Below are 57,671 nucleotides of genomic sequence, written 5' to 3'. Positions count from 1 at the left end.
CGAAACTGGACAGATCATAGTCTGAGGTGAAATATCGCTCCGTTCTTTCGTGCTCACCATACCCGGCAAAATAGCGGCTGCCTTGCTGCACATAAAACCGAAAATGAGGAGTCACGATCAAAACAGGCGTGATTTTAATACTTGTCTCATTTTGGGTGGTCAGGGCGCGAATCCCAAAACTATCCGAATAAAGATTCACAGTGTTCTTCAGAATGATTGCTCCACCCACAAACGAGTTGAGTCTGAAGGCTATTCCTCCTTTCCATCGCTCATATGGCAATTGCTCCACCTTCAGGAATCCATCCGTAAAATAAATCCTGTGAAAAGGGGTGGCCAGCAGTCCCTTCTGAAGCGTAAGATCTGTAAACAATCCGAGCATATTTCTGCGGTTAAGTACCTGTGTGTAGCCCCCTTTCAGGATATACGAATTTCGATTGTGGGTCTCATACCATTTTCTATTGCGGTTGCGCAGCTCAAAAGGGTAAATAAGCTTGGTCGGTCGGTAATAACCGGAGTGAAACAAACCCCACCTCAGGTCATCATTATACATTTGAAACTGTAGACTGTACTTTTTCATTTGGTCTGCACTTTCTTTTGCAACACCAATTTCAGTCTTCAGTGAACTATAATCACTCTCCAAAGACAACCCAAGTCCGCCATCAAGCGTCAGCCCTGACCCTCTCAGGTGATGGCCATACGTACCATAGAGGTAACCCCTTCCGTCTAATCGTGAAGCAGAGGAGACAATAAAATCAATATTATCAGCCGAAGCAGAAGAAATGATATCTACCCCGGTCTGCATCTGTACATAATGATTGGCACGATCCTTCCTGACACGAAGCGATGGCCCGTACACCGTGAGATTCTCGGTACCTATTCCTCCAGTCACCGCAGAGTTGCTGCCATCCTGGATATAGTGGTTATATACTATTTCTACCTGGAGAGGATCAACTGCCTGGCTGGCACCACTATCAGTGAGGCTGAGTATTTGCGCTTCCTGGGCAGGATAGTTATTCACCAGAACTTCATCCGCATATTGGCTGTCGTCAACCTCACTCCTTTGATGCTGAGCTTTGATCATGAGGTGAGCGCTAATGAGGGCTCCGGCTAATATCTCTCTGATTCGAACCATCCTTTATCGATCAATTACACCCACATCCACCACTTGATTTGGGGGCACCTGCCGGTGTAGCTCCCTCGCGAATCGAATGGACATAGTTGGAAAAACGCACTCCATTATCAAAATCCATCTGCATCTCTGGATCATCCACATACTGCCGCTCATAGGGCTTAAGTGAAGCACACGAGGACAGCACACCTGCTAAAATCAAAAGTCTAACTAATTGCTTCATATTGAATATCCTTTGAAAAGAAGACCTCTTGCTTATCATCCAACATGATACAATGTGTCTGGGGCAATTCATTGATGAGTGCCATCCCCTCATCCACCCCTTTCACATAGGCTGCCGTAGCCAGTGCATCGGAGAGTTCCGCGCTGGGCGAAATCACGGTGACGCTGGACACACCTGATAAAGGTAATCCGGTGAAGGGACTAATGGTGTGTGAATAGCGTTTGCCTTCATGGATAAAATACTGCTCAGCATCTCCGGAGGTGGCCACAGATGCATTGTGAATGGGAATCTGAAAAAGTATTTTATCATGGTTTTCGGGATCAGAAACCCCCACCTTCCAGGCATTCCCCCATTGATTGAGTCCAAAGGCATTGAGATCCCCGCTGGCATTGACAAAACCTGAGGTCACACCCATGGATTGCCACAGGGCTTTCACCTGATCGGATGCATAACCTTTACCTATCGCGGCAAAACTAATGCGCATGCCATCGTGCTTCTGTATGGAATGAGATTCATGGTCCAGGATGAGGCCAATATACCCCACGGTAGTGAGTGCTGCTTCCACCGCCTCTTGGGAAGGAAACTCAAAATGATTTTTACGAAACTGATACAGCCCCTTGAGCGGGCTCACTGTAATGTCAAATGCTCCGTGTGTCAGACGGCTTATTTTCACCGACCGATCAATCAGGTGAAAACACTCCGGGTCCAGGGCAATGGGCAGATCAGAGGGATGATTATTGATTTTACTAACCTCAGAATCCGGCAAAAACTCTGAAAGCAACCCCTCAATGCGTACAATTTCATCTATTCCGGCCTGCAGGATTTGGCCTGCCCGATCCCTGTTCTCCTCTACCACTCCGAGGCTGAAAGTGCATCCCATCAAACGTTTGGTGACATTCCATTCTTTCACTTCAGTTGTTTTAACCCCAAATCGATCCTCCTGGCAAAATCACTGCTGGTTTCATTCATATAGCCGAGCTCCAGATAGGCCTGATCTGTTGGTTCCACCAACACAATGGTAGGGTAAACACCCCGAAAATCATATCTCCTGGCTATGGAATCATTTTGGTTTTTTTGGGCAGCTGTCAGTTTATTCCTTTGAGGAAAGTCCACCCGGATCAGTGATATATTATTGGCTTCCAAAAACACCTGAAAATCTACATCAGATAAAACAGACCGCTCCAACCTGCGACAGTTGACACACCAGTCCGATCCTTCAAAAATGATCAGTTGGTATTTATTGCCTTCAGGCGGGGAATTATAAGATGTCATTAGCCCGAAGGCCAATGACATCCAAAGGATTCTTACTAACATAAGATATCCAAATCTTAATCGTCATCGCTCGCGTCAAGCATCTTAAATATCCAGGGATCTTTGAGGCCACTTGTTCGTCCGCTGGAATTAGTGGACGGCTTACGCTGGACAGTAAAGTCATCCGGGAAATTATCATCGGTCACAGTGGCCTCAAATTCAACACCGGTTGAAGCGGTAAATTTTATGACCTTGGAGGTAGCATCATAAGTATAAGTACCCTCACCCTCAGGCCAAACCGTATTAAAACCATCCGGTACATTTTCTATACTATAAGCGAACAACAGGTCAGACTCAGATTGCAGATCAAGTCTAAACTCCGTCCAGTCTCCTTTCTCTGCAATGTCTGCTGAAGGCTCAACCGAAGAATTTTCTGTTTTCCAATATCCTGTCACATCGAAATCTGAGGAATCATCCCCAGCTTCTGGACAACCTGTACATACTATTAATGAAGCAATGGTGATAACCAGAAGTGCTACTTTTAGATTCTTCATTATGATCAATTTTTTGAGTGCTTAATAAATTAATTCTGAAGGATCACCCGATGAGTCGTTTGGGTGGATCCGCTAAATACCCTGACTAAATAAATTCCCGGACGCTCGCCCGATAAGTCAATTTTAGTTTCCTGCATGGGCACATAGATGTCCTTATACAGTACCCTGCGGCCCATCATATCATAAACCTCCAAGTGATCCACGTTACCCCTGCCTTCCATCCTAATGGAAACAAGACCGGAAGTGATTGAAGGATAGATAATAGCTGTTTCCTTTGAGTCTTCTGTCTCCAGAATTAAGACACAACTTTCATTATCAGACTGCCATCCCAAGATCGGATAGCCATTGTTGATATTGTCAAGGTCCATGTCCCAAATCTCCTCAGAGCCTATACACTTAAAGTCCCAACCTGCATCTACAAAACTGTAAGGGTCTTTCATCTGGGCAGTGGTGAGCCCGGTGCCACCGGCACTGCCAGTCTGATTGCTGGTTTCCACATCCCAGTAGCAATTGGTAACGGTAGCAGCTGCCGCACGACCTATAAAGCCGCCCTGAAACAAAGGCACACCCGGCCCGGTATTGGTGGCACCTTTCACGAATCCTGAGGAATATGAATTCACGATACTTCCGCCTCTGGTTTCTCCTATTAAGCCTCCGGTATTTCTCGCATCTATCGTTTCTACAGAGGCGGTTGAATAGCAATTACTCACTGTACCCCCATACATCAGCCCTACGAGCCCTCCTAATGACCGAGAGACATCCCCTTTCAGAGCTCCAGTCGTATAACAATTTTCTATTCTCCCGTTCTCATAAAGGATGTTTACGAGTCCGGCACCATTGTCAGGATCAACACCACTACCTAAACTCACATTCGTAAGCCCTAAATTCCTGACCTCTCCGTTGAGATAATAAAAGAGGCCGCTCACATATGGAAATATATAGACCATCCCGTCAATGGTGTGATAGCCACCATCATAACTGCCAGTGAATTGCCCAGTATTAAGCGCTACCCCATACTCATCATTGTAAAACTCACCATCCTCGGCAAAATCCGAAGCAGTAAAAGAAATATTCTCCGTTTGCAGAAAATGCTTATCATAATCATCCGTCAACTTCATCAGTGAATCCAGATCCTTCTTATTGCTGATCAGAAAAGGGTCACTCACTGTTCCCGCTCCACCACTATAGCAATACCTCACATTCACTACCACCTCTTTCAGCTCACTCTTACAGTCACCATTGACGGCCTCTACCCAGAAGCTTGCGGTGTTAGGCAGTGAGGTGGTTAAACTTGCCACTTCAGAAAGCACATTGTCTTTAGTCTCAGAATCATACCAGGTCACCTCCCCGGCAGTCGCTGTAGCAGTCAACGTAAATTCGAATCCTCCACAGACCGGAGTATCTGCACCAGCAATCGTGACAACCGGAATTTCATTGACGGTCACCTCCACTTCATCCTCAGCCGTACAGCCATCTTCGTTGGTTACTGTCAGCGAATAAGTCCCGCTTTCAGTTACTGTAATAGACTGAGTGGTCTCTCCATTGCTCCAGCTATAGGAAGCAAACCCATCAGGGCCTTCTATGGTATACTCACCACACGATGGAGTTGGAGTGGCTAGCGCAAATTCAGGTTGTGCATTAATGGTGACCTCAATTTCATCTGAGCCGTCACAGGCGTTTTCTTTGCTGACCACAACTGAATATGTTCCTGTAGTGGTGACTTCAATGGTTTGGGTAATAGCTCCAGTACTCCAAAGGTAGCTGGCACCAGAATTGCCTGCATCAAGGAGGACCGTTCCTCCGCATTGTGATATATCCTCACCCAAACTGACAGTGACCTTTTCCGGGTTAGCCTGCCATTGAAAAATAGGGTAGCCATCATTGACACAGCCATTGTCCATTTGCCAGGTATCTGTGAAGTCCCAGTTGGTAAACTCAGTTTGATCTTGCATTTGGGCAGTGGTGAGGCCGGTGACTCCCGCAGGGTCATCATCAAAACCTACTCCTATCGTATTTTGATCTATGTTCCAGAAATTATCATTGACACTACCAAAAATTTCCAAACCAAGAAATCCACCAACATCATTTTGTCCACTTACTAAACCTGTCGCATAACAAAAACTGATATGCGCCCCACTATTGTACCCTACTAAGCCTCCTACTCTTTCTGCACCCGTAACCGAAACTGCAGCGTAAGAATTGGTCATGGTAGCGTCACCTTCGTTATATCCTACCAAACCACCAACTTGCATTGCCCCGCTTACCGACCCTGTAGCATAAATATTTTGGATTTCACCTCTATTATAGCCTACCAAAGATCCCACATAATCATTACCTAAAACATTTATATTAATTAAACCAATATTCTGCAGTACACCAATAGAATATCCAAAGAGTCCTATTTCATCACTACCTGATATTTGCAGATCAGAAATAGTATGATTCATTCCATTATAGCTTCCTGAAAATGGGTTAGCAGAATATATGCCTATTGGAGTATAAGTATCTGAATCTTCAAAAGTGATGTCTGCAGTTTGGATAAAGTGTTTGTTCCAAAATATACTATTCTCCGAAAGGATCTTCAGATCAGTTTTGGTGGCGATCTCAAAAGGACTTTCCTCAGTTCCCTGGCCGTTAAATGGAGTGGACAGGGGAATCATTTCCTGGGTCTCGCCTACGTAAGCATTCCCAGCAATATCCTGTATAGAAGCCTCTACCAGCTCAATGGTGACGTCACCGTTTCCATCCGGGGTAACATCAACTGTATAAACCAAAGGATCATCAGATACCTGAAGGTTTGCCACACTAGCATTCATCACGGTGATATCTGCCAATTCAAAGCCTGCATCCTCCGCTCCAAGCAACTCGTTGAACTCAAAAGTTACAGAAAAGGCACTCAGATCATCGTATGGTATGGAAGAAAGGGCTCCGGTAATGGTTACCGTAGGAGGATCGATATCGTATACCACAGTTATTTGCGCTGCAGTGTTGCTATTTCCAGCAGCATCTATAGCGACATCCGCTGCAATATCTATGATCACATCTCCATTGCCATCAGGCGAAATATTCACCAAATAACCATCATCAAATGAAACCATGTCACCGGATAGGGTGGCGTTGGTCAAGCCGATTTCAGAAACCTCAAATCCAGTTACAGCCTCAGCTGACTCAGCCCCAGGCTCAACAAACGCTATGAGCACCACAAAATCTCCATTGACCACTGTGGGAACATTTCCTGATTCATCAATGATCTCAATCCCTGGTGAGATCAGATCAATGGTGAGTTCAGTATCCGTATCATCCGCCCCTATGTTTCCAGCCGCGTCAGTAGCCAAAACGCTCACCTCATAGGTGCCATCAGCCAAATCAGGAGAGATGGTACCAGCGGCCAGCGTCCAGGTAGTGCCATTGTTGGTCGCCATGTAAGCAGTACCATCCACAGTCACTTCTATGATTGCACTGGCCTCATCTATTGTTCCCGTTAGTTCAGGACTCACCACATTGGTAATCAGTTCATCTACCGTCACCACGGGTGCGGTGGTATCTATGGTCAATTCATCGGCTGTGGCGTCTGTGCCTACATTCATAGCCGCATCAGTGGCAGTCACGCTCACCTCATAAGTATCGTCCGTCAAATCTGGTGTAATAGTTCCGGCGGCCAGTGTCCAGGTAGTGCCATTGTTAGTTGCCGCGTAAGCATTACCATTCACAGTCACTTCTATGGTGGCAGTGGCATCATCTATTGTTCCGGTCAGCTCAGGACTCACCACATTGGTGATCAGTTCATCTACTGTCACCACAGGTGTGGTGGTATCTACAACCAATTCATCAGTTGTAGCATCTGTACCTGCGTTCATGGCAGCATCAGTGGCGGTAACGCTCACCTCATACGTACCGTCCGCCAAATCTGGTGAAATGGTACCAGCGTCCAGCGTCCAGGTAGTGCCGTTGTTGGTAGCCGCATAGGTGCTACTATTGACAGTGACTTCCACCATGGCAGTGGCATCATCTATCGTTCCGGTTAGCTCAGGACTCACCACATTGGTGATCAGTTCATCTATTGTCACCACTGGAGTAGTAGTGTCTATGATCAATTCGTCAGATGTGGCGTCCATGCCTTCGTTGAGGGCTGCATCGGTGGCGGTAACGCTCACCTCGTACGTACCATCCGCCAAATCAGGCGAAATGGTACCTGCAGTCAACGTCCAGGTGGTACCATTGTTGGTAGCCGTGTAAGTACTACCATTCACTGTCACTTCGATCGTGGCTGTGGGATCATCTATCGTTCCGGTCAGTTCAGGACTAACCACATTAGTGATCAATGCATCCACTGTCACCACAGGGGGAGTCACATCATCTGGTGCGACTTCCAAATCATATTCACGAATGGGTGAACCGGAATCATTAGTTCCGAAGAGGTACATTTTGCTCTCTCCACCAAATGCAAGTCCCAAAGGGCGAATGTCACTAAAGCTCAGCACCAGAGACTCCCCTGGCCCTGCATAAGTAGCTGTGGAAATATCATATGCGGAAGAAAGTGAATAGGTAAAAATGGAAGATTGATTGGCACCCATATCGAGGTGTACTGCATACATCATCAGACCATCCTGGCTAAACCTGAACGATTCGGGAGACCCTGTTTCCACATTCACACTGAATGTGTTACCGAGCGATGCAGTAGTAATATCATAGGCAACAGACAAATTGTACTCTACCACCTGATCGTTGGTCTTTCCAATAATGAAAATCTTAGAACCATCATTATTTAACTCTACGCCCGAAGTGAAGTCCTCCTCAGCACTTATATCAAACCTGGCGCGATTCGCCAAAACTGCGGTGGATACATCAAAAGGAGTACTCAAACTAAAGGAATACAGACTATCTCCCTGATCAAAAGTGTTGAGATCAAAGTATGAACCCACCACAAAAAGCATGGAACCATCGGGCTTGAACACAAGATCGTGAGGGGTAATTGTAAAGTCAGAATTGCCCATCGTAAAAGTCTTGGCGACACTCCGAACTGCCGTGGAGAGGTCGTAAGCGACACTCAGGTCATAAGTATACACCACGTCCTCGGTGGAGAAACTTGTACCGGATAAAAATATCGCGGTACCGTCACTATTCACCCATATCCCTCCAGGAGAAGAAATATCGGAAAAGACATCCTTTGACTGAACAAAGGTGGCGCTTGCTATATCCTGGCCCATGGATGATTGGATGGACAGGAATAATAAAAAGGTGGCCCTCACCATTTGCGTGAGCCACGGAGTTTTGCGGCGGATAGTTGTCATAATAAAATCAATAAGTCTATATAAAAACTAACTATAATCCAATTTTATAACATTGACATTATTTAAACAATAAAGTGGTGTGAATAACCCGATTTTGTATGAGTTTGACATGCAAAAACAGGTTATCTACTCATAAAAAGGTCAATGACTTCTTGTTTATGGGTACGGGACAATGGGAGTTTAGCCTCTCCCACTAATACATATTGGCCATTTACTGCTTCGATCTTGAGTATATTGGCTGCATAAGACCGATGAATTCTAATGAAATTGGAATCATTGAGTTCTTCTAAAAAGCCGTCCAGTGAATTTCTAACAATGTATTTCTTTCTTAGGGTAAAAACTTCCAGGTAATTGTTATCAGACATGATATAGTGAATGTCACGGGTTTTCAATTTCACATTCAAATCTCCGTCCTTGATGAGGATAGTCCCTTCGCTTTTCAGGTTTCTTGCGATAATTATTTCTATCGTTGTATAAAGATCACTTTTGATAAAAGGCTTTAACAAATAGGCTGCCGGAGAGGTCTGGGCGGCCTTCTTAATGGTCTTAGGGTCGGAGTAAGAGGTAAGGTAGATAAATGGGATCTCATATTGATCTTGAATCACCTCGGCGATATCAATGCCCGTTTTCTTCCGTCCCAAGTTGATGTCAAGAATTACCAGGTCAATATCTTCTGATTTTGTCAGATAATCAATCGCTGAGTCGTGATCCTTGGCGATTCCTACCACTGAATACTTTAAATCCAGCAGCATCTCCCTGGTCATCTCTGCTATCATCAGTTCGTCCTCTACGATCAGTATGTTGAATTTCCTTTTCATTTCGGGATTACTATGGTGAAAGTAGTCATTCCATTATTTACATATTGCATTTGCGCATCGATCTGGTTGAGTAGGATATTGATGAGCTTAAAACCAAAGCCTGTTGACGTTTTAAAATCAAAGCTTTCGCCAAAACCCAAACCACTGTCGGCATAGGTCAATTCGAAATGCTCCGACATCTGACTTAGCCGAACGAGGATTCTCCCCTCCTCCCCATTTGGAAAGGCATATTTGAATGAGTTGGTAATCATTTCGTTCAGAATTAAACCCAGAAACACGGACAACTTTACATCCACTTTGAAGTCACTCACTGCCAACTCAATGTTAATATTGGACCTGTCCTGATCAAACATACTCTCCAACTCAAAAAAAAGCTCTCTCAAAAAAAGATCAAAATCAACCTCTGACGCATCCTGTACGTCGTATAGATTTTGGTGAACCAGTGCCATCGACTGAATCCGGGCCTGACACTCGTCCAGAATCAACCTCACCTCCGCATCCTTCGAGGCTCTGGCCCGGAGATAGAGCAAACTCTTCAAGAAGGTAAGGTTATTCTTAACCCGGTGATGTACCTCCTGCATCAGGATTTCTTTTTGTTGGAGTTGCCGGACAACATTGAGCTTTTCTACCTGAAGTTCTGCCGTGCGCTCATCCACCAATTTCTGCAATCTGATTTTAGCTATTCGGGCACGGCTTTCTCTGTAGAAAATATATCCAACAATCAATGTCACGGCCAAGAGGAAATACATCAGCTTGGCTCCATCTGTTTGATACCAAAATGGAAGAATCGTAAACTTAAATTGTAACTCTTCACTTTTTCTGCCCTCCCCTTCGGCGTATACAAGCAGCTCATAATTTCCATACTGGAGCTCTTTAAATGAAATCACATTTGAGCTCACATGATTCCAGTTGCCACTTCGCGACCTGTGCTGGAGCTTGTATACAAGATCAGACTGCTGTCCCCAGAAGATCTTGTTAAACACAAAATTGACAACCTTTTCCTGCTCTACCTCCAAATGGTCCCGATCCACTTCTACTCCATCTGCCAATACTCTATTGAGGGTAAGCCTGGGTCGGGATTTGTCACTCTTGAGATAATACGGATCAAATGTTTTCAAACTTGTGCCTCCACCAATGAGAATCCGCCCCTGACGATCTCTGGTGATCATGCGGTTGCCAATGAGCTTGAGCCCGTTTTCCTTACCATAAAATTTGTGGGTCAGACCTTCCTGATCTTTCTCCATGAGCAAAAGGCCGGATGCGGTAGTTGCCATGAAAGAACCCTTTTCGGTCTCCAGAATCTGGAGAATTGGATTACTCTCGGTCTCTTTGATCTGATATACCGTGCTTTGTCCCTGCGCATCCACCACCTGCACCCTGCCACTGGCGCAAAACCATGTATTGCCACTCTCATCCTGAAAAACAAAAGAGATTTGATCGGAGAGCAAGCCATTACCCATGTTGAGGTGCGCATACTTATTGTTGCTGATGGCAATCACACCATTGTTGAGGGCCACAGCATAGATGGTCTTATCTGCCGTCTGCAATACATTGATGAACTTAAAATCTTTTAAATCCGGTGCTGAACTGAAGTTGTAAAATTGACCATTGCGGAAGCTATAGAGCCGATTGGCATAATTCCACCCCCAAATTCTCGCGTTCGCATCCATTTTAATATCGTATATGGTGGAGTCCAGCTCCTCATCCTTTTTCATCCTATACGTGGTGAAGACCCCATCCTTCAATAAGGTAAGCCCCAGGGTTTCTGACGAAATCCAAACACTGTCCCCGGACACCGCTCCACTGGTGCTGTATCTGTCACTATTGAGGTACTCTACATAGCCCACCTCCGATTCGGAAATCAATCCCCCTCCATTCATGAAATACCAGGAATTGCCATAGGCGTCCGGTTCGATCTGAAAGATTCCATGGTTGCTCACGAATTTTCGAGTGGGCCGAAAAGCCAATTCATCAATTCTGGAGATGCCATTGCCCGCATCTGCGACCCAGATATTTTCGAAAGAATCAGCCATCAGTGTGAAGGAAACCCGGCCATTGAGCCCATGCTCTTCACCTATAAAATCATATTCCCCATTTTTCTTGATTAAATAAACCCCTTCTGCATAGTCCGGAAACCACAGCCCTTGTTCGTTTGGAGCAAAAGAATAGATATGATGACGTCTCCGGTCATTCAGCAAGACATTGAACAGTGAGTCATTTCTATGCTTCATTAACTTACCCCTAAACTGGCCTAACCACAGCTCTCCACCCACCTCAAGCAAACTTCTTGGTGAATTCTCAATACCCTCCCTTTTATACATAAAAAGACTGTCTTTCTGGATATACCCAAACCCAGAATTACCAAAGGCGAACCAAAGCCGGCCATCATCGGTACGGATGGCACAGCTCACATGGGGAGTTGGCAGCCCCGCGTTGTACTGATACATCTGCCCTTCTTTCAGAATAAAAAGACCATGGTAAACGGTAAAAATGAAGAACTCTCCGGTTGCGGAACTCTCGCTAAACCCCTGCAAATGGGTAGGACCAAAGTCCATTTCCGGCACAAATATTTTCTGGTTCTGAATGTAGCAAATATTGATATCTGTAGCCACCCACAGTTTCCCCTCCGCATCAAACCACAAACTCCGGATGCCCGTGAGCGAAAAAGCCGCATTGCCCTGATAAACACTTAACTCCTTCCCATTGAAAACCAACAATCCTTTAGACGACCCCAGGTAAATCAGACCGTCCTTGTCTTCAGCAATGACGCTTATGTCATTGGTTAGTAAACCGTGGGCCTGATCCAAATACTTGATATTGGAGTTGGAGATATCCTTGAAGACCATGCCATTTGGGATATCAATCCGCTGATCCAGGGTGAGCTCATACGCTTCGAAATGTAACCGACTAAGGAGATCAGGCTGTATGCTGGTGACGAACTCTGGTTGCTCATCCAGATAGACCTCCCTGATCACCGGAGGCGCAGGGTCCGGTGGGTGCTTTTTCACCTGAGCGTGAAACTGATCTGAATAGGACTTTATCGCCTTTACATCGGGTAAGGGCTTCCAGTCATATTTGACTTGTGAAAATCCGCTAAAGGGAAAAAAGATCCAGGCCCATATTATTCCATAAACCATATAATAATGGCCTTTCCCAAAGCAACAAGCTCTGGCAGGGTATGAAATGGACTCTGGCTGGCGCATCTGCCTCTAAAATAAAGCAATACTCCAATGCCCAAAAGATTTCCTGAATATTTACAGACTACTGCTCACCAGTCTCCGATGAATACCCCATTATCATCGATGAATCTATGAGTTTAAAGGACCTGGACACCCATCATTCAAACTTCTGCCCTATCTCATCTTGGATGTGGAGTGAAACTTCTATGGATCCCGAGATCACGCCCTACACCTCCACTTCAGCCATTTTATTGTACTTGTTGCGATATTCTATGGGGGTGAGACCGGTGATCTTTTTGAACATGCTGCGAAAAGCCTTCGTGTCCGTATAGCCCACGTCAAACATCACTTCGTTGATGTTTTTGCGGCTGTTCTCAAACTGACGCTTGGCGGCTTCTATTTTCACCCGGTGGATGTACTCCTGCACCGTATTGTTGGTGGCCAGCTTGAACCTACGCTCAAAGGTTCGCCTCCCCACGGCCATCATATTCGCCAGATCATCCACCAGTATCCTGTCGGCAATGTTCTTTTCTATAAAATCCTGTGCCGTTTTGATGGCCTCATCGGTATGGTTCTTTTGTCCCTTAAACATAGAAAAAGCCGCCTGACTGTCACGATCAATATCCACAGCAAAATACTTGGACGCCAGTATGGCTGTTTCGCGATCGGTGTATTTCTCCAGTAAATGCAGCAGCAAACACCAGTAGGAGTTGGCACCACCACTGGAGTAGATGCGATGCTCCTCGGTGATCACACTGCCATCCATCACCTCTACTTCTGGAAACAGCTCCCTAAACTCATTTTGAAAACCCCAGTGAGTGGAGCACTTCTTCCCATCGAGCAGGCCGGTAGAGGCCAGCAGGAAAGCCCCAACACAGAGAGATGCCACCTCCGCTCCTTTTCCGTATTGCTGATGAATCCAGGGCAGCAGCATTTTATTTTGGGCAATGGCCGCCTGCATGTCGCCAAAAAGTGCCGGGATCAGTACCAGATCCGTCCTGTCTATGTCCTGCACCAGCCGATCGGTATGGATAGAGTACCGGCCCTCATTGAGTTTAATCTCCTTTTTGGCCCCTACCAATTCTACTTCAAACAAAGGTTCCTTCCCTGCGGCAGCTAAAAATTGATTGGCGGCCGAAAACAAATACTGGGGATCTGCAATGGCCTGCATCACAGAGGATTCAGGTACGAGAATGCTTACTGTTATCATGGTTTCGGAAAATTAACACACATAAGAAACGAATCAACTAAAGTTAGAATGATTTGTCGCAAAACACCCCAATGCTGTCTTTTTCATACAGCAGTAGTCTCTAAAATGTAGGGCATCTTTGTCAAAACAAAACATCAAAAACATGACAACCAAAACAACAATTACGATCCACACCAGTATCAAAGCCCCTATAGAAAAGGTATGGCAACTGTGGAGCAATCCAGCTGACATCACCAAATGGTGTACCGCTTCGCCGGACTGGCACACCACAAGAGCCGAAAATGACTTGCGCACTGGTGGTAAATTTCTATCCAGGATGGAAGCCAAAGACGGCAGTTTCGGTTTCGACTTTAGCGGGGTGTATGACCTTGTAAAAACCCATGAGCAAATGGACTACACCCTGGACGATGGCCGGAAGGTAAACATCACCTTTGCAATGCAGGGAAACGAAACCACCATCACCCAAACCTTTGAACCTGAAAGCGAAAACCCCATAGACATGCAGAGAGATGGCTGGCAATCTATTCTGGACAGTTTTAAAAGATACGCAGAGGCTCAAAAGGGTTGAAACCCGACTTTCTTACACCTTCAAACTTTACCATCATGTCTACAAAAGTAATTTTCAACATAAGCATGTCGCTGGATGGCTACATCACCAGCCCGGATGACGACTCCAGCCAACTGCACAGCTGGTACTTTGGTGGGGATACACCACTGCCCGGAACACCCTTCAAGGTCTCTAAGGCCAGTGCCGAACTGATAGGCAAAGCCATGGCATCTGTAGGGACGATGGTTACTGGCCGGAGGACATTCGATGTTTCCCAAGCATGGGGTGGGCATCCACCACTTGGCGTTCATCACTTCGTGGTAACGCACCAGCCCGTAGCTGAATGGACAAAAGCGGACTCCCCTTTTACGTTCATCACCACAGGCGTAGAAGATGCCATCAGCCAGGCAAGAGCCAGTGCCGGCTCAAAGGCCGTCTGCATTAGCTCCGCCAGTATCCTGCAGCAGGCCCTGAAGGCAGGGCTGGTGGATGAGATACACATTGACCTGGTGCATGTCCTGCTTGGTAACGGGAAGCCCTTGTTTGCCAACACCTCGCAACCAAAACTGGAGTGCTTTAGGTCGGTGAATGGTACGGGGGTTACTCACCTGGCCTTTAATGTGATCCGGTAAGCCTTCTACCTCCGGTGATGCCTAATACTCAAGCATGATGGTTGCGATCGCTACTTACCTGACCTTCAACGGCAACTGCCGTGAGGCCATGACTTTTTATCAAAAGTGCCTGGGGGGACAATTGAGGTTTCAAACAGTGGGTGAATCCCCCTTATCAGAAAAGATGCCCGAGTCTATGAAGGCATGTATCGTGCATGCTTCACTTTCCAATGGCGTCATGAAGCTGATGGGTTCAGACATGGTGCCAGAGTCGGGGCTCCTAAAAGGCAATTCAGTCTCACTGTCCCTCACCTGCAGCAGTACAGCAGAGCTGACGCGGCTCTACCGAAAGCTGTCATCAGGGGGTCTGGCCAGTCATCCGCCAGAGCAGACCCGCTGGGGTGCCCTGTTTGGCGAACTCACGGATAAGTTTGGTAACCGCTGGCTCCTGAGCTGTGCCCGACACACCAGCACTGGAGTCATCAGCCCTTCATGAACGATCCCTGATCAAAAATTTGGTTAGATGACCGGACACCTAAGAAGAATTTTCAGCCATATGGCTATGCTTTTAAACGATTAATAAAACAAACCATGAAAAACACAAGACCCATTTCAAAAAGTCGCCGCTGGACAGCACGAACCATGAGCGGAATCGCCATTTTGTTTATGCTGATGGACAGCATCATGAAATTTATTCAGCCACCTACGGTAGTCGAAACCACGGTCGCCCTAGGCTTTTCCGAGGATCAGATCTATGTGCTGGGTATTCTTGGACTCCTCTCTACCCTCCTGTACGCACTTCCCAGAACCTCCGTACTGGGAGCCGTATTGCTCACCGCCTACTGGGGTGGTGCCATGGCCACCCACCTGCGTTTGGATAACCCCTTGTTTACGCACCTCCTTTTTCCTGTCTATCTGGCCATCCTGGCCTGGGGTGGAATCTGGCTGATCAATGAGCCATTGCGGGAACTGTTTCCATTTCATTTCCAGAAAGTCAAAAAAGACTAATCGCTTTATTGGAGACCGTTTGGTAAAAAGGTTTATTTATTATTATTTTAGCAACTAAACTATTTAGTATGTAAAATATAAAATGCCAAACGAAACCATTATTCAGATCAGAAAGTTGAGCCAACTATATGCATACTCCTCTACCCAGATGCACGAAGCAATAGGCCGAAAAGCCGGTCTCACGGGGACGGACCATAAGTACCTGGGTTTTCTGATCCAAAAGGGGCGAATGACAGCCGGTGAACTCACCACCCTGACTGGCATGACGGCCGGAGCGGTCACGGGGCTGATAGACCGGTTTGAAAAGAAAAAACTGGTAAAAAGACGACTGGACAAGAACGATCGGCGGAAGGTTTTCATCGAACCCAACACCGCAAATATTGTGGCGCTTTTAGAGCCTCTTTACAAGGATTTCCAGGACAGTACGGATGAGCTCTTTGCCTCATTTTCTGACACCGAAATCAAAACCCTTGAGGCCTATTTCCTGAAAGCTATCGAGATCATGAACGAAAAAACAAGTTCGCTGAGGTCAGGGATTACTCCCGATTAAAATCATGAATCATGAGTTCCGGGATCAATAGGATATACAGGTTTTTTAGATCAACAATTCAAAAACGAAGAAGTCAAGTATGAGCAAGGTTAAAGTAACAGCATTCTCGGTTTCATTGGACGGTTTTGGAGCCGGTTCTGATCAAAGTATGGAGAACCCCCTGGGTGTGGGTGGCGAGGAACTTCATGAATGGATGTTTTCTACCAAAAGGTTTCAGCAAATGGGCGGAAGAGACGGAGGTATGGAGGGAATAGACAATGAGTTTGTTGAAAAGTCATTTGAAAACATCGGTGCATGGATTATGGGACGCAATATGTTTGGCCCCATACGCGGCCCTTGGCCAAATGATGAATGGAAAGGCTGGTGGGGTGAGAATCCGCCATATCACGTTCCTGTGTTTGTTTTGACCCATCATGCAAGACCACCTGTCACCATGCGGGGAGGTACTACTTTTCATTTTGTGACCGGTGGTATAGAAGTCGCACTAGAAAAAGCCCGCGAGGTGGCTCATGGAAAAGACATCCGTATTGGCGGTGGGGTATCTACCATTCGTCAATTTCTGCAAGCCGGACTGATGGATGAAATGCACCTGGCCTTATCCCCCATCTTGCTTGGATCCGGCGAACCGCTTTTCGCAGGACTGGATCTACCCCAACTGGGATTTACGGATACTCAGGTCACCTATGGAGAAAAAGCGGCACATGCCTTTCTCAAGAAAAAATGATGATTCAAAGGTAGCTCCTGGCTAGATAAATGATTGGATCATATAATTACCAAACAATCAGTAAATGGAATTCAACCCCAACAACCACATTGTCAAACGCTGCCTACAGGGTATGGCCATGGAAGAGAACGACCAGCCCACAGCGGCCAACCGGCTGTTTCTTCAAGCCTGGAACGAAGCCACTAACGACTTTGAAAAGTTTATGGCTGCTCATTATGTCGCCAGACATCAACACAAGGTCTCCGATCGGCTGAAATGGCTGGAAACGACATTGACTTATGCACTGAAGGTAAACGACGACACGGTGGCGAGTGCTTTCCCCGCATTATATACCAATATAGGTCTCTGCTACGAAGAGCTGGGCGACGCAGACAAAGCCCAGGAACATCATGCATTAGGGGCTTCATTTCAAGCCAAGCCCTCTGACAAAGGACCCTTTTACCACGGAACAAAAGCAGACCTGCAGGTAGGCGACTTGCTGGTAGCCGGAAACCTATCTAACTACAAGACCGACCTCAAAATGAATCACATCTATTTCACCGCCTTAGCGAATAATGCTGGACTGGCCGCTGCCCTGGCCAACGGTGAGGGACGTGAACGTGTGTACATCGTGGAGCCCTCCGGGGTTTTCGAAAATGACCCCAATGTGACCGACAAAAAATTTCCGGGGAACCCCACTCGCTCCTATCGCACGGAGGCACCGCTGAAGATCGTGGGTGAGGTAGCCGACTGGGGCAGACAAACACCAGAGGAGATCCAAAAATGGCGCGAAAAGCTGGCCAACAACAAGGGAGAAATTATTAATTGACTAAGCAGTAACCAGGTGACCCAACCTGACATTGCGCAACCAACAACAGGAATGAGAAACATACTATTAGATCTGGCAGTAACGCTTGATGGATTCATCGAAGGGCCCGAAGGTGAAATCGACTGGTGTATCATGGACGATGACATGGACTTTGAAGGGTTTCTGGCAGGTGTCGACACCATATTTTATGGCAGGGTCAGCTACGATGCCTGGGGCAATTTTCAACCCGATACCCAGGCCAGTCCGGCAGAGCAACGGCTCTGGAGAGCGGTTCATTCAATGCAAAAGGTGGTATTTACGAGCCAGCTCAGGCAAGATGATCGAGCCACCTTCATCAGCTCCGATCTGGTCGGAAAGGTAGCAGAAATCAAAAAGCAAGATGGGAAAGATATCTGGCTCTATGGGGGCGCCGGCTTGATTACCTCGTTTATTCGGCACGGTCTCATAGACCGCTATAGACTCTCTGTACACCCCGTAGTGTTGGGAAGAGGAAAACCACTATTCAAACACCTGAAAGAACGCTTGGGCCTAAAATTGATCGAGACCAGGACCTTCCAATCAGGAGTGGTGCAGCTGATCTACGAACCTGCTTAGTAGCCCAGGCTCAAACGCCATTTTTAGTGCTGGACATCACTAAGCCATCATACAGGTATTTCCCAACTAGCAATGCACAGCCTCCTAAATCCGTCTTCTGAGGGTTTGGAGTCCTGGAGTTTTGACTTATCTTGTTGCCTCCGGGTATTGTGACCACAACGGAGCCATTACTAAAACCTAACCTCAACCAATGAACCATAAGCACAACGCTACCGAACCGCTCGTTCTCCATGCCGGTGAAGGCAGAACCTATAACTGCGGGCGTATGACCGCCGTGTTCAAAGCCGACGAGAACGAAACCGATGAAAAATACAGCATTTCGGAGTGGTGGCTGGAGCCAAACACTGACGGGCCGGGTGCCCACCTGCATGAAGAAAATGATGAGGTGTTTTATGTTCTGGAGGGAACGGTCTCCGTATTGATCGGGCAGGAATGGGTGCAAGCCAAGAAAGGCGCATTTTTAAGAATCCCCGCAAAGACCCTTCACGATTTCAAAAACCAGACGGAAAAGCGAGCCGGACTGCTCAATTTTTTCATTCCCGGGGGCTTTGAGCGAAACATGCCCGCTATCGTCAGCTGGTTCGAAGAAAACAAATAAACACTGGAAGGTGGTCATCCACGCTTTGTGATCGCCTTAAAAAAACCACACTGGTCGGGATACACAACTCCCCTCCTGGGTAAGTCATGGCCATTGGGGATGATCACCTATCACTCGATATCTTTTACAGGAAGGCATAAATAATCGCGCACCCAAATAGCATGGAGAATGGAGCAGTCAGTCGAATGTACGCGGGCTTGAGAATGTCTGCACACCAAAGGGCGTAATGATGATGGAGCCTCCTTGGGACAAAATAAAGGATGAAAGAAGTGGCGATCATAAACCAACCCAGCAGGGTAAACACTTCAGGAAACTTTGACAACTCGGCGGATATAATGAGACCGGCCGCCGGGATCATCCGAATGGTGATTTCGAAGTAGTTGATAAAATTGGTGCTTCCGGCCTTTCTGAGATACTCCCGAGCCTTGACGGGGTTCAGTAACATCAGAAAACCGACGTAAATCAGAAAAGCAGCAAAAAGGATCACGATGTACCTGGCCAGTTGAATCATTTTCTGGATATTGTCTTGAGCGGTAAAATAGTGAATTCTTTAGAATCACGTAAAATAGTGAAGTCTGCCAGTGCTTCCAACGTTTGCAGAAAGCAGTGCGTTCAGAAAGATGAAAAACTCCCATGAGCTGAAGTTTCTGAAGAACTCACAAACTTTCTCGGCGGCTGACTTACGGTCAAGTCCAGATGCAGATTGCAGATTGCAGAAAGCAGGTAAGCACATGCCTTCATACATAATGTTGTGGTGCGTATTAGTCGTTCAGCTGCAGATATTCCTTCACCTTAAGCGGGATGGCGTTGGGGTGTGTTAGCTCGCTAAGGTGTCCGATAATGTCGGCTTCCGTGTTCAATTGCAACTTTGGGGTTAGTTCGGTGGAAATTAGCTGTTCCAGCAATTCTCTTCGAGTTGAGTCGTTCATGGTTGCTTCCAGGTCAAATGCTGTTATCTGTGAAAGTCTACTTCCGATGTGCGTTGTTACGTCATCATATTTCAGATTCTTGAAATTGAATCCATAGTTGAAGTAGTACAAGTTACTAAAGTTGCACTTTTGAAGGTTGCAGATCTTTTCCAGATGTTCTGTCTCCGTTCGCCAATAGTTACCACGTCTCTTGAGGCCAAGAGGAGAAAGGAGTTGGTTAATAAGGTTCTTGAATTCTTCGTTAGTCATGAGTTGTCCACGATGCATCATAACGCCCATGTATGAGGCGTGTGCTCTCACTTTGTGGACAGCACTAAAATAGTGAAGTCTGCCGGTGCTTCCAAAGTTTGCAGAAGGCAGTGCGTTCTGAAGTGAAAAAATCCCACGAGCTGAGTTTGGTAAATAACTCAAGACTTTCTCGGCGGCTGACGAAACGGTCAAGTCTCGACGCAGTTGTAGAAAGCACTGAAGCACATGCCTTATACATAATGTTAAGCACTTTTTTTCGCCTTTATTTCGTTGAATCGTTCGATGAGTTCGTCAGTTTTTTTCTTATTGCAGTTCAGGCAGAAAACTCTTCGCTTCAAGTCAATTCCACTGAATTCAACTTTCATACTACCGCATTTTTTGCATCTATAATATTCGAACCCCTCCCAAATCGTATATGGTTTGGTATAGCGGCATTTTAATTTAGGTTGAGAGATATTCAGTTCGACAAAGGCGGCAGTTGTGAAAGTGTTTCTAGTATCTAACTGATCCAAAGATTTGAGGTGAGTCAATGGAGTTAGTTCATCATTAGTAAAAAGGACGTCCAGTAGAGTTAGACTGACTAAGTTTTCCAAGTTTCTCAATGGAGCTAATGAGTCATATGATAGTCTTTTAGATCCGCCATCCCAGCCAGGAGGAGTTTGAATTATCAGTTCTTGTAACGATGTTAAATGAGAAATCGCTTCCAAATTTCCACCATTACCTACATTAGTTAATTCAAGATGCTTTAGTTCCGTCAGGCTTTTTAGTGGTGAGAGGTTCGTGGTTTTAAAAGATCTAAGAAAAAGCTTTTTGAGATTCCTAAAATCCTTTAGAAATGTTAACTCCTTGATTTTTTGACCGCTTACCCATAACTCCTCAGTTCCTTTGTTGATTCTATTTAGCTTATCAAGTTGGTCAATCCATTCCATGCAGTTCTATTGTGCTTAACAAACCGCTAACAACCACAATGGTTGTTATGCGCCTTATAACGTTACCAAATCTAGCAGATTTTAACACCTGATCAAACCATTGTTGGCTATAGGGAATCCCACTGCTTTGTCTCACCCTTCGACGGAGCTCAGTGTGACAAAGCAAAAACGCAACGTTTCTGTCAGAGCCCGCCCGGAATAGGCAACCTCCATACCTCACGGGTTTTGAAAGGCTATCAGGTATAGCTGAGAGTTAGATCTGAACTACCAGCTAGGATATGCTAGGATAGTAAGCAATTCCCACTAAACTATCCTGACTGATAAAACCCCATTCATAGGTGTTGGTGTGAAGAGTTTATTCTTCAGTTACAACTTTTCCACCTCTTATGAAGTAGGTTATTGCTGTTGTAAAGAGACTAATTAGAATAGCAGCTACTTGCCCTAAAAACACTAGAAGTAAAGAAAACCAGACATTAAATTTGCCTTGGAAATAGTCTATAATTCCAACCTCTAAAAAAGAGAAAAGCCAAACCAACGAAAAATAATAAGCTGTTAATCTAAATATTTCCCAGTATGAATTGTTCATAGAGTAAAATTTGGTATAGGTCCAGATATTTACATACCAAAATAATAGCATCAAAGCAAACATGGTATATGTTCCAAAGTCACCTAACCTAACTTTACCAACATTACCTAGAATTATCACTAATTGAAGTACTAATAAGGCTACAAGGCTATATGTCAGCGTATGTTTTAACTTATTTCTACTAGATATTTTGATCAAAAAAGCCCACAACGATTTAACTTCATCATAGTTGTAGTTGGTAATGATGTTTTTATTGCTAGCAATACCTAAACTTCTTGAATTATTATTTCTGGCCGGACTTTTTATGAAATTCGTATTGTTTTTAGAAATGTCTTGAGCGTAATGTTCAGTGAAGTATCCTGAAAATTCAGGATACTGATAATCGTTTAATTGCAGTATGACTGAATTATCCTGTTCGGTAATGAAATATGTTATTCTATCATTTTGCTTTTCCTTCTTTAACGTGATTTCTTTATAAGATTTCTTTTTGTTAATAGCTCTTGTAAGCTTATTCAACATATCACTACTTTTTATGGACTCACTAAATGCTAGCCATTTACGGAAATCGGTCTCTATACTGTCTTTTAAATAATCACTCATCTATAAGTAATTCTCTACAACAACCGCCCATCAACCACCGTGGTTGATGCCCGCTTGTCAACCAAATCTAGCAGATTTTCTATCCTGATCAAACCATTGTTGGCTATAGGAGGTCTCACTGCTTTGTCTCACCCTTCGACGGAGCTCAGGCTGACAAAGCAAAAACGCAACGTTTCTGTCAGAGCCCGTCGGGAATAGGCAACCCCTAAAATTACAGTTCAGCACTAAAATTTGCTATAGCTCAGTTTGCTCATTGAGCTTATCTTTTGCTAGATTTTAGTTTTTTAACGAAGGTGATGCCTAATTCAATACCATTAGAATTCAAATCCTGCAGATAGTCTGGTAAATCTGTAATTGGACCATTCGAATAAGATTCAGCAGAAAAATTTAATCTTCTGTATCTAATTGCTGGATCAAGGTATACCTTATCAGAAAGCTTTAACCGCAAAGCGAGTTCAAAATAAAGCCCGAAATTTGAATGATAACTTGACTCACCTAGTTCGTTATCATTTTCGGTTCTCTTCAGAGTTCCAGGAAAATTGATGCTAGCCCCCGTACCAACTTGTAAACTATTGACAGTCTTGTCTGTCAGTTTAAAGTTTTTTAGAACACCTAATGAGATAAACTTCCTGTTAAAATTAAAGGAGCTTTTGTTAGAGACTCCGTTGACTGATTCTGCTTGTAGTGCCAAATGAAGTTGATACCCTAAAGTTGATTGAATAGCGAAACCTTTTACAATATCTAACTGCAAGCCCAATTCAACTCCAATTCCGCCCCCTGGACTGTAGAATAGGTCTCCACCATTATAATCGATGCTTTGGTATTCTGCACCAATTGAAAGGTTACCTCTTCCCACAAAGTTTAAGCTTTGAGCAGTTAAAACTCTCACTGATGCTATCGAAAAAAGTATGATTAATAACAGTTGTTTTTGTGTCATTATACTCAAATTAAATCTAACATCCTGCTTAACAACCACCGTGGTTAATGTCCGCTTGTCAACCAAATCTAACAGATTTTCCATCCTGATCAAACCATTGTTGGCTATAGACTAAAACCAGCCCCAGAACGCTCCTTGGGCACATAACCAATCAGCGTTTGGTAGGCTCAGTCTTCGATGCTAAAAGCTAGAGTTTCTCTCGTTTGTTCATAATATGCTAAAAGTTCCCTTTCCAGAGTTTCATTTGTTCTCATCCGTTCAAACAAGTCAAGTTTAACATCTTCCAGGTACTGATCTAATGAAGAAAGTGTAGGCCTATGAAATTCTGATGATTGTTGTTTTGCGTAGGTGAATGCGTCCCAGATTTTAGAATCCTTATTATCCATGATTCCATAGAAAATGGCTTCAAAACAAAAGGCTTGTAATAGGGTATAATCTTGTTCCCAATTGGCTTCTTTTATTCCATTTAAACCCACGCATACATGAGCTTGAATACTTGTGTCAGGCTTAACCTTGTCACAGTAGAAAAATTTGGAGGCTACTTCTAAAAGCTCACCTGATGAAAAGGTAATTTCTTTGCTACTTTCAGGGTCAATTATGGGTTCGAGAGTTTGATTAAAATAGCTTTTCAACTTAGGATCTGAATCGTATTCCTTTAAGAGAGTATTTGCAATACGCATCGTATCGGGATAATATGACTTCATCTCAATGTATTTCTCTTTACTGTTAGAAGTATATATCTCTGGAATATTTAAGATCAGGTATAAAAATCTTCTTTCAAACTTTTTTGCCGGGGTTCCAGCTGACAGTTCAGGTTGAATCGAAATCTTCTTTTCTCCTTTACGTTCGTATTCCTGTACTTTAATATTTATGTAGTCAGCTAATTCTAATTGTTGGCAAAAAGCCATTGAGCTTAAGGAGACAAATAAACCTATAAATAACATTTTCATTTCGTAGTGACTAAGTAACCGCCTATCAACCACCATGGTTGATGCCCGCTTGTCAACCAAATCTAACAGATTTTCCATCCTGATCAAACCATTATTGGCTATAGGGAATCTCACTGCTTTGTCTTACCCTTCGACGGAGCTCAGGCTGACAAAGCATGGCATAACTCTGAGTAGATTCTCTAGCCCTCACAGTGAGTTCGAGGAGACTTGTCATGACGAGCCCATTGAACCATCAGAACGACAAGATTCCGGTATTCTTCGTGCCTCAGAAACCGGAATGACGTTCCATTCCCGCTTCGTCATCCGGTGGACAAGCGCAGCGCTAGACAAACACCGAAATCTTTTGCATCTCTTTCGGAGTTGTCAGTAAAAACGGGGAATCGCCATCTCAAGCTGACATGATGAGTATGAACCTGTCATGGTGAGCTCCGTCGAACCATCAGACAGGTTCATGAGAGATGCTTTTCGTTCAAAAAAAGAACGGTAATGTGATTCCCGCTTGCGTTGGGAATGACGTTCTTTTCCCGCTCCGTCATCCGGTGGACAAGCGCAGCGCTAGACAAACACCGGAATCTTTTGCATCTCTTTCTGGAGTTGTCTGTAAAAACACAGAATCGCCATCTCAAGCCTGATGACGAGCCTGAACCTGTCATGGTGAGCTCCGTCGAACCATCAGACAGGTTCATGAGAGATGTTTTTCCATCAACGAACAGGACTGCAATGTGATTCCCACCTGCGCGGGAATGACGTTCTTTCCCGCTCCACTATTCCAGTTTTGGACAAAGCGTATTGAAGATAAACAAGCATCTACTCTACTATTATTCTCCCACCAACGTCACATTCCTACCCCCTGAGGTCAAAGAATAATTAGCCACCTCCCCTAGTCCCAGAAACTTAAATCGCAATCCCACCAACCGGCCCATGGTTTTCTGATAAGCCGATTGATACACGACCTCTCCGCGCACAGAAACCTGGACACTCTTTGTTTTTACGGCTATGGACACCTCTGTAAAGTCCGACAGATCCACACCAAATGCTGATAAGTCATTGGCCTTGCCACTCAGGTAAACATCGTTGAGCATGAGGTTATTATCGGAGCTGCAGCCCACCCTCGAAAAAGGAATGATCATGGCCCCTTTGGTACCCAACACATACACCCCAACCGATTGGCAAACCGCCCATTGATCGTCATAAGTATTTCGTATGTTGGCTCTCAGTGTAAAGTCATCCCCAGAGACTTCTCCCAGATCATCGACATAGTGATATACTGTCATCAGCGGATCTTTAGACGCTTTCACTTCAGCACCAATTTCCTCCGGGTAAAAAAGCTCCTTCTCGTCGCTCATACCAGGTCTGAAGTATTTGGGAACTGGCGTGTACTCCACCGTCCCTATCCACCCGTTGCTTTTCAGAAACAAATCATGTGAAGCGACTACTTCATCGTCGATCAGCAGTTTGGCGCGGAAATAGCCCGGAAAGTAATAAATACCCGTCGCCTGTTGCTGGTCATCGGAGATACTGATGGTCTTGGTAGGATCCCAATATTGCTGAATCAGCACATTGTCAGACTGCACTCCCTGAAGATCCAGATCAAAGACCACAGAATTTGGATAAGCGCGGGATAGCGCCCTGCTGGAGAAGGCTATCCCCTCCGGGAGCTCCTCTGCATTCGGTCGTTTGTTGCCGATGAGTACCACTGTCAGTAGTGCCAGTAAAAACCCGGCCGTCACATACAGAGACTTTCTGGGGAAATAAGACTGCTTTCGAGGTTTGCGGAAGGGCTGCTGTTTGAAATCACGCCAATTTTGAAAGCCACAAAACTGCGATAAGGTATCGAGGGTACTGATACTGGGTACACTCTCATGGTTGACCACTCCCCAAAATCGCTTGAGCGTGGTAGCACTGAGCATGACCTGACATTCCTCAAAAACCTTCTCGCTGAGTTCAGAAAACACGCTGCTGTGCCAGTCGGATCCTGGCCCCCAGCCCAGCTTTTGCTCGATTTCCGCCCTGAGTCGGCTTACTTCTTCGCTATGCAGTGCTGTCTTTTTCATCGAATTCAAAGTTGGGGATAATTCACCTCCTGAACAATCATGAATCATTATGAACGAACTTGCTCGGGAAGGGTTAGTCCTTCATGCATGCCACATCGTATCTAGAGGACATGAAACAAAACTTAATCTTAACCCTCGCCCTTTTGGGCCTTGCATCGATAGGCAACGCCCAACAAGTGATTCCCCTGGATACAGCCCTTTGGGAGATCAATGCGCAATCTTACGTGCTGGAAAACTACAAAGGACAGCAGGCCATCTACTTGCAGGGTGGCTCCATGTCCCCAAAACAAGTCACCTTCCTCAATGGTACCATCGAATTTGACATCTTCCTTAAAGAAGAAGCAGCCTTCCCCGGAATGAATTTCCGTTCGGTTGAGAGTGGCGACATGGAGCAGTTTTACCTGAGGCCCCACCTTCCCGGCAAGCCTGACGCTAACCAGGCCGCGCCCGCTGTGAAAGGTGTAACACCCTGGCAGCTTTATTTCGGGTCGAAATATTCGTTTCCCTATGACTACAAATATGATGACTGGACCCATGTGAAAATAGTGGTGAATGGCGATAAGGCTCAGGTGTATATGGATTTCTCCGAAAAGCCCCACTTATCCTGGATACTGTTTCATCCTGCACAGGCAGGTAAGGTGGTCTTCCGGGGTGGTGGCGCCTCGGGTATGCACCTGGCCAATATGCGCATTAATCCAAACGCTTATGAGCTCGTTGATTTCCAGCCTGGCATCAGGGAACCCATAGAAGGACTTGTACCAGCCTGGCAAGTGTCTGATATGTTTGAAGAAAAAGGCCTGGAAGACCTGGAAGACCCGGCAAACCTTCAACGCCTGATTGATGAACGGAAATGGGGTGGCACCATTAAGGTGGAGGAAGGCACCGCAGCGAACATCTCCAGAGTACAGACCTTGTATGATGGCTCACCGGGTGAGACGGTCTTTGCCAGGATCATCATCCAATCCGAAGCGGATCAGGTCAAGTTATTTCACTTTGGATACAGCGACCGAGTGGTGGCTATATTGAATGGCCAGCCCATCTACCGTGGCAACAACCGATGGCACTCCCGAGACTATCGCTATTTGGGTACCATCGGGTTGTTTGATGCTATCTATCTGAACCTGAAAAAAGGAGAAAACACCCTCCTGATGGCCGTGTCTGAAGACTTTGGTGGCTGGCTCATCACCGGTAAATTTGATAACCCCGAGGGGGTTACTATCAAGAAGCCTTGAACGGAGATTCCAATGATTTGTTCGGGTAAAAGATGCCTCGGGGAGCATTGTCTTACGCTTCGACGGAGCTCAGCGTGACAATGCGAGCTCCCTCAAACCTACCGAACCGTCAACAGGAGAAGATTCCGGTCTTCTTCGTGCCTCAGAAACCGGAATGACGTTCTTTTCCCGCTCCGTCATTCCGGTTTTGGGCAAAGCGTAGCGGTGAACAAATACCGGAATCTTTGCATCTCTGTCAGAAGTTGTCAGTAAAAAAATGGAATTGCCATCTCAAGCTGACATGATGAGTATGAACCTGTCATGGTGAGCTCCGTCGAACCATCAGACAGGTTCATGAGAGATGTTTTTCGATCAAAAAACAGAACCGCAATGTGATTCCCGCTTGCGTGGGAATGACGTTCTTTCCCGCTCCGTCATTCTAAAGCCAACATCGAGCAAGTGACATGAGAATCCGCCATGATTCACCTATATATCCTCAAAATCCTCTCGGGTGGTACCCGCACTGAAGTGGCGGATGTTGTAGGTAAACGTGAGCATGAAGTAGCGCTCCAGCACTGTGGACTGCTGATCCTCGATGTATAGCTCAGTGATGTTTCTACGGGCGTTGTTGTTCTGCTGCAGGAGGTCGTAGACATTCACACTGATCTCAGCCAGATCATTCTTTAAGAACTTGCGCCCGGCACTCATATTGAGCAGCATGGAGCTGTTGTCATAGCCCTCCGAGAGGCCGGTATTCAGCTGATGACGAAGGTCTGCCCGATAGACAAACCCGCCCAGGAAGACCCACCGGTATTTTAAGCGGGTCGTTTGATTGTAGTAGTTGTTGTTGAGCGAAGGCCGCAATGAATTTTTAGCCACGTTGTAACTGGACCGGGTGGAGATGTTGACATCAAAGGTCTCGCTGATGTTGGTATTGAGCGACACCCCCAGGCGGTAGTTGTGGGCATCCGAAAAATTCAACACATCGTTGACCAACCCGGGCTTTCTGGTAAAGTTCACACCCCCATTGAATCGGATATTGGACTTGATCACCTCGAGGGGATTTCCATAGCTCATATAAGACCTAAACTGGTAATAACCATCCACATTGGCAGGTCGAGTGAACTGTGACCCCTGCTCCAGAATCACACCCTCGGCCACCTCCAGTGGCTCTTCGGCTATGAAGGTAGAGTTGGTGATGAGGTTTTGCGAAAAGGAAGACTCCACCGAGGCGTATAGCGACTTACCATTTTCAGGATCGCTCGACCAAAATCGGGCCCTTGCCTTATGGTTGTAAGTCTGGTTCAGGTCGGGATTTCCTGCACTGAGCTGCAGGGCATTGGAATTGTCAATCACATCCTGAAGATCCCCAATAGAAGGCTGTCTGGTGGAAGTACGATAACTCAGCTCTATGCGCTTGTCTTCGGAGAGTCGGTAGTCCAGCCGTGCCGATGGCAGCAGACTGCTAAATCCCTTATTCAGGTCCGTCTGAGTGGGAAATACCTGATCGTTTGACATATCGGATCGCTGAAACTCTGTTTCTACCTGCAGTTTCAGCCCCTCATTTTGCCACTGATACCCCACCTCAAACTTCTGGCGGAGGTATTCACTCTTGAAGGTATTGCTCAGCGCAGTATCCAACGCATTGTAGTCACCCGATTCGTCGGCATCATAGGTGAGCTTATCCGAGTCATCAATGCGATCCCCGATTTCATACTCCAGTTCCATCATGCTGTGCTCACCAAGTGGCTCGGTGTAAGAGGCCTGCACCTCCCACGAAATGCCTGTTCGGGAGCGAGTGGTTCGCTGATCAAGTATCCCCAGGCTATCGCTTTCGTTGAAAAACTGGTTTTCGGCATAGCGCCTGGACCGATCCTCGTTGGTATGCCACCCCGTGTGTAGTCGCGAGGTGAAGCTGCGTCCCTTTTTGCCAAACTTCCGGCTATAGTAGAGGTTATTGTCATAATCATAGTCCTGATAGCTGGCCGTGGCTGTATTATCCGTAGCATTCACCGGACTGGAACCAGAAGTGGTTTGGCCTAGAAAATCATTGATACTTTCCTCATTTCTGAAAGAAAGATGCGGACGCATCAGCAACACATTGTTCTCGTTGATTTTATACTCCAGCTTCAGACCCAGCCTGTGTGCAACATTCAGGCGGTTGGAATAGCGATCTTCGGAGTAAATCTGGCCGGAATCTGAGGCCAGGGCATAATCTCTCAGCTTGCGCTCAGTTTGTTCATTCTCCTCTCGCGAAAATTGATAGTTTCCATTCAATTCAAATTTTGAACCCAGGTGATCACTAAAGTTAATGCCCAGGTTATTGGTTTTGATCAGCCCATTGGCATTGATGTTATCCCCCATGCTACCGGGGTCTGCAGAGTAATTGGTCGTGTTGATGTTGTTGCTCAGTCCGGTAACGGTAATCCTCCGGTCGTTATTGAAAAAGTTGACACTGGCCCCACCCTGATAGGTACCGCCAGTCCCCACACCGATGGTGGATTTACCAAACTGACCCACCCTCCGACTGGGCTTGGTAATGATGTTGATGGCCTTTTGCTGCGCACCGTCATCAAAACCACTGAGGGCCGCCTTGTCACTCTTTTTGTCAAAAATCTGAATACTGGCCACCACATCCGCAGGCAGGTTTTGCAGAGCGGCATTCACATCCCCTCCAAAAAAAGGCTTGCCATCCACCAAAATCACCTGGATGTCCTCACCATTGGCTTGCAGCTTTCCGTCCTGCGTGCTGATGCCGGGTAGTTTCTCTATCAGTTCCTGACTGGAAGCATCTGGGGCCGTCTTGTAGGCCCTGGCACTAAACTGCGTGGTATCACCCTTCTGCATGGCTGCCACGGGCTTGCCCACCACCTCAACGGCCTCCAGCACCTTGGTATCCTCCACCAGTGCCAATGTGCCCATGTCCAGGTTCCTGGTCAGGTCTACCTTTTGGTACAGCGTCTGATAGCCAATAAAGTCCGCTTTGATCAGGTACGTACCTGCGCTTAAGCCGCTGATCTTGAAATGGCCCTCATAGTCGGTGATGCTCCCCTTGATGATGGATGAGTCGCCGGGGTTTTGGACCACCACCGTGGCACCCGGAAAAGTAGACTGATCTTCGTGGCTTTGAATGCTGCCACTGATGGAAAATTCCTGCGCGAGGAGTGGGAAAATAATGCAATTGACCGCAATGAAAATGAGGTATTTCATGGATTCCTTTTCATTTTTTGTGCCAGCCAATCCGCCAGCATACCTGAATACATTAAAATTTTGGGTGGGGTGTATAAGGGTGATCCTCGGGATGGCCCTTATGGAAAACACTAGAAACAAGTTAAGAAACAGGTTTAGACAGTGTTTTATGGCTCTAAATTAACAGAAGAATCTGAAGAAACCCTGAAGAAATGTGATAAGTACGGTTATTATTCATCTAAACATCCCATATCATCCCTGAGATTGCATGTATGGTACCGGTTCACTACTTTTAACACCTTTAGCTGAAGGACACACACACTTGAGCATCACACGCCAACAAACATGAGAATAACCCTATTTATTACTGCCCTCCTACTCCTGTCTTGTGCCACCCACAGCAATCAACCCGACTCCTGGACAGTGACACGACAGCCTGCCGAATATGAAGCGGTGGATGCAGTCTGGCTGATCTGGCCACCAAGAGAGCATAAGAATGATGAATCTGTGCAAAAGGTCACTCTGGCGGTGATAGAAGCGCTCATCGATGACCTGAATGTTATTGTCACCTGTGGGGATAAAGCGCTTTGCGATGAAGCCCGGAAGGTGCTGAATTCAAGGTTTAAGGAAAGTCAAAACCTCACCATACAGGAAATCCCATCGGTGGAGATCTGGACCCGCGACATGGGCCCCACTTTCGTGGAAACAAGTGATGGCAGGCACGCCATTGCCGATTTCAATTTTAATGCCTGGGGGTATACCGATACACTCGATACAGACACTCAAACTGAAGAGCTGTATGACACCCGTGTGGCCAATCTCTTGCAACTACCCGTCATTTCCAGCTCCATGATCAGTGAAGGGGGCAATCGTGAGGTGAATGGGCTCGGCACCCTGATGGTGACGGAGAGCGTGGAGCAGGGACGAAACCCTCACCTCTCCAAATCACAAATGGAAGCTGAGTATAGTCGTTTGCTGGGTGTGGAGAAAGTCATTTGGTTAAAAAGAGGCCTGCAGGAAGATGATCACACGTTTCTGGGGCCCTTGAACACCGCAGACGGCACCAAAGCCTATACCGTAGTAACCACCAATGGGCACATTGATGAATTTGCCCGGTTTGTCAATGACTCTACCATCCTGCTGGCGCAAGTGGACAGCTCGGAATTTGATGACCCCATAGCCATGGAAAACCACAGGAGACTGGAGGAAAATTATCAGCTCCTGCTACAGGAAACTGATCAGGACGGGAATCCATTCAACATCGTGAGAATGCCACTGCCTGCGACAGTCTTTGATGAAATGGCCCCCGGGGATTACGTGTACGACTATATCAAAACCCTGGATTACCGGGATGGTAGCATCTTTCCTGAGGGGGACACCATCGCGGTGGTGGCTGCGGCCAGTTATTTGAATTTTCTGATCACCAATACCGTAGTGATCGGGCAAAAATATTGGCGTGAGGGAATGACCGATGAAATCAAGCGGAAAGACGAACAAGCCAAGGGTGTATTAGAGTCCCTTTTTCCGGATCGTAAGGTCGTCATGCTGGATGCGCGGGCCGTTAACCTCGGTGGAGGTGGTATACACTGCTTCTCCATGCAACAGCCCCGGCTCAAACCCAAAAAATCAATCTAAGATGAACTCAGTAGGCAGCAAACGAGTAGTACCCTTATTCCCCATAATGGTTTGTTCAGCAGTGTAAAACCACTAGATTTGATACAAGCAGGCAACGGCTATTGGTGGTTGTGACGCCTTGCATCAACGGACATCATATATGAGAACACTATTGTTTTTTCTCTTCATTTCTCTCTCTTTCCTGGTCAATGCTCAGTCCAACAACACTCTGAAAGTTGAGCAATTCACGCTCAAGAATGGGTTAAAAGTGTACTTAAATCAAGACACCACGGCATCCAATGTATTCGGTGGGGTTTTAGTCAGAGCTGGATCTATACATGAATCTCCTGATGCTACAGGTATGTCCCATTACTTAGAACACATGCTGTTCAAAGGAACCCAAAACCTTGGTACAACTGATTTTGAAAGTGAGAATGTCCACTATCAGAAAATCATCAACATGTACGAACAGCTGGAAACGGTGACTGGTGGTAAAAGAAAAAAAATACAAGATCAAATCAATGCCGAATCAATAGCAGCTGCCAAATATGGGCTGCCAAATGAGTTCTCGGCCTTAATGAAAAGCTTAGGATCCACACAAGTCGGTGCTTTTGCTGATTATGATGTTACTTTTTACTACAGCTATTTCCCGGCACGCAACATGCAGCATTGGATCGACATCAATGCGGAACGGTTTATCAACCCGGTTTTCAGAACATTTCAGTCCGAACTGGAGGTTGTTTATGAGGAAAAAAACAGATGGGACGATGATTATGAAAATGCACTCTACACTACCTCCCAGGAAATATTATACCCGAACTACACATACGGCCTTTGGCCAACCATCGGAAAAACTGAACATCTAAAAAACCCTTCATTGACCAAAATGCATGAGTTTTTTAACCGGCATTATGTCGCTGACAATATGGCCCTGTTTCTCGTAGGAAATTTTGATACTGCTATAGCAAAGCAATCCATAGAATCATCTTTTTCCAAGCTTCCATCAGCAGATTACGAACCCATTGAATTCCCGGACTACCAACCCATGAGTGGGGAAAGAAGGAAAGAAATTAGTGTCACCCCTTTTCCAATGGTCAGTGTATTGTTTCCCATCAAACGAATCCATCACAAAGATCGTCCAGCCCTGGATGTCGTGATTTATTTATTGAGTAACGAACAAAAAACAGGCATCTTAGATCAACTGGAAGTCGATAATAAGGTCCAGCAACTAAACATAGAAATTGATGAGCATGCCTTATCGTCATCTCTCAATATCCATGCTGTCCCCGACCCTAAGTCATCTTTGGATGAAACCAAATCACTGATACTGGATGAGATTACAAAACTTAAAGACCTTGATTACCTGAATGCGCGCTTAAATGGAGCAAAACAAAACCTGATCAAGGACTTTTGGCTGGAGCTGGAAGACCTTGAAGCGAGAGCGCTACTGATCGCAACCTGTGATTTTCTCAACCTCTCCTGGGAAGAGGCATTAAAGTACCCCAACGAAATAGAAAACATCACTGCGGACAATGTGTTGGCAACCATCGATCAGTATTTCTCAAAAAATTACGGGCTTTTAATCTCAAAAAAGGGACAACCTAAAAAGGACAATCTGACCAAACCTTCACTAAAGCCTATCCCTACCCTACAGGCCAGCTCTTCAGATTATGGCAGAAACCTTTTGGACAAGCTTTCAAAAGAAATCAGTGAACCGCTTACCATTGATTTCAATTTAGCTGATACCTTTTCCATTGGCTCCAATAAGGGGATTGCCATTAGAAACGCGATAAATGACTTGTTCTCTCTTGAGATACGGCTGCAAACAGGGTGGCAAACAAATCCGGCACTCCAACAAACAATAGATCTGTTGTCCAGAATAGCTACCAAACAGCGCTCAAGAGAGGAACTGAAGTCTGCCTTTGAGTCGTTAGGTTGCAGTTTCATGGCTTCACTGGAGCGCGATGAGGTGATCATCACCCTGGATGGATTGGAAGCCAATCTTCAAGCCTGCTTAAAGCTGGTGAATGAACTGCTGGTTGAACCAAAAGTCACATCCGGTTCGATTGAATCAGTTTATACCTCAGAAAAAATCAAACGGGAAGAAGAAAAGTCTAGTCCCTTTGTGTTGGGCTATGCCCTCATTCGATACGCTGTGTTTGATGATCAGACCAGGTTTCGGAGGAGAGCGCCTATCGAGACCATTAAACTAACCGAACCAGAAGTCTATGAACAAAGGATCAGTGAGCTTTTACAAAATACCATTCGAATCAACTATTTCGGATCCAAATCAAAAGATGAACTGAGGACGTTGCTTCAGAAAGAACTTCAAATAACACCAGACCAACCACCCGCCACTTCCAAAAAATCAAGCATACGAGAAATCTCTCAAAACAAGATTTTCCTGATCAACGACTCAAAAATCAGACAGAGTCAGGTATACTTCTATTTGAAAGGAGACAGCATTGACCGCAACCAGTATCCATACATTGAGGCATTCAACACCTACTTTGGTGAGTCGCTCACAGGAGTGGTTTATCAGGAAATAAGAGAGTACAGATCCCTGGCGTACAGCATTTTTGGCAGGTACATCAGGCCCAATGGTGCAGATGAGCAAGGGTATCTGGTTGCTGGTTTTGGGTGTCAATCCGATAAAACCGATGAAACAATTGAGGTGATGATTGACCTCCTGAAAGAGTTTCCACATCGAGACGGCAGAATCGAAACATTGAGATCAATAAAAATGGAAGAAATAGTGACCAACTATCCTGCACCCAGACAACTGGGAGCTAAGATTTTAGCGTATCAAAATATGGGATATACCAATGACCCCAATGAACATGCCTTTCATGTTTACAAAGACCTTAAAATGACTGACCTGGCCAAATTCTACAATTCACAATTTAAGGATCAACCCTTTGTGATCACTATATATGGCAATAAGTCAGATCTGGATATTCAAAAGCTAGCCTCAATTGGCCAGCTAGTTGAATTAGAGCTATCGGATATCCTTACGGATTAAAGTATGAAAAGTAATAATCCACATATCCATGGGCTTGGTCAGGATTTAAAAACCACTAGATTTGATACAAAGGGTAACAGCCATTGGTGGTTGTGAGCCGAACTCCAGGGTTCATGGGATCGTACTTCAAATCTAACTTTATCAATTAAAAATGACATACTTCACAAAAGAAGAATCAATAGAATTTGAAGGAGAAAAAACCCTATATCATTATACTTCTATTTACACTGCAATTGAAAAGATTTTCCCATCCAACAACTTGAGGTTGTCTCCAGTGACTTCTGCCTCTGACCCCATGGAGCGGCTGTCTCCGAACCCATCGGTTTCATGCTATGGATATGATGAAGATCACAAAAGACTAAATGAGAAAATTGACGGAAAGAAAATTGCTAAAAAGATCAATGCCTTTTATGGAAGCTTGCGTCAATTATGCTTGTGCAGAAATTCTCCCATTGATTTTGAAGGACAATTTGGAGGAGTATTTGAACCAATAGATCATTTTGGATTTGCTAAACCTCGAATGTGGGATCAATACGGAGATCGATTTAAGGGAGTTTGTATTGCCTTATCTCGATTGAAACTAGAAGAACAACTACCCTCTAACTATCGCTTGCTAAATATTGGATATTCTAAAAATCATCTATTTAGGCCAAACATTGATACTTCCAGCGTTGATTTGAACCAAATTGAAAAAATGGGAGAGCAGGAATACATAAATTGGAAGATCGAATCAGAAATCAAAAAAATTGGTGTCAAACACAGTGATTATCGAGACGAAGACGAATGTAAAATAATTGCCACAACAGATAATGACTATGAGTACATCAATATCACCAGATGCATTCAGGGAATTTTCTTCACCAACGGACTCAACTATACCTATGAATCATATCTTAAGGAAACAGCCGACCGATATCAAATTCCGTTATTCCAAATTGACATCAGAAGAACTGGCTTGAACGTCAACGTCTTTTACAATAAACGGCCACAAGAGGGTAACAATTAGAAACGAACCCTAACATTTGCAAGCACGAATGCGCCAACTGCCCCTTTACAAACATCACCATGAATCTCCCCCGGGAGAAAGTTTGGTGCTGTTTCGAGACTTCAGCTCGCAGGAGTTTTCATCTTTCTGAACGCACTGCTTTCTACAAACTTTGGAAGCACCCCCTTGCCGGGCGCCCCTTGCCGGGTGCGACAGATTTCCCTATTTTAGTGCTATTAGCCAGCGGCGAGACTCAGCGCCATACACGGGCGCTAGAGCCAATTAGCAACGACTCAATTGAAATTGAACGATCAAAAATCCATAGCAGTCCTCCCTTTTCGTGACCTAAGTGTAGATGGTAGCAATGAATTCATCTGCGATGGTATCTCGGAGGAAATCATCAATGCACTGGCCAAAATCGATGGCTTGAAAGTGATATCTCGCACATCCAGCTTCTTTTTCAAAAACCACAAAGCTTCTCTTGACGAAATTGCCACGAAGCTAGGTGTAGCTATCCTTTTAGAGGGTAGTGCACAGATTCATGATGGTAAAATTCGAGTTCGTGCCAAGCTAATAGATGTAGAAGAGGATACACATTTCTGGTCAGAGACCTGGGACCGAAAGCTGGAAAACCTTTTTGAAACTCAAGATGAAATCAGCTTGCTTATTGCTGATAAAATTCGAGAGCAATATGGTCATTTGAACATATCCAGCCAGCTGGTGAACAGCCCTACAAAGAGTGTTTCATCGTACGAGCATCTATTAAAAGGGCGCCATCATTTCTACAAGTGGAACCCTGAGGATACTCACCTGGCCATTGAGCACTTTGAAAAATCCATAGCACTGGATGAAGAACTCGTAGAGGGTTACCTCGGGATAGCCGACAGCTATAGCTTTATGGCCGTTGCGGGTTTTGCCCCACGTGAAGAAGCATGGCAAAAAAGCATAGCAGCTATCGCCTCAGCGAAAAATCTCGACCCTGACCATGCTGGACTCAATTACATGCTGGGCATGCAGTACTTCTTCACTGAGGCAGATTTTGCCAGAGCTATGCAATATGGCATGAGGTCTCTGGCGGCCAAGCCTACCTACTCAGAAGCCCATCAGTTTGTTTCATTCCTTCATTCTATTAAGGGTGACTTTAAAAAAGCCTGGGAGCATATTCATTATGCCAAATCAATAGACCCACTGAATCCGGAGACCAAATTCTATGAAGCTAATTATTACTATCGGGTAGGCGAAAATGACAAAGCCAAAGAGATTCTAAACGAACTGCTGGAAGCCAATGACAAAAACCTTCCAGCCATTCTCGTCAATATCTATATCCTTATTCAGGAGCGTCAACTCGAATTAGCTTGCCAGACGATAGATAAAATCCCTGAGCAAGCCCTTACCCCGGATGAAAGACTAGGCCTCTTTGCCCTGATCGATGCAAAGGATGGAAAAAGCACTACTCATTTGCAAAAGTTGGAAAAGCATGCTCAGGAGCCAGAAGCCCACCATGCTCACGCCTATCTGTTCCTTACCTATGCCAATCTGGGTAGATATGACGATGCGTTTAGTGTGTTGGAGAAACTTTTTGAAAGCACCTCTTCTATCCTCCTACTTGCCTTTAGTGATCCGTTGGGAGTGCCGATTCATTCAGAGTCAAGATATTTAGAATTTCACGCCAGGGTCTATCCTAAAATCGGAGAAAAAACAAAGGTCAAAAAAGCCAGACAGTCAGATCACACCATCGCAAAAGAACAGGTGGAGAAAATACAAACCTATGTGGAATCTGAGCGACCGTACCTCAACCCTTCCCTTACCCTGCGTTCGCTAGCTGAGCATGTAGAGATTCATCCTAATCAGCTTTCATGGTTATTGAATGAATCTATTGGCAAAAACTTTAACGAGTTCATTAATCATAAGCGTATCGAACACTTCAAACAACTCGTCCTTGATCCAGACAATTCACATATTTCGCTGATCGGGCTGGCCTACGAGAGTGGCTTTAACTCTAAGACCGTTTTCAATACAGCATTCAAAAAAGAAGTAGGTATGACGCCTAAAGCATTCCAGAAAAGTCAGGCATAATCAGGTTTTTAGTTCCGAATTATAATTCCGAACCTCTTCTTAATATACCGAACATTTACCCTTTCACCTCTTCCTTTCTTTGTCATGAATTAAAGATTTAAACCATGACACAAACAATGAAAGCAACAGTAGCCACAGGGTATGGATTGCCTGATGTGCTGCGATTACAAGTAGTACAAAAGCCCATACCAAAACCCGATGAGGTATTGGTGAGGGTAATGACTGCCGCCGCTACCACAGCTGATGCCATGATGCGCACAGGAAAACCCTATATAGCCAGACTGTTTGTAGGGATAACCAAACCCAAGAAGGCCATTCCCGGAACCGGTTTTGCTGGAGTCGTTGAGCAAGTTGGCCAAGGAGTCACTGCATTTAAAATGGGCGATCGAGTATTTGGAGAAACTACTTTTGGTTTCAGCTCCAATGCAGAATACCTGACCATATCGCAGAATGGTGTCATTCTGGCTATGCCGGAAAATCTGGATTTTTCTGAGGCTGCTAACTTCTGCGATGGTCATTTGACTTCCTATAATTTCCTGAAAGAAATTGCTAAAGTGAAGCCCGAACAGAAAGTATTGATCAATGGGGCCTCAGGTGCACTGGGGACTTCCGCCATTCAAATCGCCAGGTATATGGGAGCACACGTCACAGCAGTGTGTAGTGGTAGAAATGTTGGATTGGTGCGGTCCCTGGGTGCTGATGAGGTGATTGACTATTTACAGAAAGATTTCACCAAGAGTGACAGAAAATACGATTATGTGTACGACACGATTGGGAAAAGCTCCTTTTCAGCGTGCAAAAATATCCTCTCAGAAAAGGGTATCTACTTATCCCCTGTTTTGAAATTTTCTTTGCTACTCCAAATGATTAAAACATCACTTTTTGGTCAGAAGAAAGCAAAGTTTGAAGCCACAGGTGCCAACAAAGAAGAAAAACTCCGCTGCCTGCTTTCAGAAGTGCTGGATATCTACAAAGAGGGAAGGCTAAAGACAGTCATTGATCGCCAGTTTCCATTAGAAAAAGTAGCCGAAGCTCACCATTACATAGAATCAGGTCGGAAGAAGGGCAATGTGGTTATTGTGACCGCTTGAAATATGTCAAACCATAAATCATACTTGCGATAATACGGCAAAGAATTCCGCTGTTTGCTTCATAATTTATAGCTCGGCTCCATAGTTTTTATGCCTTCCGCAAATTTTATGCATTTGGCTCCATAGCTCATAAACCTCACTTTCAGTCCTTCCTGACCTTTGTGAAAATTAATTAATCACGTAAACATCAAAAATTTAAGACCATGAAAAATCTATTTACAATTCTTCTATTTGCTTGCACGCTTAGTGCTTTTGCTCAAACCAGCTCACCGGAGAGTGTAGAAACTAAAGTAGCCCACAAGTGGAGGGTAAGTTTACCTTATTTTATCATTACAGATCGCATTGGGCCGAACTTTGGAGACTGGGACGCTCACACAAGTACACAAATGATAGAGCTCCATGTAAAGCGTAATCTGGACAATAAGAATATCATAGGATTGAAACTTGCCACCTGGCGATTGTTTCAACCGATGGGGATCCAGTGGTGGGATGGTCTATTGGATAAGTTAGAGACAGAAAGTGAATTCTATCCAGGACATGTGCGAGAAACAGGAATAGGTGTAACGTACCAACGCATGCTATGGAAGGGGCTATTCGCAACTGTTGAAGTTTTACCACAGTTTCAAACGTATCTGGATGAAAACGGTGATAAAATTGGTAACGATTTCAAACTTTATAATTCGTATCACTTGGGCTACCATGTCTCGATTGGTAAGAAAAAACGATTTTTCATAGAACCTCAGGTTCATTGTCAGCACTGGATGTTTGACAGCAACGCTCCTGCTGGATTTAAGGAGCTGGACGATAAATGGAGAAACTACTTTCTTTTTGAGCCCAATATATACGTAGGGTTTAATTTCTAAAGTTTAGCTGCCGTGGAGCAGCGTGGGATATGCCAAAAAAAATCTACTGAGAACGTGATACTATGTTCAAATTAAAAAAAGGAAAGAACGAAGTACTCCTTTATGGCCGACAATGGTTTGTTCAGGATTCAAAAACCACTAGATTTGATACAAGCAGGTAACAGCCATTGGTGGCTGTTATCCGGATGTTATCTGCAAGCACGAACGAGCATATGAAATACTTCTCAACTTATATTTTCGCACTCTTTTTATTGACTGGATGTAACAACAACAACCAGCAACAGGCCAGTACTCAGGAAGCAACAACTCCGGAAACGACAAATCCAGTAACCAAAACTTCGGAACTATCTGCATTTGAGCTATACGTTTCAACTTTGGAACAAATTCCATTGCCTCTGAACCACAACCCTTTGGGTCAACTTCCAGAACTCTCAAATAATTATGACAAGAACGGATTTGCCAACTACAAACATGTTTGGACAAGCCAGCCACTTGGAATTTACTTTAACGATGGCGAAACAATTGGAATTATTGACTGCTCTATCGGTGACTGGGGTCTTGTACCATTCTTAACCATCTATGACAAGCAGGGTAACAAGATTGACTCAACAAGTTTTTACAAGAAGAGCGGTGGAGATATGGGTTATCAAGCGATCGAGTATCTAACTCTTGAAGCGAACAGACACATCATTGTTTTAGATACAGTTAAGCGTTGGAACCTGAACGAAGATGAATCCGACATCATAGAGAACAGCATGCAACAGACTATCGGACGAACAGAATATCAGGTTTTGACGAACGGAATGATAGAAAAACAGTAAAGTAAGCAGATAACAGACGCTAAAAATCCATAGGCATATGAGCTACTTGCAAACAGTTAGAGAAACAGATACTTTTAAAGACATTAACAAATGGTCAGCCTACGGATTTTAGCTGATCGTTATACTTCATCACCCACGGAAACAAAACTCATGAAGATAGAAGAGGCTTTTGAGGAAATTATTAAATACTCGCACTACTGGAACTGGGCTCCAGATTGGGGAGTCGTAATCGACATATATAAAACATTCCCCAATTCCTATTCAGTCTTATCTCCATTTGCATACTCTTACTTAGAAGAACTAATACGTTCAACAACTAGCGAATATCCACTTCAATTTCAAAATGAAGACCAACTAGTCTTAAAGAAAAAGAAAGTTGGAATGAGTTTGATTAGTCTCGCAATAAGCGAAAGCAAGGAAAAAAATCCAGAATACGCGATTATCTTAGAAGAGCTGAAGGAATATTATTATCCTTCTAAAATTACCGATGAAGGAGACAAAAGGCACAGCGTGGCACATGGGTATATTCATCCTAGGTTTTGGAGTCAAGAATCATTTGAAAAACTAATTTTAGATATTGCTAAACTTTCTAAATACGCAGGATTTTGATGAATAATGAACCTACCAAGATTTCTTCTGAACTGCTCGAACTGCTTGTTAACAGAGAATTCGGTGAACGATCTATTGAGGTTTCAGAACAACTTAAACAAGTTAAAAGCGATAGTGAATCTGGAAGGAGACGTATAAGTGCAGCAATTCTGAAACTGGCGAACAGAAGTCAGGAACGTTTGGAACAACTTATTCAACGTGCCAACACGGATTTTCGGGATATTGTTGCAGAAGCGGAATATCCGAGGGTTTTGGAAGCTGGATTTGGCGAATTATCTGACGAACAGGAACAACAGGCTAACGAAGAGGATTGGAACGAATACCGGAACTGGCTGCACGGAAAAGAAGCATAACAGACGCTGATCGGGCATATGTCTCCCGATAACTATCGAGAGTGCTTTCTGGCTGGTTTCAGTGCAACTCGACCGTGATATCTGCCGCTGAGAAATGGCAGTGCTTTCTACTTTCCTTATCTATTATCGGAAAAATGTTAGAGGAACGTGCTGTATCTGAACCATTGTGAGTTGGAGCCAGAATCGCTACTTTAGTGTTGGCCAGTGGTGAGCACACAGGGCCATACACGGGCGTTACCACCTATACCCGCTCTGATCCTATGATTTCTAAACTTGAACTTATTACTCTCTCAATTATTGTTTTAGCGGGGTGCTCCAAGCCTGAACCTGTAGCTGAATACCGAGATGGTAAACAATTTCTGAACTTGAACGAACTCAACATTAAAGGCGAATCCATTGAGCCTATAAGTCTCGTGGTAATCAAGCCTGATTCAATTAAAGTAAAGGAAGAAGCAATTTTTCGTATTGTAACGTCCAACCCAAACTTTAAACTGGTTAACGGAATATTTGACTGCAATATTTCTAATGAATCATTAATCGATACATCCAACTTCAAGGTTGATAATTGCAAAAAGGAGTTTGTGGTTAGAAACGATACCATGTTCATCGCCCTTAAGCCTGGAAAAACTGGGCAATTCGAATTTGGAACTGAAATCATCGGAATAACTAAGGGCATTGATGGAATCCTGAGGTATCATACCACAACGTTTAACTACGAAGTGGCTGAATAACATGTGGTAACAAACAATGATGCCGAATGGCATTACTTAGCATCTGCAAAGTGTCTGCAAGACATCCCGCTTAACTGCCTTCTCCGCCCTTGTTGGAGTGCCGCCAAGAAATCCTTCGGAGGCATGTGCGGTTGCGTATAGGCACTGAATCCCACAGCTCCTTTATGGCCGTTAATGGTTTGTTCAGGATTCAAAAACCACTAGATTTGATATAAGCAGGTAACAGCCATTGGTGGTTGTGAGCCGGATGTTGTTAGACACCACTCTATGAGATTACCACTGATTCTTTTGTTTATTGGATCAACACTATCTGGATTAAGTCAGGTTGATGAGAGAAAATTTTTACTCTATGAACGCTATTTGGAATTTAAATTTATTAACCAGGATGATTCATTACGTAGCTACACGAGTTATTCCTATAGCCTGGATCCAAATAAAATGACTAATGGAAAGGATATTGATCTTTTCAGAGAAGATACGATAAGTATCGATACGTTTTTCCTTGCGACTGGCATGGTAATTATGAAAAACGGTCGCTCGCAAATAATCAAAGATGGTCTAACCTTCGAACGGACCCATTCAATTGAGAATAACTTGGTCAAGTTTTTCATTGACAATGATTTTCCATTAAAAAAGAGACTAATTGAGTGGAACACCCAACAAATACGAACTGGAGTATACTCTCCCTCGAGTAAGGGAATATTTACTAAGGCAATGATTGTTCCCCATTATAAAGATTTCGCTTCACTAGATTCAATAACCTATTTCTTAGTACCGATTAGTCCTATTAAGTTCAAACCTTCATTATGGTTCAAGAAAAGGAGATACTGGGAGGTAGAGGAATTTAATCTTGATGAAGAATGGAAATGTGAGGTCGTTTGGAATCGAAAAAAAGCTGGAGAAAGACAGTCCAGTCTTGAAAGGGGTGTTATAACCTATTATATTGGCACTTTTTCTGAAGATAGAAAAGCTAAATCAATTATTTACTTTACCTCTGGACTTATCATTTTCAATAAGCGAGTAAATACAAGTCTTATTTTTCACAGATATCCATCCATATGTCGCAGGATAGAGGAACTTAATGCAAGCTCCTATGTCTTGAATGAAGAATAGCAGTGTCTAATCGAGTAGACGGCCGATGAGCGATAAGCCCACCGGTGCTCCTCACCAGGCGTGCCCCTCACCACCGTATACGGCCTGCCTGGAACGATCGTGTATACCGCGGACTGGTAAGTTTGGCACCTTCCCTATTGAGCCTTGGTGTGCCGCCAGGAAATCTTCTTTACCTGGCCCAGCTATTAAAGCTATTCGTTATGTAAAATCAATGACGGATTGAGGCGGGAAGCCCTGCGCGCTACCAATAACACCACTATAAACATCCCCAACAAGAGTAGGCCAATAGGAACGAGGTGTACTGCCCAGTGCAGATCCACCCGGTATGCAAAAGCAGACAGTATCTGATCTTTGGCCAGTATGGCAATAGGCAGTGCCAGGCAAAACGTGAATGCTGCTACAGACACGAACTCTTTACCAAACAGCACCAGTAGACTTCTGAAGTCAGCACCCATGATCTTTCTCATGGCTATTTCAAACATCCTGTACCTGAAAAGATAGGCCAGCACGGTATAAATACCCATAGCCGCCAGCACCAAGCCGATCACCATGAAGCCGCCCAGTAGGAGCAGCACACTTTTTTCCCGGCTGTAATAGGCCTCTAGTTTTTGATCCACAGGGATGAGGTCAATCACTTCCTCTGAAAACTGGTCCTCTATGATTTTTCTGATCTGTGGCATCTGATCCACCCTGGTGCGGATATAAAGACCATTCCAAGTACTGCTGATGTCTGGATTGACCACCATCACCAGAGGCTGGATGGTGCTGTGCATCGACTGGTAGTGAAAGTCAGTGACCACTCCGGCCACTTCACCACCCGTGCCCCACTGATACTCAAATTTCGCTACCCTCCCATCGTATGTTATCTGATCTATGAGTGTCTGATTGAGGTAGGCCATCGGCTGGGAGGATCGCTCTGGTGGTATCTGCTCCATCATTTTGCGTATCCCCAATACTTCAAAATAGTTTTGATCGATGATCATGTCATTGGACACCACCTCCTGAGATTCTCCATGTTCAGAAATCAATTTGATAGACGAAAACATTAATTCATCCGTTCCCATCTGAGGCTGCCAAAACGCCGCAATATGTCCTTCTCCCAGATGCTTCTCCAGCTCATTGACAATGGGCACTCTCTGTAGCGTCTGATCACTAACACGGAGGAGCATCAAACCTTCAGGGTTGTAGCCCAGATCCTTTCGGTAAATAAAAGCCTGCTGTAACAGTAGCACGCTGAAAGTGGTGGCTAGTACAGAAGCCACTACAAACTGAAAAGTTACGAGTCCTTTGCGGATGACATCTCCCGGGAGCGAAGGGTTGTAAAATTTTCTCAATCCCTGTGCCGGTCGGGCACTCAAAATGTAAAAGATCCCAAGCATGCCTGATAATAGACACATAAGCAAGGTACTCAGGTAAAACAACCCGATATAAACAAAATGTACTGAAGTAAGCTCAATGCCTGTCAGAGCAGTAAAGCTACCCTTACCCAAATCCAGTAAGAACACCGAGCCGATCACAGCTACCACCCAAATAATCAATAGCTCCAGCATGAAGTTCAAAATGATCGCACCACGGGTAGCTCCCATGATTCTATAAAGTGCAATTTTTTTAAGCCCTTCTAAAGACCTGATCATATTCAGGTTGGTCAGATTCACTGTCACAATGATGATTAGTAACAGCCCTGCGAGCATCATCAGCCTTACATTGGCCAGATTCCCCTTGGGATTGTCCACTTTAATATCATTGACAAAATGCAGGCCTTTCAGGCTCGCGGCTTTCAGCCTGATGTCCTGATCGTATTTGGGGTTATCCCCAAAAAGCCTGGCAGAGGTCTCCGCAAGGGCATGCTCCAGCTGCTCTTCCGTAGCACCCTCATTCAGGAGCACATACGTGTAAAATGCGAACTGTTCGTAGCTCCGTTGATCGAAAGACTGGTAAATGAGCCCATTGATATTCAAATCCACATTTTGTGGAAAGTCCTCATATACCCCGGCAATTTGAAGAGTTTCACCGTCTGTTTGGATCCGCTCACCCAAGCAATCTATAGTACCAAACATCTTCAAGGCATAAGACTCATTGATCAGCAGATCGCCTGGTTTGCTCAATGCCGCCTGTCCGCCAGGTCCATTGATCATCTTAAAAGTAAAAACATCAAGTACTGATGGCTCCGACCGGTAAAAATCTTTGGTATCAATGTGTTCATCCTTCCATTTCAAACCCGGGTTCTTGCCTATCAAGGAGACCCGTGCCGACCGGCTAATCAAAGAATAGGCACCTTGGAGGTACTCACCTACCTGACCATTGGTAATTGCCATTTGATCCGTAGAGGTTGGTGAATTCCACTCTGACGAGATTCTGTAGATTCTGGACCGATTTTGATGATGGCTATCATAAAGCAGTTCATTGGCCACATAGACCAATATAAAAGAGCAACTGCTGATCAGAATAATCAGAGAAAACAGACTGGTCATGGTATACAGACCATCACGATACAACTTCCGGAGAGCAATGAACAGGCGCATATGGGTAAAAGGTATGGAAATTTAATAAACCAAACCTGCCAAACTTAGTGCCAACTGAAAAATCTACCATTTCGTCGATTTCAGGCTACTTCCAAATCCATTTCTGCCCAAATATGAACAATAATTGTCCGAAAAATGACCCAACACCCTCCTACCGAATGAGTACCCCATCCCCTCTACCCTGTTGGAGTTTGTCTCCAACGTCCTGAACCTCACAGCTCCTTTATGGCCGTTAATGGTTTGTTTGGAATTCAAAAACCACTAGATTTGATATAAGCAGGTAACAGCCATTGGTGGGTGTTGGGCGGATGTTGGCATTCATAAAGAAAACATGAAGATTAAAAATATTAAAATAAATAAGTTTAAGCGATTCACAGATTTATCAATATCTGACATTCCCGAAACAGCCAGACTAATTGTCTTAGTTGGACCAAATGGTAGTGGTAAAACTTCAATCTTTGAAGCGTTTAATCATTTTTACCAATTGGGTGGATATGGGGATCCTGGAGCTCAAGATTATTTTGAGAAAAAAAGTGAGACGCCTGTCGCAGGTAATTGGTATCAGAACCGAGTAAAAATCAATTTTCATGGTGACCAAAACCCTAATGGACAACAATTAAAGGGGAAATTCTATTTTAGGTCTGCATATAGAAATGAGCCAGACTTTACTGTTAACAATCTTCAAAAGCAAAATAATCCAACCGATAACATTAAGCTTAGAACCTTGATGCAAAACGACCAGACTGTCTCTGAAAATTATCAGCGTCTTGTTGCTCAAACTTTGGCAGGTGTTTATGAAGAATCGAATGATACGAAATCTGTTCAAGAATTGCGTGAGGAGCTAATAGGAAAAGTTAAAACTTCCTTATCTACCATATTTGATGACCTTAATTTAAGTTCAATTGGCGACCCATTGTCTAGTGGGAGTTTTTTCTTTGAAAAAGGTTCAGCTAAAGATTTTCATTACAAAAATTTATCAGCAGGTGAAAAGTCTGTATTTGATTTAATATTAGATATGATTATTAAATCAACATTTTATTCAGATGCTGTTTTTTCCATTGATGAGCCTGAAGCACATATGCACACTAGACTTCAAGCTAAAGTTTTAGCAGAATTATATACTTTAACCCCTACAAATTCCCAGCTTTGGATTTCTACCCATTCTATTGGCATGCTCAAACAAGCGGAAATTATTGAGCAAGCAAACCCTGGTACAGTGGTGTTTTTAGATTTTGCGAATAGAGACTTTGATTTAACCGAAGTAATGAAACCTGCTCAAATAGACAGAGCAATATGGGATAGATTTTTTGATTTGGCATTTGCAGATTTTTCACAATTGATTGCCCCTAGAAGGATTGTATTCTGTGAAGGAACCTCGCAAGGAAGAAAGTACAAGGATTTTGACGCTCAGATTTATGGTAAAATCTTTGAAGGAAAATACCATGATACGAAATTCGTTTCTATTGGCTCAAGTACAGAACTTGAAAATATAGAAAATCAATCTGTGAAAATTGTCGCAAACATTCTCAAATCTTCTACTATTATCAAGTTCGTGGACAGAGATGATAAAAGTCCTCGAGAAGCTCAAGAAAACATAGATAAGGGAATTAGAACTTCTGGAAGAAGACACATTGAAAGTTACCTTTTTGACGATGAATTAATTACTAAACTGTGTAATTCTGTGGGTAAGCCCGAATTGACACAAGATTGCTTGGATGCAAAAAATCAAGCAGTTCTAGATAGCGTTAGCCGTGGTAATCCCACGGATGATATTAAATCTGCCAGTGGCAACATATTCACCGAATTAAAAAGAATACTTGAACTCACTCAATGTGGAAACAACAAATGTGCCTTTGTAAGAGACACGATGGCTCCACTGGTCACAGAAGACACAGCAGTATTTCGGGAATTGGAAAATGAAATTTTCAATTAAATAGTACGAAATGCCAATCGAGTAGACGGCCGATGATTAAGCCCAGGGTGCCCTCTCACACTTTTATCGACACTTGCCGGGGCCGCATCATTACTCGGGCACTAAGCATAACACACTGCAGCTATGGAAAAACTCACCCACCTTTGGAACGGAGCTACCTATCAGGACCATCTACTTCAATCCTATCGTGGATTTCATTTAACCATTCAATCCCTATTGATTGCGGTGGGAACAGGGTTGTCGATTGCCGTCATCGCCTTTGCCGACTTACCCCGGGTTTGGGCCGCCTATATCATCCTTCTTGCCATAACCACCCTCGCGGTGTACTTGCTTTGGTCTATGCAAGCCCTCATAAAGGCCAGAGGCATTGATGTGGACTATTTCCACAAGGAGATCATTCTTGAGGAACAATCACTCCCCAGGGAGCAACAGGTGCTTACGGCATTCAAGGTCGAACAAAAGTTCAACAGAGGCAAAGTGGACATCCACGAATATTTTGCAAGCTTTGAACTTACCCCAGCCATCAGGAACCAACTCACCGAAAAGGGCAAGGGACACACCAGAAAACTTCTTGACAAGTATCTGTTCTGGGGATTTTATGCCGTTTGGCTTAGTTTGCACGTGGTGTGCATCTGGCGAATTACTGACCTCACTTTCTAATACATAGCAACTGACCCATCGCCTATTTTGACCCTTGTATCTCCCTTGTGAATCTGGCCATGTAGACTCACATGACCTCATGGACTATCAGAATTGAATTCTTATCTTGTGAGCAAATTATTCGCACCATGTCCACCCACCCGATTGTCGGCATCTTCAATGCCATAGCGCCGCTGAATACTGAGATTCAAACCCGACTGGAGCAAATAATTGCCCACAACATTTTTCCAAAAAATACCGCACTGCTTGAAATCGGGAAAAAGGCTCAGTCTATGTTTTTCATCCACAAAGGGCTGGCCAGGGCTTTCTATTTTCATGATGGCAGGGACGTCACCGACTACTTCGCTACGGATGGGCAGTTTATCGGGGCTGTACCCAGTCTTTTTACGGGTCTTCCCAGCCAAAAAGGCATTCACCTGATCGAAGAATCAGACATTTACCACTTTGCTGCTGCAGACTTTGAAAAGCTCTGTGCCGAGTACCACGTGATCGAGCACATCGCCAGACGAATGACCAACTTTGCAATGATCCAGGAGCAGGAACGCATCGAAAGTTTGCGGTTTTACTCCATGAAGGAGCGCTATGAGCTCATGGAAAAAAAGTATCCCGGCATTATGAACCGCTGCCCGCTCCACTACATTGCCTCCTACCTCGGCACCACTCAGGTGAGCATCAGCAGGATTCGTGCTGGCGTCCAGTAGTCTTTTTTAACATATGTAAAAGGGACTTCATTCTGAGCATCACAACTTTGTCGCCACTATGAAACATCTCACCATGACAATCATTGGGGGCGGGATCGCTGGTCTATGCACAGCCCTGGCCTTACAAAACCGCGGCATTCGTGCCGAAGTGTTTGAAGCCAGTCCGAAGCTGGAGCCCGTGGGTGCCGGACTAGGGCTGGGCGCCAATGCCATGCTGGCCTTTAAAGAACTTGGAATCTATGACGATGTGGTACAGATCGGAAGAAGCCTGCCTTCATTTGCGCTCTATGACCACCTGGGCAAGCGCATCTCTCATACACAGTTTGATCCCAATGACACCATCGGGAGCTTTACCATTCACCGCGCCAACCTCCATGAACTGCTGCTCTCCAGGCTGGACCCTGCTCAGATTCACCTCGGCAAAAGGGTGGTGAAATACCAGGCAGAGGACTTCTCTGTCAGCCTCACTTTCGACGATGGCAGTACACACATCACCAACTACCTGATCGTGGCGGATGGCATTCACTCTGTCGTGAGGCAAACCCTATTGCCAGCCTCCGTGCCCCGCTACTCAGGCTACACCTGCTGGCGGGCTGTCATCGACAACAGCACCCTGAAAATAAGCCAAAGCTCAGAAACCTGGGGACCCAAAGGGCGGATCGGGCTGGTGCCCCTACCCGACAACCTACTGTATTGGTTTATTTGTATCAATGCCAAAAAAGGAGACCTGAAGCACTATGGAGTGAAGGAGCTATCCAGCCAGTTCGATCAATATCATGCACCCATCCCACAGGTATTGGCGGCAACAGAAGACCATCAGTTGATCCACAACGACATCATAGACCTCAAACCTCTGAGTCAGTTTGCCTTTGGGCGAACCGTCCTCATCGGAGATGCCGCCCATGCCACCACCCCCAACATGGGCCAGGGTGCTTGTCAGGCCATAGAGGATGCCGTGGTGCTGGGCCAATGTGTAGAAAAGATTACGGACACTGAGGAAGCCTTCCGGCTATTCGAAAAGCGCCGCCTCCGCCGTACCCGGTGGATCGTAGATACCAGCTGGCGACTGGGCAAAGCAGCGCAGCTGGAAAACGGGCTTTTGATCGGCCTGCGAAATGCTGCGCTCAGAAGCCTGCCCCCTTCCGTGAATAACCGCCAATTGGACAAAATCAAAACCGTGGACTTTTTGAGTAACACGGACTAAAAAATACCTTATGTTTTGACCTGCGATAGTGGTCATTGGAGGAATAGTATTCATGGAGAGGGTGTAAATTTGCGCATCCATCCGGAGGTATCCGGTTTTTGAAACATCAAACCATGAAGGAGCAGCATGTTTAGGCATCAGGGAAAGAGCAGGACGTTAAAGCAAAACCTGCGGATTGCTTCAGTTTTGTCTTTTGTGGCCGGGATCGTCAACGTCACTGGCTTTCTGTCCTTCAACCAACTGACCACCAATGTCACCGGGCATTTTGCGCTGTTCATCAATGATGTGGCCCATTTTGATTTTTGGAGAGGGACGATCTATTTCCTCTATATTTTCGTCTTCCTCTTCGGATCGTTTTTATCCAGTTTTCTGATTGAGCAGTTCAATAGTAGCAAAAAGTTAAACGTCTTTGTATTACCCACCATCATCGAATTCCTGATCCTGATTTTGATCCCGGTCTTCAGTCACCTTTCTGAAATCAAATATCCAGACCTGGTGATTTGTGCGATGCTCTTGGCCATGGGGGTACAAAACTCCTTTGTCACGAAGATCTCCAGCGCTGTGGTACGAACCACCCACCTGACGGGGCTCTTTACCGATCTGGGCATTGAGCTGTCGCAGCTCTTTTTTCCTAAGTCTTACCCTAATCGGGAAAAAATCAAATCAACGATGAAATTGCGGGTTTACATCATCTCGTTTTTCTTCCTGGGCGGCTTGATCGGGGGCTATCTCTACTCAAGGATGGGCCTGGGGCTCGATACGCTTATTTTCGGAGCGGTGATTTTGATCGTCAGCCTGTTTTTCGATGGATTGAAATACAAAGTGATCAGAAACAGAAGAAAATACCAGCAAAGAAAAACTGCACAACTGAGGCAACAGCCAGTGAGTAAGTGACAGGCCAGCCCCACCGAAAATAATACTTGACTGAGAATGGTTATTCTCGTAGATTCGGAAGACCTGTGACTGGTGGGCGCAACAGCGTACCTCAGTCAGATGCCTGGTCATTAAATTTTTGAATTTACTTAAACCAACCACCCTTTAGCATCATTGAAAGCGCGCCCCTTGATCCTCTTCTTATCGCTGTTGAGTATTTCAATAAGCTCATCCGCTCAAGACCGAACTCCCATGAGTACCTCCGAACTGATGACTCTTTATCAGTCAACAAAAGGTCGAGTAGTTATTGAAAATAAAATTCTCGATGATCATGTGGATCATTTTTTTGAACAGATAGATACGTTAAGAAAGTTTACAGCCTTTGTCAATTGCCAAATCAATCAACTGAGTACGGATAGTATTAGGACGGTCGATAGCCTGCTTTTTGTGGGTTGTGAAATTGGCTACATCGATACAGGAGGAAGCTATTTTGGTGGATATCTGGAAATCTCTGGCAACAGCTTGCACAGTTTGAATCTATATGATTCGGAATTTCGATCATCAGTGCATATCAACAATCGGGAGTTAACTATGGTTAGTTTTAGAAGAAATATTCTAAGAAACATAGCAACACAGATTGTTTTAGAGAGTGAGAAAAACAGTGACCTTTTTAGGAAACCTACTCCCTTTAGAAATCAGTTTTTTCTGGGATCTAATGCCCCCATTGGCGAAGTTATACTTTCGAATAACACTTTTGAGTCTGAGGATTTATTTCAAACCGTTCAGATTTCTGCGGAGATGGGGAAACTGATGATTCAGGATAATACATTTCAATCAACCCTTGATTTTGATCGAGCGACTATTACAAATCAATTGATGCTTTTCCAAAACAGTATCAATCGCATTAGTTTCGGATATATGACTTTTTCTGAAACGTATAACCTCATTGAATGGGATGATCTGAAGGGTTTCCGGATTTTACAAACCACAAAGAGAGACGTGGAGCAGTTTAAATTGACAGATGAGGATCAAATTCTGCTAAAGAATCAGTCGAATTACCAGGTCCCGCGTGCATTTTATGAAGCTCAATCCAAACTTGAACTCGATTATCTTCCCCTTTACGACGACTTGATACGAAATTATTATTCCCTGTATCTATCGAGTAAACAATTTGGGAACATTCGATACGCGAATGGCATCAATTATGAAATGAAAGAAATTGAAGGAAGGTGGCTCAGAAATCAATATTTGAACCAACGGACATTTAGCAATTATTTCAAGTGGAAACTAAACCGATTGATGGGGTTTTATACCAGACATGGTACCGACCCGGCAAAGTCTGTAATGATTTCACTTTTGATCATTCTGATCTTCGGGGTTTTCTATTTCTTTTTCCCATCTGACTGGGATAAAGAATCCAAAGCATCGATGATACTGAAATTCAAAGAGCTGATAGCCAGGGATGGAGTGTATGTAAAACCGTTTTTTGTTCTTTCGTGGGCAATCTTATTGAGTCTTATTAATGGGCTGACATTAAGTCTAAACTCATTCATTACCCTTGGTTTCGGTCAAATACCAACCCATGGCCTTGCAAAGTATGCTTGTATCATCGAGGGTTTCCTGGGTTGGTTTCTTCTTACCCTGTTTGTAGTCACACTAATTAATCAAATTCAATTTTGATCATGTGAGTTTATGAGTCAGGGGTGTCAAAGGTAAAAGTTGAACCCGGATCTATTCCAAAGATGATACTTTGCCATGTGTACCAAAACCCTTCTATTTGTAACCAATCCTTATCGAACCTATGATCTTCATTACCCAACTTATCTACGTCATCGAAGGCCAGGAGGCCGTTTTCGATCAGTTTGAAAGCATTGCCATCCCTACCATCCTCAAATACAATGGTCGGCTCCTCCTCAGGGTGAGGCCGGACGATCAGGCCATCATAGAGCGGCACATAGACAAGCCTTATGAAATTCACCTGGTAGAGTTTGACTCAGAGCAGGATTTTAAAAATTTCGCGCAGGACGAAGAGCGAAAGAAGTTTCTCCACCTGAAGGAGCAATCCATCAAAGCGTCGGTACTCGTACAAGGCACCAGGCTCTGATGCGCCTCACATCCCTGCCGGGGGTTGATGAAACGCCACCCGATTGCCTTCTGTATCCTCAAAGTGGGCCACATGCCCATACTCCCCTATGCTCGTCTTGGGGTTGAGCACTTTACCACCAGCTGGCTCTACCCTGGGCAGCACGTCATCGATCTCGGCCACTCCAAAATAGATCAACGAGCCCTCATGCGAGGGCACATAAGATTCTGCCTTGATGAGGGTACCTCCAGAACCGGGCTGAGTGGGATTTGACGAAAACCAGGCCATCACAAAATTGCCGAAATCTCTGACATCCAGCTTTTGATCAAGGACGGTTTCATAAAACTTTTGGGCACGATCCATGTCTGTGACAGGGATTTCGAACCAGTGGACAGGATTGTTCATAAGCCAGGATTTTACGTTAGATCAATTTACTGAAATGATGTGAGAAAACGGAAATCAATAGCAAAAGACCAAAAGCCTTGATTTCGATCAATATTTGGGGAGGTTATCTTGCCCAATTTTGTAAAAAAAACAAAATGAAGACCCCGTCAGAAGACCTCATACAGGACCTAATAGAGCGAACCAGACAAACGCTCAACGCTACAGAAAACCTGAAGCAGGAGCCCATAGATCTGCTCAACTGGAAGCCAGCGCCTGAGCGCTGGAGTGTGCTGGAGTGCATTGAGCACCTCAACCTCTATGGTGACTTTTACCTACCGGAAATTGCCCGTCGGATTCGCGAAAGTCAGAAACCGGCAGAACCCTACTTTTCAGCAGGCCTGCTGGGCGACTATTTTGCCAAGAGCATGCTCCCCAAGGAAAAGCTGAACAAGATGAAAACCTTCGACGATAAAAACCCCAATGGGAGTGACCTCTCCATGGACACTATCGATCGGTTCATCGCTCAACAGAAAGAGCTGCTGGTGCTACTGAATAAGTCACGGAGTGTCAGCCTCAATAAGACCAAGACCTCCATCAGCATTTCCAAACTGATCACACTCAGGCTTGGTGACACCTTCCGGGTGGTGATCTATCACAACCAGAGACACCTCGTGCAGGCCAGTAAAGTACTGAGCCTACAGGCTAGTCCGGAAATGTCAAAAGTTTGACCCAAAACTAAAAAAGCGCATGTACATGCGCTTTTTAGTCTCAGCTTCTCTTCCTGCTCACATCAAAGTAGCCGAAAGGGTGATTTTGGTATTGAGTAGCTTGGAAATCGGGCAAATCTCCTTGGCCTTTTCGGCTATCTCCTGAAACTGAGCGGCCGAAATCTTGGCCACTTTGCCTTTCAGCTCCAGGTGGCTCATGGTAATGGCGCCATCCTCAAAGGTGATTTTGGCTGCCGTGTCCAGATCGTCCGGAGGAAACCCGGCCTCACTGAGCAGAAAGCTCAACTGCATAGTGAAGCATCCGGCATGCGCCGCTCCTATCAGCTCTTCGGGGTTGGTTCCCACCCCATCTTCAAATCTTGTCTTGAAAGAATACTGAGTATCCTTCAAAGTGGTGCTTTCGGTGGAAATAGTTCCTTTCCCGTCCTTACCTGTTCCTTTCCAGTTGGCACTGGCATTTCGTGTAAATTTCATATCGTGGTTTATTTTAGGTGATTAAAAATCCCTTATCTGTGAAAGATACAATTTCGTAAATTGTTTGCTCAGAACATCCATTTCCCGCTGATTTGTCCAAAGTCTGACTCACAACAACAAAGAATTAAAATATTTAATCTCAAAAACAGAAACATATAGCACCCTCCCGCCGTATCCCTATATTATCTCACAAATAGAAAGATACCATGAAAGGATACCTGGGCGAATTCGAAGAGCTTGTTTTACTCACCATAGCCAATCTGGGCAGCGATGCTTACGGACTGGCCCTGATCAGGGACATCAACGAACGAGCGGGACGCAACCTGAGCATGGGCGGAATGCACTCCACCCTGACCCGTCTGGAAGAAAAAGGCTACATCACCTCCCATCTCGGCGAACCCACCAGGGAACGTGGGGGGCGCAGAAAGCGCTATTTTGAGCTAACCAATAGTGGAATTGCCAGCCTGAATGACATGAAAGCACTCCGCGACGAACTCTGGGCCAACGCCAAAGTGAACCTGTCGATATGAAGAAATCACGCACACCCTCCCCCCCACGGCTTGCCCAAAGGATCTTCCAATGGTGGGCCGGATCGGCCGATACAGAAGATCTCCTCGGCGATCTGGATGAGCAGTTTGTCTACAATCTGCAGACCAAAGGAAGACGCAGGTCACAATGGATCTACAGCCTACAGGTCTGCTCACTCCTGTTTTCATATGCCCTCAGAAAGCGCAAGCGCGCAGCCTCCTACTCCACCTACTACCCCAATAACTCCATGGCCATGCTCCAGAATTATTTCAAAATAGCCATCAGAAACTTTCAGAAACAAAAGCTCTTCACGGTCATCAACATCGTGGGACTGGCCCTCGGCATGTCTATATGCCTTCTGGCACTTTCCATGTTTGTGTCCATTTTTCGATTCGATGAGTTTCACACTCAGAAGGATCGCATTTTCCAGGTCAACACCCGAATAGCTGACCGCAATCAAAAGGACCTGTATGCCTCCACGTTCAATGCCGTAGGTGATTATATGGGTGAAAAGTATCCCTTTATTGAGCAGGTCATCAAGATAAAAAGTGGATTCAATCCCGAAATCCACCATCAGGGTAACCTCATGTCTTTCCATGGGTACTTTGCGGGTTCTTCCTTTTTCGAGACGTTCAGCTTCCCGCTGATCAGCGGTAATCCCGCAACCGCACTGGCAGAACCTTTCAGCATCGTTTTGACCAAATCAGTGGCCGAAACGCTTTTTCGGGATGTCAATCCCATGGGCAAGACCCTTGAAACAGCGACAGGAACTTACCGGGTCACCGGAGTGATGGCAGACCTGAAGCAAACCCATTTCTACTTTCAGGTACTCACCTCCCATCAGACTTATGAAATACTACATGCAGGAACGAACCTGCAGTCTGACTGGAAAACCTATCGAAATAATTATGTCTACCTCCTACTAAAACCCAATACTTCACCCGAAGCGCTGAGTGACGCCCTTGCACAGGTGAGTGCTAGGGCCTCAGAGTTCAACCCCGATCGGAGCATTATCCTGGAATCGACCAAACTCGCACGCATTATTCCTTCCTGGAGCATCAGCAACGGATTGGGAGTAGGTTGGGACCTGCCCACCATGATTTTCTTCATGGCGCTGGGGCTGCTCATTCTTATGCCAGCCATTTTCAACTATACCAACCTCTCCGTCGCCCGAGCACTCAGACGAGCAAAAGAAATAGGCATCAGAAAGGTAGTGGGTGCCGAAAAAAATCAGATCCGGGCGCAGTTTGTTGTGGAGACCATCCTGCTCACGTTCCTGGCGCTCATTGGTTCCATTTTCATTTTCAAACTCATACAGACGGAATTTCTCACCATGATCATCGGCGCAGATTCACTGGACACTTCGCTCAGTCTGTCTGTGCTAGCGGTATTCATTCTATTCAGCCTGATCATCGGGATTGTGGCGGGAATCTTCCCGGCAATGTACTTCTCCAGGCTCAACCCCATTCATACCATCAAAGGCGAAATTAAGAGCAGATCGGGTGGTGTTTCGGGGATCAGAAAGGGGCTTTTTGTTTTTCAGTTTTTCGTGTCACTGGTCTTCATCATTGGGG

The 57,671-nt window shown here is 44.9% G+C and carries 51 protein-coding genes (2 of these 51 running past the window's edge); 31 read left to right on the top strand and 20 right to left on the bottom strand.

Annotation, left to right across the window (positions count from 1 at the left end):
* The 9 genes from GV030_RS02140 to GV030_RS02100 form a co-directional block, all read right to left on the bottom strand.
* On the bottom strand, positions 1-1,132 hold the 5' portion of the coding sequence (locus GV030_RS02140; protein WP_159579344.1) for a DUF3570 domain-containing protein. It extends 146 nt beyond the left edge of the window; 1,132 of the gene's 1,278 nt are visible here — the first part of the coding sequence; its start codon is at positions 1,130-1,132; its stop codon lies off the left edge, out of view.
* A gap of 10 nt (positions 1,133-1,142) precedes the next feature.
* A complete protein-coding gene (locus GV030_RS02135) occupies positions 1,143-1,352 on the bottom strand; it encodes a DUF4266 domain-containing protein (RefSeq protein ID WP_159579342.1) in 210 nt (69 codons plus the stop codon).
* Positions 1,336-2,262 (bottom strand): FAD:protein FMN transferase, encoded by a 927-nt coding sequence (locus GV030_RS02130; protein WP_159579340.1) that lies wholly within the window; start codon positions 2,260-2,262, stop codon positions 1,336-1,338. Before GV030_RS02130 ends, GV030_RS02135 begins: the two co-directional genes overlap by 17 nt.
* On the bottom strand, positions 2,259-2,666 hold the full coding sequence (locus GV030_RS02125) for a thioredoxin family protein (RefSeq protein ID WP_159579338.1): 408 nt from the start codon (positions 2,664-2,666) through the stop codon (positions 2,259-2,261). The genes GV030_RS02130 and GV030_RS02125 overlap by 4 nt, the downstream gene beginning before the upstream one ends.
* A gap of 14 nt (positions 2,667-2,680) precedes the next feature.
* Positions 2,681-3,157: a hypothetical protein gene (locus GV030_RS02120; protein WP_159579336.1), complete on the bottom strand. Its 477-nt coding sequence runs from the start codon at positions 3,155-3,157 to the stop codon at positions 2,681-2,683.
* 29 nt (positions 3,158-3,186) lie between these two features.
* Positions 3,187-8,448, bottom strand: coding sequence for an Ig-like domain-containing protein (locus GV030_RS02115; protein WP_159579334.1), 5,262 nt, complete (start codon positions 8,446-8,448; stop codon positions 3,187-3,189).
* A 122-nt stretch (positions 8,449-8,570) separates the two neighbouring features.
* The gene (locus GV030_RS02110) at positions 8,571-9,266 is read right to left on the bottom strand and encodes a LytTR family DNA-binding domain-containing protein (RefSeq protein WP_159579332.1); all 696 of its coding nucleotides are present in this window, start codon (positions 9,264-9,266) and stop codon (positions 8,571-8,573) included.
* The gene (locus GV030_RS02105; protein WP_221413271.1) at positions 9,263-12,469 is read right to left on the bottom strand and encodes a histidine kinase dimerization/phosphoacceptor domain -containing protein; all 3,207 of its coding nucleotides are present in this window, start codon (positions 12,467-12,469) and stop codon (positions 9,263-9,265) included. Before GV030_RS02105 ends, GV030_RS02110 begins: the two co-directional genes overlap by 4 nt.
* 202 nt (positions 12,470-12,671) lie before the next feature.
* A complete protein-coding gene (locus GV030_RS02100) occupies positions 12,672-13,655 on the bottom strand; it encodes a GlxA family transcriptional regulator (protein WP_159579328.1) in 984 nt (327 codons plus the stop codon).
* 142 nt (positions 13,656-13,797) lie between these two features.
* Here GV030_RS02100 and GV030_RS02095 point away from each other — a divergent pair, with 142 nt between their 5' ends.
* From GV030_RS02095 to GV030_RS02055, 9 genes are all read left to right on the top strand, one after another.
* On the top strand, positions 13,798-14,223 hold the full coding sequence (locus tag GV030_RS02095; RefSeq protein ID WP_159579326.1) for an SRPBCC domain-containing protein: 426 nt from the start codon (positions 13,798-13,800) through the stop codon (positions 14,221-14,223).
* Between the two features lie 35 nt (positions 14,224-14,258).
* Positions 14,259-14,834, top strand: coding sequence for a dihydrofolate reductase family protein (locus GV030_RS02090; RefSeq protein ID WP_159579324.1), 576 nt, complete (start codon positions 14,259-14,261; stop codon positions 14,832-14,834).
* 34 nt (positions 14,835-14,868) lie between these two features.
* Positions 14,869-15,309, top strand: coding sequence for a VOC family protein (locus GV030_RS02085; RefSeq protein WP_255465032.1), 441 nt, complete (start codon positions 14,869-14,871; stop codon positions 15,307-15,309).
* A 95-nt stretch (positions 15,310-15,404) separates the two neighbouring features.
* Positions 15,405-15,821 carry a DoxX family protein gene (locus GV030_RS02080; RefSeq protein WP_159579322.1) on the top strand — a complete coding sequence of 139 codons (417 nt, stop codon included), beginning with the start codon at positions 15,405-15,407 and terminating at the stop codon, positions 15,819-15,821.
* An 82-nt stretch (positions 15,822-15,903) separates the two neighbouring features.
* On the top strand, positions 15,904-16,371 hold the full coding sequence (locus GV030_RS02075; protein WP_159579320.1) for a MarR family winged helix-turn-helix transcriptional regulator: 468 nt from the start codon (positions 15,904-15,906) through the stop codon (positions 16,369-16,371).
* A 79-nt stretch (positions 16,372-16,450) separates the two neighbouring features.
* Positions 16,451-17,095 (top strand): dihydrofolate reductase family protein, encoded by a 645-nt coding sequence (locus GV030_RS02070; protein WP_159579318.1) that lies wholly within the window; start codon positions 16,451-16,453, stop codon positions 17,093-17,095.
* Between the two features lie 358 nt (positions 17,096-17,453).
* Positions 17,454-17,903 carry an NAD(+)--rifampin ADP-ribosyltransferase gene (gene arr, locus GV030_RS21665; protein ID WP_370519070.1) on the top strand — a complete coding sequence of 150 codons (450 nt, stop codon included), beginning with the start codon at positions 17,454-17,456 and terminating at the stop codon, positions 17,901-17,903.
* A gap of 51 nt (positions 17,904-17,954) precedes the next feature.
* A complete protein-coding gene (locus GV030_RS02060) occupies positions 17,955-18,497 on the top strand; it encodes a dihydrofolate reductase family protein (protein WP_159579314.1) in 543 nt (180 codons plus the stop codon).
* Positions 18,498-18,687: 190 nt separating this feature from the next.
* Positions 18,688-19,095 carry a cupin domain-containing protein gene (locus GV030_RS02055; RefSeq protein ID WP_159579312.1) on the top strand — a complete coding sequence of 136 codons (408 nt, stop codon included), beginning with the start codon at positions 18,688-18,690 and terminating at the stop codon, positions 19,093-19,095.
* Positions 19,096-19,219: 124 nt separating this feature from the next.
* On the opposite strand, the gene GV030_RS02050 is transcribed toward GV030_RS02055, so the two are convergent.
* The 7 genes from GV030_RS02050 to GV030_RS02020 all read right to left on the bottom strand — a co-directional run bounded on the left by GV030_RS02050 (position 19,220) and on the right by GV030_RS02020 (position 26,329).
* The gene (locus GV030_RS02050; protein ID WP_159579310.1) at positions 19,220-19,606 is read right to left on the bottom strand and encodes a hypothetical protein; all 387 of its coding nucleotides are present in this window, start codon (positions 19,604-19,606) and stop codon (positions 19,220-19,222) included.
* 250 nt (positions 19,607-19,856) lie between these two features.
* Entirely contained in the window at positions 19,857-20,273 is a 417-nt protein-coding gene (locus GV030_RS02045) for a DUF4304 domain-containing protein (RefSeq protein ID WP_159579308.1), read from the bottom strand.
* 242 nt (positions 20,274-20,515) lie between these two features.
* A complete protein-coding gene (locus tag GV030_RS02040) occupies positions 20,516-21,202 on the bottom strand; it encodes a hypothetical protein (RefSeq protein ID WP_159579306.1) in 687 nt (228 codons plus the stop codon).
* 355 nt (positions 21,203-21,557) lie between these two features.
* The gene (locus GV030_RS02035) at positions 21,558-22,388 is read right to left on the bottom strand and encodes a hypothetical protein (RefSeq protein ID WP_159579304.1); all 831 of its coding nucleotides are present in this window, start codon (positions 22,386-22,388) and stop codon (positions 21,558-21,560) included.
* Between the two features lie 259 nt (positions 22,389-22,647).
* Complete coding sequence (locus GV030_RS02030) at positions 22,648-23,409, bottom strand: outer membrane beta-barrel protein (RefSeq protein ID WP_159579302.1); 762 nt, start codon at positions 23,407-23,409, stop codon at positions 22,648-22,650.
* A gap of 83 nt (positions 23,410-23,492) precedes the next feature.
* Positions 23,493-24,353, bottom strand: a complete 861-nt coding sequence (locus GV030_RS02025) for a hypothetical protein (protein ID WP_159579300.1) — start codon at positions 24,351-24,353, stop codon at positions 23,493-23,495.
* A gap of 740 nt (positions 24,354-25,093) precedes the next feature.
* Positions 25,094-26,329: a hypothetical protein gene (locus tag GV030_RS02020; protein ID WP_159579299.1), complete on the bottom strand. Its 1,236-nt coding sequence runs from the start codon at positions 26,327-26,329 to the stop codon at positions 25,094-25,096.
* A 110-nt stretch (positions 26,330-26,439) separates the two neighbouring features.
* Here GV030_RS02020 and GV030_RS02015 point away from each other — a divergent pair, with 110 nt between their 5' ends.
* Positions 26,440-27,561, top strand: a complete 1,122-nt coding sequence (locus GV030_RS02015; protein ID WP_159579297.1) for a hypothetical protein — start codon at positions 26,440-26,442, stop codon at positions 27,559-27,561.
* Positions 27,562-28,026: 465 nt separating this feature from the next.
* On the opposite strand, the gene GV030_RS02010 is transcribed toward GV030_RS02015, so the two are convergent.
* Positions 28,027-30,861: an outer membrane beta-barrel protein gene (locus GV030_RS02010; RefSeq protein ID WP_159579295.1), complete on the bottom strand. Its 2,835-nt coding sequence runs from the start codon at positions 30,859-30,861 to the stop codon at positions 28,027-28,029.
* Between the two features lie 213 nt (positions 30,862-31,074).
* Here GV030_RS02010 and GV030_RS02005 point away from each other — a divergent pair, with 213 nt between their 5' ends.
* The 11 genes from GV030_RS02005 (at position 31,075) to GV030_RS01955 (ending at position 44,007) form a co-directional block, all read left to right on the top strand.
* Positions 31,075-32,364, top strand: a complete 1,290-nt coding sequence (locus GV030_RS02005) for an agmatine/peptidylarginine deiminase (RefSeq protein WP_159579293.1) — start codon at positions 31,075-31,077, stop codon at positions 32,362-32,364.
* Positions 32,365-32,503: 139 nt separating this feature from the next.
* Entirely contained in the window at positions 32,504-35,365 is a 2,862-nt protein-coding gene (locus GV030_RS02000) for a pitrilysin family protein (RefSeq protein WP_159579291.1), read from the top strand.
* Between the two features lie 151 nt (positions 35,366-35,516).
* Positions 35,517-36,371 (top strand): DUF2971 domain-containing protein, encoded by an 855-nt coding sequence (locus GV030_RS01995; protein WP_159579289.1) that lies wholly within the window; start codon positions 35,517-35,519, stop codon positions 36,369-36,371.
* Between the two features lie 276 nt (positions 36,372-36,647).
* Positions 36,648-38,426, top strand: a complete 1,779-nt coding sequence (locus GV030_RS01990) for a helix-turn-helix domain-containing protein (protein ID WP_221413270.1) — start codon at positions 36,648-36,650, stop codon at positions 38,424-38,426.
* Between the two features lie 116 nt (positions 38,427-38,542).
* Complete coding sequence (locus tag GV030_RS01985) at positions 38,543-39,517, top strand: NAD(P)-dependent alcohol dehydrogenase (RefSeq protein ID WP_255465031.1); 975 nt, start codon at positions 38,543-38,545, stop codon at positions 39,515-39,517.
* A 203-nt stretch (positions 39,518-39,720) separates the two neighbouring features.
* Complete coding sequence (locus tag GV030_RS01980; RefSeq protein WP_159579283.1) at positions 39,721-40,380, top strand: hypothetical protein; 660 nt, start codon at positions 39,721-39,723, stop codon at positions 40,378-40,380.
* A gap of 212 nt (positions 40,381-40,592) precedes the next feature.
* Positions 40,593-41,201 (top strand): hypothetical protein, encoded by a 609-nt coding sequence (locus tag GV030_RS01975; protein ID WP_159579281.1) that lies wholly within the window; start codon positions 40,593-40,595, stop codon positions 41,199-41,201.
* A 150-nt stretch (positions 41,202-41,351) separates the two neighbouring features.
* The gene (locus tag GV030_RS01970) at positions 41,352-41,810 is read left to right on the top strand and encodes a hypothetical protein (RefSeq protein WP_159579279.1); all 459 of its coding nucleotides are present in this window, start codon (positions 41,352-41,354) and stop codon (positions 41,808-41,810) included.
* A complete protein-coding gene (locus GV030_RS01965; protein WP_159579277.1) occupies positions 41,807-42,163 on the top strand; it encodes a hypothetical protein in 357 nt (118 codons plus the stop codon). Before GV030_RS01970 ends, GV030_RS01965 begins: the two co-directional genes overlap by 4 nt.
* 260 nt (positions 42,164-42,423) lie before the next feature.
* Positions 42,424-42,894: a hypothetical protein gene (locus tag GV030_RS01960; RefSeq protein WP_159579275.1), complete on the top strand. Its 471-nt coding sequence runs from the start codon at positions 42,424-42,426 to the stop codon at positions 42,892-42,894.
* A gap of 267 nt (positions 42,895-43,161) precedes the next feature.
* Positions 43,162-44,007 carry a hypothetical protein gene (locus tag GV030_RS01955; protein ID WP_159579273.1) on the top strand — a complete coding sequence of 282 codons (846 nt, stop codon included), beginning with the start codon at positions 43,162-43,164 and terminating at the stop codon, positions 44,005-44,007.
* Between the two features lie 191 nt (positions 44,008-44,198).
* Here GV030_RS01955 and GV030_RS01950 read toward each other — a convergent pair whose 3' ends face one another.
* Complete coding sequence (locus tag GV030_RS01950; protein WP_159579271.1) at positions 44,199-46,529, bottom strand: ABC transporter permease; 2,331 nt, start codon at positions 46,527-46,529, stop codon at positions 44,199-44,201.
* A 331-nt stretch (positions 46,530-46,860) separates the two neighbouring features.
* Between GV030_RS01950 and GV030_RS01945 the strand changes: the two genes are divergently transcribed.
* The 7 genes from GV030_RS01945 to GV030_RS01915 all read left to right on the top strand — a co-directional run bounded on the left by GV030_RS01945 (position 46,861) and on the right by GV030_RS01915 (position 54,004).
* A complete protein-coding gene (locus GV030_RS01945; RefSeq protein WP_159579269.1) occupies positions 46,861-48,462 on the top strand; it encodes an AAA family ATPase in 1,602 nt (533 codons plus the stop codon).
* Between the two features lie 123 nt (positions 48,463-48,585).
* Positions 48,586-49,122, top strand: a complete 537-nt coding sequence (locus GV030_RS01940) for a hypothetical protein (RefSeq protein ID WP_159579267.1) — start codon at positions 48,586-48,588, stop codon at positions 49,120-49,122.
* A gap of 128 nt (positions 49,123-49,250) precedes the next feature.
* Positions 49,251-49,823: a Crp/Fnr family transcriptional regulator gene (locus GV030_RS01935; RefSeq protein WP_159579265.1), complete on the top strand. Its 573-nt coding sequence runs from the start codon at positions 49,251-49,253 to the stop codon at positions 49,821-49,823.
* A gap of 58 nt (positions 49,824-49,881) precedes the next feature.
* On the top strand, positions 49,882-51,027 hold the full coding sequence (locus GV030_RS01930; RefSeq protein WP_159579263.1) for an FAD-dependent monooxygenase: 1,146 nt from the start codon (positions 49,882-49,884) through the stop codon (positions 51,025-51,027).
* Between the two features lie 126 nt (positions 51,028-51,153).
* Positions 51,154-51,921: a YoaK family protein gene (locus GV030_RS01925; protein ID WP_159579261.1), complete on the top strand. Its 768-nt coding sequence runs from the start codon at positions 51,154-51,156 to the stop codon at positions 51,919-51,921.
* A gap of 231 nt (positions 51,922-52,152) precedes the next feature.
* Entirely contained in the window at positions 52,153-53,580 is a 1,428-nt protein-coding gene (locus tag GV030_RS01920; protein ID WP_159579259.1) for a hypothetical protein, read from the top strand.
* Between the two features lie 121 nt (positions 53,581-53,701).
* Positions 53,702-54,004 (top strand): DUF1330 domain-containing protein, encoded by a 303-nt coding sequence (locus tag GV030_RS01915; protein WP_159579257.1) that lies wholly within the window; start codon positions 53,702-53,704, stop codon positions 54,002-54,004.
* A gap of 6 nt (positions 54,005-54,010) precedes the next feature.
* On the opposite strand, the gene GV030_RS01910 is transcribed toward GV030_RS01915, so the two are convergent.
* On the bottom strand, positions 54,011-54,388 hold the full coding sequence (locus tag GV030_RS01910) for a VOC family protein (protein ID WP_159579255.1): 378 nt from the start codon (positions 54,386-54,388) through the stop codon (positions 54,011-54,013).
* 134 nt (positions 54,389-54,522) lie between these two features.
* Between GV030_RS01910 and GV030_RS01905 the strand changes: the two genes are divergently transcribed.
* Positions 54,523-55,095 carry a DinB family protein gene (locus GV030_RS01905; protein WP_159579253.1) on the top strand — a complete coding sequence of 191 codons (573 nt, stop codon included), beginning with the start codon at positions 54,523-54,525 and terminating at the stop codon, positions 55,093-55,095.
* A gap of 57 nt (positions 55,096-55,152) precedes the next feature.
* Here the strand turns inward: GV030_RS01905 and GV030_RS01900 are convergent, their stop codons facing one another.
* Positions 55,153-55,569: an OsmC family protein gene (locus GV030_RS01900; protein ID WP_159579251.1), complete on the bottom strand. Its 417-nt coding sequence runs from the start codon at positions 55,567-55,569 to the stop codon at positions 55,153-55,155.
* Positions 55,570-55,775: 206 nt separating this feature from the next.
* Here GV030_RS01900 and GV030_RS01895 point away from each other — a divergent pair, with 206 nt between their 5' ends.
* Positions 55,776-56,099 (top strand): PadR family transcriptional regulator, encoded by a 324-nt coding sequence (locus tag GV030_RS01895; protein WP_159579249.1) that lies wholly within the window; start codon positions 55,776-55,778, stop codon positions 56,097-56,099.
* Positions 56,096-57,671, top strand: the 5' portion of a protein-coding gene (locus GV030_RS01890; RefSeq protein WP_159579247.1) for an ABC transporter permease. 1,052 nt of this gene lie beyond the right edge of the window; the window shows 1,576 of its 2,628 coding nt (coding positions 1-1,576); it begins with the start codon at positions 56,096-56,098; the stop codon falls past the right edge of the window. The genes GV030_RS01895 and GV030_RS01890 overlap by 4 nt, the downstream gene beginning before the upstream one ends.

Source organism: Marinoscillum sp. 108, from assembly GCF_902506655.1.
Taxonomy (GTDB): Bacteria; Bacteroidota; Bacteroidia; order Cytophagales; family Cyclobacteriaceae; genus Marinoscillum; species Marinoscillum luteum.
This window is presented reverse-complemented; position numbering and strand designations above follow the sequence as displayed.

What these genes read in the sequence shown, in the direction of transcription:
- GV030_RS02135 (WP_159579342.1), bottom strand. Translation starts at nt 1,352, where the DNA reads ATGAAGCAATTAGTTAGACTTTTGATTTTAGCAGGTGTGCTGTCCTCG.
- GV030_RS02125 (WP_159579338.1), bottom strand. Translation starts at nt 2,666, where the DNA reads ATGTTAGTAAGAATCCTTTGGATGTCATTGGCCTTCGGGCTAATGACA.
- GV030_RS02120 (WP_159579336.1), bottom strand. Translation starts at nt 3,157, where the DNA reads ATGAAGAATCTAAAAGTAGCACTTCTGGTTATCACCATTGCTTCATTA.
- GV030_RS02115 (WP_159579334.1), bottom strand. Translation starts at nt 8,448, where the DNA reads ATGACAACTATCCGCCGCAAAACTCCGTGGCTCACGCAAATGGTGAGG.
- GV030_RS02110 (WP_159579332.1), bottom strand. Translation starts at nt 9,266, where the DNA reads ATGAAAAGGAAATTCAACATACTGATCGTAGAGGACGAACTGATGATA.
- GV030_RS02105 (WP_221413271.1), bottom strand. Translation starts at nt 12,469, where the DNA reads ATGCGCCAGCCAGAGTCCATTTCATACCCTGCCAGAGCTTGTTGCTTT.
- GV030_RS02100 (WP_159579328.1), bottom strand. Translation starts at nt 13,655, where the DNA reads ATGATAACAGTAAGCATTCTCGTACCTGAATCCTCTGTGATGCAGGCC.
- GV030_RS02095 (WP_159579326.1), top strand. Translation starts at nt 13,798, where the DNA reads ATGACAACCAAAACAACAATTACGATCCACACCAGTATCAAAGCCCCT.
- GV030_RS02090 (WP_159579324.1), top strand. Translation starts at nt 14,259, where the DNA reads ATGTCTACAAAAGTAATTTTCAACATAAGCATGTCGCTGGATGGCTAC.
- GV030_RS02085 (WP_255465032.1), top strand. Translation starts at nt 14,869, where the DNA reads ATGATGGTTGCGATCGCTACTTACCTGACCTTCAACGGCAACTGCCGT.
- GV030_RS02080 (WP_159579322.1), top strand. Translation starts at nt 15,405, where the DNA reads ATGAAAAACACAAGACCCATTTCAAAAAGTCGCCGCTGGACAGCACGA.
- GV030_RS02075 (WP_159579320.1), top strand. Translation starts at nt 15,904, where the DNA reads ATGCCAAACGAAACCATTATTCAGATCAGAAAGTTGAGCCAACTATAT.
- GV030_RS02070 (WP_159579318.1), top strand. Translation starts at nt 16,451, where the DNA reads ATGAGCAAGGTTAAAGTAACAGCATTCTCGGTTTCATTGGACGGTTTT.
- GV030_RS02060 (WP_159579314.1), top strand. Translation starts at nt 17,955, where the DNA reads ATGAGAAACATACTATTAGATCTGGCAGTAACGCTTGATGGATTCATC.
- GV030_RS02055 (WP_159579312.1), top strand. Translation starts at nt 18,688, where the DNA reads ATGAACCATAAGCACAACGCTACCGAACCGCTCGTTCTCCATGCCGGT.
- GV030_RS02050 (WP_159579310.1), bottom strand. Translation starts at nt 19,606, where the DNA reads ATGATTCAACTGGCCAGGTACATCGTGATCCTTTTTGCTGCTTTTCTG.
- GV030_RS02045 (WP_159579308.1), bottom strand. Translation starts at nt 20,273, where the DNA reads ATGACTAACGAAGAATTCAAGAACCTTATTAACCAACTCCTTTCTCCT.
- GV030_RS02040 (WP_159579306.1), bottom strand. Translation starts at nt 21,202, where the DNA reads ATGGAATGGATTGACCAACTTGATAAGCTAAATAGAATCAACAAAGGA.
- GV030_RS02035 (WP_159579304.1), bottom strand. Translation starts at nt 22,388, where the DNA reads ATGAGTGATTATTTAAAAGACAGTATAGAGACCGATTTCCGTAAATGG.
- GV030_RS02030 (WP_159579302.1), bottom strand. Translation starts at nt 23,409, where the DNA reads ATGGAAAATCTGTTAGATTTGGTTGACAAGCGGACATTAACCACGGTG.
- GV030_RS02025 (WP_159579300.1), bottom strand. Translation starts at nt 24,353, where the DNA reads ATGGAAAATCTGTTAGATTTGGTTGACAAGCGGGCATCAACCATGGTG.
- GV030_RS02020 (WP_159579299.1), bottom strand. Translation starts at nt 26,329, where the DNA reads ATGAAAAAGACAGCACTGCATAGCGAAGAAGTAAGCCGACTCAGGGCG.
- GV030_RS02015 (WP_159579297.1), top strand. Translation starts at nt 26,440, where the DNA reads ATGAAACAAAACTTAATCTTAACCCTCGCCCTTTTGGGCCTTGCATCG.
- GV030_RS02005 (WP_159579293.1), top strand. Translation starts at nt 31,075, where the DNA reads ATGAGAATAACCCTATTTATTACTGCCCTCCTACTCCTGTCTTGTGCC.
- GV030_RS02000 (WP_159579291.1), top strand. Translation starts at nt 32,504, where the DNA reads ATGAGAACACTATTGTTTTTTCTCTTCATTTCTCTCTCTTTCCTGGTC.
- GV030_RS01995 (WP_159579289.1), top strand. Translation starts at nt 35,517, where the DNA reads ATGACATACTTCACAAAAGAAGAATCAATAGAATTTGAAGGAGAAAAA.
- GV030_RS01985 (WP_255465031.1), top strand. Translation starts at nt 38,543, where the DNA reads ATGAAAGCAACAGTAGCCACAGGGTATGGATTGCCTGATGTGCTGCGA.
- GV030_RS01980 (WP_159579283.1), top strand. Translation starts at nt 39,721, where the DNA reads ATGAAAAATCTATTTACAATTCTTCTATTTGCTTGCACGCTTAGTGCT.
- GV030_RS01975 (WP_159579281.1), top strand. Translation starts at nt 40,593, where the DNA reads ATGAAATACTTCTCAACTTATATTTTCGCACTCTTTTTATTGACTGGA.
- GV030_RS01970 (WP_159579279.1), top strand. Translation starts at nt 41,352, where the DNA reads ATGAAGATAGAAGAGGCTTTTGAGGAAATTATTAAATACTCGCACTAC.
- GV030_RS01960 (WP_159579275.1), top strand. Translation starts at nt 42,424, where the DNA reads ATGATTTCTAAACTTGAACTTATTACTCTCTCAATTATTGTTTTAGCG.
- GV030_RS01955 (WP_159579273.1), top strand. Translation starts at nt 43,162, where the DNA reads ATGAGATTACCACTGATTCTTTTGTTTATTGGATCAACACTATCTGGA.
- GV030_RS01950 (WP_159579271.1), bottom strand. Translation starts at nt 46,529, where the DNA reads ATGCGCCTGTTCATTGCTCTCCGGAAGTTGTATCGTGATGGTCTGTAT.
- GV030_RS01945 (WP_159579269.1), top strand. Translation starts at nt 46,861, where the DNA reads ATGAAGATTAAAAATATTAAAATAAATAAGTTTAAGCGATTCACAGAT.
- GV030_RS01940 (WP_159579267.1), top strand. Translation starts at nt 48,586, where the DNA reads ATGGAAAAACTCACCCACCTTTGGAACGGAGCTACCTATCAGGACCAT.
- GV030_RS01935 (WP_159579265.1), top strand. Translation starts at nt 49,251, where the DNA reads ATGTCCACCCACCCGATTGTCGGCATCTTCAATGCCATAGCGCCGCTG.
- GV030_RS01930 (WP_159579263.1), top strand. Translation starts at nt 49,882, where the DNA reads ATGAAACATCTCACCATGACAATCATTGGGGGCGGGATCGCTGGTCTA.
- GV030_RS01925 (WP_159579261.1), top strand. Translation starts at nt 51,154, where the DNA reads ATGTTTAGGCATCAGGGAAAGAGCAGGACGTTAAAGCAAAACCTGCGG.
- GV030_RS01920 (WP_159579259.1), top strand. Translation starts at nt 52,153, where the DNA reads ATGAGTACCTCCGAACTGATGACTCTTTATCAGTCAACAAAAGGTCGA.
- GV030_RS01915 (WP_159579257.1), top strand. Translation starts at nt 53,702, where the DNA reads ATGATCTTCATTACCCAACTTATCTACGTCATCGAAGGCCAGGAGGCC.
- GV030_RS01910 (WP_159579255.1), bottom strand. Translation starts at nt 54,388, where the DNA reads ATGAACAATCCTGTCCACTGGTTCGAAATCCCTGTCACAGACATGGAT.
- GV030_RS01905 (WP_159579253.1), top strand. Translation starts at nt 54,523, where the DNA reads ATGAAGACCCCGTCAGAAGACCTCATACAGGACCTAATAGAGCGAACC.
- GV030_RS01900 (WP_159579251.1), bottom strand. Translation starts at nt 55,569, where the DNA reads ATGAAATTTACACGAAATGCCAGTGCCAACTGGAAAGGAACAGGTAAG.
- GV030_RS01895 (WP_159579249.1), top strand. Translation starts at nt 55,776, where the DNA reads ATGAAAGGATACCTGGGCGAATTCGAAGAGCTTGTTTTACTCACCATA.